The 56,934-nt window shown below is 70.5% G+C and carries 51 protein-coding genes and 1 tRNA gene (2 of these 52 cut by a window edge); 27 read left to right on the plus strand and 25 right to left on the minus strand.

Going from position 1 to position 56,934, the window contains the following annotated elements; all coding sequences use genetic code 11:
* The 4 genes from FSW06_RS13270 to truA form a co-directional block, all read left to right on the plus strand.
* Window positions 1-759, plus strand: partial view of a DNA-directed RNA polymerase subunit alpha gene (locus tag FSW06_RS13270; protein ID WP_010119833.1) — the 3' portion only. 255 nt of this gene lie to the left of the window's left edge; 759 of the gene's 1,014 nt are visible here — the last part of the coding sequence; its start codon lies beyond the left edge, outside the window; it ends in the stop codon at window positions 757-759.
* A gap of 66 nt (window positions 760-825) precedes the next feature.
* Window positions 826-1,287: a 50S ribosomal protein L17 gene (gene rplQ, locus FSW06_RS13275; RefSeq protein ID WP_010119832.1), complete on the plus strand. Its 462-nt coding sequence runs from the start codon at window positions 826-828 to the stop codon at window positions 1,285-1,287.
* An 87-nt stretch (window positions 1,288-1,374) separates the two neighbouring features.
* A complete protein-coding gene (locus FSW06_RS15000; RefSeq protein ID WP_010119830.1) occupies window positions 1,375-2,202 on the plus strand; it encodes a DUF998 domain-containing protein in 828 nt (275 codons plus the stop codon).
* Window positions 2,195-3,061 carry a tRNA pseudouridine(38-40) synthase TruA gene (gene truA, locus FSW06_RS13285; RefSeq protein WP_010119829.1) on the plus strand — a complete coding sequence of 289 codons (867 nt, stop codon included), beginning with the start codon at window positions 2,195-2,197 and terminating at the stop codon, window positions 3,059-3,061. The genes FSW06_RS15000 and truA overlap by 8 nt, the downstream gene beginning before the upstream one ends.
* 68 nt (window positions 3,062-3,129) lie before the next feature.
* Here the strand turns inward: truA and FSW06_RS13290 are convergent, their stop codons facing one another.
* The gene (locus FSW06_RS13290; protein WP_010119828.1) at window positions 3,130-4,095 is read right to left on the minus strand and encodes an arsenic resistance protein; all 966 of its coding nucleotides are present in this window, start codon (window positions 4,093-4,095) and stop codon (window positions 3,130-3,132) included.
* Window positions 4,096-4,236: 141 nt separating this feature from the next.
* Here FSW06_RS13290 and FSW06_RS13295 point away from each other — a divergent pair, with 141 nt between their 5' ends.
* Genes FSW06_RS13295 through FSW06_RS13305 form a run of 3 tightly spaced genes read left to right on the plus strand, consistent with a single transcriptional unit; the run spans window position 4,237 to window position 7,336 of the window.
* Complete coding sequence (locus tag FSW06_RS13295) at window positions 4,237-5,361, plus strand: FecCD family ABC transporter permease (RefSeq protein WP_010119827.1); 1,125 nt, start codon at window positions 4,237-4,239, stop codon at window positions 5,359-5,361.
* Entirely contained in the window at window positions 5,358-6,479 is a 1,122-nt protein-coding gene (locus FSW06_RS13300) for a FecCD family ABC transporter permease (protein WP_010119826.1), read from the plus strand. Before FSW06_RS13295 ends, FSW06_RS13300 begins: the two co-directional genes overlap by 4 nt.
* A gap of 23 nt (window positions 6,480-6,502) precedes the next feature.
* A complete protein-coding gene (locus FSW06_RS13305; RefSeq protein WP_010119825.1) occupies window positions 6,503-7,336 on the plus strand; it encodes an ABC transporter ATP-binding protein in 834 nt (277 codons plus the stop codon).
* 179 nt (window positions 7,337-7,515) lie between these two features.
* On the opposite strand, the gene FSW06_RS13310 is transcribed toward FSW06_RS13305, so the two are convergent.
* The 5 genes from FSW06_RS13310 to FSW06_RS13330 form a co-directional block, all read right to left on the minus strand.
* Window positions 7,516-8,316, minus strand: coding sequence for a lysophospholipid acyltransferase family protein (locus FSW06_RS13310; protein WP_010119824.1), 801 nt, complete (start codon window positions 8,314-8,316; stop codon window positions 7,516-7,518).
* Window positions 8,317-8,386: 70 nt separating this feature from the next.
* Window positions 8,387-8,472: transfer RNA gene (locus tag FSW06_RS13315), tRNA-Leu, on the minus strand.
* Between the two features lie 65 nt (window positions 8,473-8,537).
* Entirely contained in the window at window positions 8,538-9,689 is a 1,152-nt protein-coding gene (metX, locus tag FSW06_RS13320; protein WP_040430006.1) for a homoserine O-acetyltransferase MetX, read from the minus strand.
* Window positions 9,690-9,741: 52 nt separating this feature from the next.
* Complete coding sequence (locus tag FSW06_RS13325; RefSeq protein ID WP_010119822.1) at window positions 9,742-11,082, minus strand: O-acetylhomoserine/O-acetylserine sulfhydrylase; 1,341 nt, start codon at window positions 11,080-11,082, stop codon at window positions 9,742-9,744.
* A gap of 348 nt (window positions 11,083-11,430) precedes the next feature.
* On the minus strand, window positions 11,431-13,674 hold the full coding sequence (locus tag FSW06_RS13330) for an NADP-dependent isocitrate dehydrogenase (protein WP_010119821.1): 2,244 nt from the start codon (window positions 13,672-13,674) through the stop codon (window positions 11,431-11,433).
* Window positions 13,675-13,847: 173 nt separating this feature from the next.
* On the opposite strand from FSW06_RS13330, the gene FSW06_RS13335 reads away from it, so the two are divergent.
* Both FSW06_RS13335 and FSW06_RS13340 read left to right on the plus strand, forming a co-directional pair.
* Window positions 13,848-15,119 carry an MFS transporter gene (locus FSW06_RS13335; protein ID WP_010119820.1) on the plus strand — a complete coding sequence of 424 codons (1,272 nt, stop codon included), beginning with the start codon at window positions 13,848-13,850 and terminating at the stop codon, window positions 15,117-15,119.
* Between the two features lie 10 nt (window positions 15,120-15,129).
* Window positions 15,130-16,125 (plus strand): exodeoxyribonuclease III, encoded by a 996-nt coding sequence (locus FSW06_RS13340; protein ID WP_010119819.1) that lies wholly within the window; start codon window positions 15,130-15,132, stop codon window positions 16,123-16,125.
* On the opposite strand, the gene FSW06_RS13345 is transcribed toward FSW06_RS13340, so the two are convergent.
* On the minus strand, window positions 16,099-17,112 hold the full coding sequence (locus FSW06_RS13345) for an SLAC1 family transporter (RefSeq protein WP_139024430.1): 1,014 nt from the start codon (window positions 17,110-17,112) through the stop codon (window positions 16,099-16,101). The two genes, FSW06_RS13340 and FSW06_RS13345, sit on opposite strands and share 27 nt — an antisense overlap.
* An 86-nt stretch (window positions 17,113-17,198) precedes the next feature.
* On the opposite strand from FSW06_RS13345, the gene FSW06_RS13350 reads away from it, so the two are divergent.
* Both FSW06_RS13350 and trpS read left to right on the plus strand, forming a co-directional pair.
* Entirely contained in the window at window positions 17,199-18,122 is a 924-nt protein-coding gene (locus FSW06_RS13350; protein ID WP_010119817.1) for a LysR family transcriptional regulator, read from the plus strand.
* A complete protein-coding gene (trpS, locus tag FSW06_RS13355) occupies window positions 18,112-19,128 on the plus strand; it encodes a tryptophan--tRNA ligase (RefSeq protein WP_029449249.1) in 1,017 nt (338 codons plus the stop codon). Before FSW06_RS13350 ends, trpS begins: the two co-directional genes overlap by 11 nt.
* A gap of 15 nt (window positions 19,129-19,143) precedes the next feature.
* On the opposite strand, the gene FSW06_RS13360 is transcribed toward trpS, so the two are convergent.
* The 3 genes from FSW06_RS13360 to FSW06_RS14610 all read right to left on the minus strand — a co-directional run bounded on the left by FSW06_RS13360 (window position 19,144) and on the right by FSW06_RS14610 (window position 22,180).
* The gene (locus FSW06_RS13360) at window positions 19,144-20,160 is read right to left on the minus strand and encodes a J domain-containing protein (RefSeq protein ID WP_010119815.1); all 1,017 of its coding nucleotides are present in this window, start codon (window positions 20,158-20,160) and stop codon (window positions 19,144-19,146) included.
* 125 nt (window positions 20,161-20,285) lie between these two features.
* Entirely contained in the window at window positions 20,286-21,158 is an 873-nt protein-coding gene (locus tag FSW06_RS13365; RefSeq protein ID WP_010119814.1) for an N-acetylmuramoyl-L-alanine amidase, read from the minus strand.
* Between the two features lie 65 nt (window positions 21,159-21,223).
* Entirely contained in the window at window positions 21,224-22,180 is a 957-nt protein-coding gene (locus FSW06_RS14610; RefSeq protein ID WP_158005210.1) for a hypothetical protein, read from the minus strand.
* 392 nt (window positions 22,181-22,572) lie between these two features.
* Here FSW06_RS14610 and FSW06_RS13380 point away from each other — a divergent pair, with 392 nt between their 5' ends.
* Entirely contained in the window at window positions 22,573-23,691 is a 1,119-nt protein-coding gene (locus FSW06_RS13380) for a YhjD/YihY/BrkB family envelope integrity protein (protein ID WP_010119812.1), read from the plus strand.
* Between the two features lie 10 nt (window positions 23,692-23,701).
* Here the strand turns inward: FSW06_RS13380 and FSW06_RS13385 are convergent, their stop codons facing one another.
* A complete protein-coding gene (locus FSW06_RS13385; RefSeq protein ID WP_010119811.1) occupies window positions 23,702-24,988 on the minus strand; it encodes a D-alanyl-D-alanine carboxypeptidase family protein in 1,287 nt (428 codons plus the stop codon).
* 40 nt (window positions 24,989-25,028) lie between these two features.
* Here FSW06_RS13385 and FSW06_RS13390 point away from each other — a divergent pair, with 40 nt between their 5' ends.
* Window positions 25,029-26,384 (plus strand): adenosine deaminase, encoded by a 1,356-nt coding sequence (locus FSW06_RS13390; RefSeq protein WP_010119810.1) that lies wholly within the window; start codon window positions 25,029-25,031, stop codon window positions 26,382-26,384.
* A gap of 54 nt (window positions 26,385-26,438) precedes the next feature.
* Here FSW06_RS13390 and FSW06_RS13395 read toward each other — a convergent pair whose 3' ends face one another.
* Window positions 26,439-26,888, minus strand: coding sequence for an NINE protein (locus FSW06_RS13395; protein WP_010119809.1), 450 nt, complete (start codon window positions 26,886-26,888; stop codon window positions 26,439-26,441).
* Window positions 26,889-27,009: 121 nt separating this feature from the next.
* Entirely contained in the window at window positions 27,010-27,663 is a 654-nt protein-coding gene (locus FSW06_RS13400; protein WP_010119808.1) for a DUF1707 SHOCT-like domain-containing protein, read from the minus strand.
* Window positions 27,664-27,975: 312 nt separating this feature from the next.
* Between FSW06_RS13400 and FSW06_RS13405 the strand changes: the two genes are divergently transcribed.
* The 11 genes from FSW06_RS13405 to FSW06_RS13455 all read left to right on the plus strand — a co-directional run bounded on the left by FSW06_RS13405 (window position 27,976) and on the right by FSW06_RS13455 (window position 40,482).
* Window positions 27,976-28,983 (plus strand): substrate-binding domain-containing protein, encoded by a 1,008-nt coding sequence (locus tag FSW06_RS13405; protein WP_010119806.1) that lies wholly within the window; start codon window positions 27,976-27,978, stop codon window positions 28,981-28,983.
* Complete coding sequence (locus tag FSW06_RS13410) at window positions 28,980-30,026, plus strand: ABC transporter permease (RefSeq protein ID WP_010119804.1); 1,047 nt, start codon at window positions 28,980-28,982, stop codon at window positions 30,024-30,026. The genes FSW06_RS13405 and FSW06_RS13410 overlap by 4 nt, the downstream gene beginning before the upstream one ends.
* Window positions 30,023-30,790 (plus strand): ATP-binding cassette domain-containing protein, encoded by a 768-nt coding sequence (locus FSW06_RS13415; RefSeq protein WP_010119802.1) that lies wholly within the window; start codon window positions 30,023-30,025, stop codon window positions 30,788-30,790. The genes FSW06_RS13410 and FSW06_RS13415 overlap by 4 nt, the downstream gene beginning before the upstream one ends.
* Window positions 30,791-31,246: 456 nt before the next feature.
* Entirely contained in the window at window positions 31,247-31,942 is a 696-nt protein-coding gene (locus tag FSW06_RS13420) for an ABC transporter ATP-binding protein (RefSeq protein ID WP_010119800.1), read from the plus strand.
* A complete protein-coding gene (locus tag FSW06_RS13425; RefSeq protein ID WP_010119799.1) occupies window positions 31,942-34,524 on the plus strand; it encodes an FtsX-like permease family protein in 2,583 nt (860 codons plus the stop codon). The genes FSW06_RS13420 and FSW06_RS13425 overlap by 1 nt, the downstream gene beginning before the upstream one ends.
* Window positions 34,521-34,901, plus strand: coding sequence for a hypothetical protein (locus FSW06_RS14615; protein WP_170233730.1), 381 nt, complete (start codon window positions 34,521-34,523; stop codon window positions 34,899-34,901). The genes FSW06_RS13425 and FSW06_RS14615 overlap by 4 nt, the downstream gene beginning before the upstream one ends.
* Before the next feature lie 10 nt (window positions 34,902-34,911).
* Entirely contained in the window at window positions 34,912-36,039 is a 1,128-nt protein-coding gene (locus FSW06_RS14620) for a hypothetical protein (RefSeq protein ID WP_158005209.1), read from the plus strand.
* Between the two features lie 184 nt (window positions 36,040-36,223).
* Window positions 36,224-36,952: a hypothetical protein gene (locus FSW06_RS13440; RefSeq protein ID WP_010119796.1), complete on the plus strand. Its 729-nt coding sequence runs from the start codon at window positions 36,224-36,226 to the stop codon at window positions 36,950-36,952.
* A 63-nt stretch (window positions 36,953-37,015) separates the two neighbouring features.
* Window positions 37,016-38,566, plus strand: coding sequence for a serine/threonine-protein kinase (locus FSW06_RS13445; RefSeq protein ID WP_010119795.1), 1,551 nt, complete (start codon window positions 37,016-37,018; stop codon window positions 38,564-38,566).
* A 114-nt stretch (window positions 38,567-38,680) separates the two neighbouring features.
* Window positions 38,681-39,571, plus strand: a complete 891-nt coding sequence (locus FSW06_RS13450) for a hypothetical protein (RefSeq protein WP_010119794.1) — start codon at window positions 38,681-38,683, stop codon at window positions 39,569-39,571.
* Between the two features lie 59 nt (window positions 39,572-39,630).
* Window positions 39,631-40,482, plus strand: a complete 852-nt coding sequence (locus tag FSW06_RS13455) for a hypothetical protein (protein WP_139024425.1) — start codon at window positions 39,631-39,633, stop codon at window positions 40,480-40,482.
* An 11-nt stretch (window positions 40,483-40,493) separates the two neighbouring features.
* Here the strand turns inward: FSW06_RS13455 and FSW06_RS13460 are convergent, their stop codons facing one another.
* Window positions 40,494-42,278 (minus strand): FUSC family protein, encoded by a 1,785-nt coding sequence (locus FSW06_RS13460; RefSeq protein WP_029449238.1) that lies wholly within the window; start codon window positions 42,276-42,278, stop codon window positions 40,494-40,496.
* A gap of 50 nt (window positions 42,279-42,328) precedes the next feature.
* Between FSW06_RS13460 and FSW06_RS13465 the strand changes: the two genes are divergently transcribed.
* Entirely contained in the window at window positions 42,329-43,591 is a 1,263-nt protein-coding gene (locus FSW06_RS13465) for an MFS transporter (protein ID WP_010119791.1), read from the plus strand.
* On the opposite strand, the gene FSW06_RS13470 is transcribed toward FSW06_RS13465, so the two are convergent.
* The 4 genes from FSW06_RS13470 to FSW06_RS13485 are packed head-to-tail and all read right to left on the minus strand — an operon-like array spanning window position 43,578 to window position 46,408.
* Window positions 43,578-44,855: a hypothetical protein gene (locus FSW06_RS13470; RefSeq protein ID WP_010119790.1), complete on the minus strand. Its 1,278-nt coding sequence runs from the start codon at window positions 44,853-44,855 to the stop codon at window positions 43,578-43,580. The two genes, FSW06_RS13465 and FSW06_RS13470, sit on opposite strands and share 14 nt — an antisense overlap.
* A gap of 6 nt (window positions 44,856-44,861) precedes the next feature.
* Window positions 44,862-45,077 carry a hypothetical protein gene (locus FSW06_RS13475; RefSeq protein WP_010119789.1) on the minus strand — a complete coding sequence of 72 codons (216 nt, stop codon included), beginning with the start codon at window positions 45,075-45,077 and terminating at the stop codon, window positions 44,862-44,864.
* A gap of 12 nt (window positions 45,078-45,089) precedes the next feature.
* Entirely contained in the window at window positions 45,090-46,100 is a 1,011-nt protein-coding gene (locus tag FSW06_RS13480) for a C40 family peptidase (protein WP_244946814.1), read from the minus strand.
* A 5-nt stretch (window positions 46,101-46,105) separates the two neighbouring features.
* The gene (locus FSW06_RS13485) at window positions 46,106-46,408 is read right to left on the minus strand and encodes a hypothetical protein (RefSeq protein WP_010119779.1); all 303 of its coding nucleotides are present in this window, start codon (window positions 46,406-46,408) and stop codon (window positions 46,106-46,108) included.
* A 61-nt stretch (window positions 46,409-46,469) separates the two neighbouring features.
* Here FSW06_RS13485 and upp point away from each other — a divergent pair, with 61 nt between their 5' ends.
* Window positions 46,470-47,117, plus strand: coding sequence for a uracil phosphoribosyltransferase (upp, locus tag FSW06_RS13490; protein ID WP_010119777.1), 648 nt, complete (start codon window positions 46,470-46,472; stop codon window positions 47,115-47,117).
* Between the two features lie 30 nt (window positions 47,118-47,147).
* Here the strand turns inward: upp and FSW06_RS13495 are convergent, their stop codons facing one another.
* From FSW06_RS13495 to FSW06_RS13505, 3 genes are read right to left on the minus strand one after another with little or no spacing between them, the layout of a single operon-like run.
* Window positions 47,148-48,812: a hypothetical protein gene (locus tag FSW06_RS13495; protein ID WP_010119775.1), complete on the minus strand. Its 1,665-nt coding sequence runs from the start codon at window positions 48,810-48,812 to the stop codon at window positions 47,148-47,150.
* Window positions 48,812-50,350: a phospho-sugar mutase gene (locus tag FSW06_RS13500; RefSeq protein WP_238525938.1), complete on the minus strand. Its 1,539-nt coding sequence runs from the start codon at window positions 50,348-50,350 to the stop codon at window positions 48,812-48,814. The genes FSW06_RS13495 and FSW06_RS13500 overlap by 1 nt, the downstream gene beginning before the upstream one ends.
* Window positions 50,351-50,403: 53 nt before the next feature.
* A complete protein-coding gene (locus FSW06_RS13505; RefSeq protein WP_050801958.1) occupies window positions 50,404-51,234 on the minus strand; it encodes a purine-nucleoside phosphorylase in 831 nt (276 codons plus the stop codon).
* A gap of 88 nt (window positions 51,235-51,322) precedes the next feature.
* On the opposite strand from FSW06_RS13505, the gene FSW06_RS13510 reads away from it, so the two are divergent.
* Window positions 51,323-52,525 (plus strand): amidohydrolase, encoded by a 1,203-nt coding sequence (locus FSW06_RS13510; protein WP_010119772.1) that lies wholly within the window; start codon window positions 51,323-51,325, stop codon window positions 52,523-52,525.
* A gap of 17 nt (window positions 52,526-52,542) precedes the next feature.
* On the opposite strand, the gene FSW06_RS13515 is transcribed toward FSW06_RS13510, so the two are convergent.
* The 4 genes from FSW06_RS13515 to FSW06_RS13530 form a co-directional block, all read right to left on the minus strand.
* Window positions 52,543-53,238: a DUF1707 SHOCT-like domain-containing protein gene (locus tag FSW06_RS13515; protein WP_050801957.1), complete on the minus strand. Its 696-nt coding sequence runs from the start codon at window positions 53,236-53,238 to the stop codon at window positions 52,543-52,545.
* Window positions 53,239-53,262: 24 nt separating this feature from the next.
* Window positions 53,263-54,525: a PucR family transcriptional regulator gene (locus FSW06_RS13520; RefSeq protein ID WP_010119770.1), complete on the minus strand. Its 1,263-nt coding sequence runs from the start codon at window positions 54,523-54,525 to the stop codon at window positions 53,263-53,265.
* Window positions 54,522-55,988, minus strand: coding sequence for a phytoene desaturase family protein (locus tag FSW06_RS13525; protein ID WP_029449228.1), 1,467 nt, complete (start codon window positions 55,986-55,988; stop codon window positions 54,522-54,524). Before FSW06_RS13525 ends, FSW06_RS13520 begins: the two co-directional genes overlap by 4 nt.
* Window positions 55,989-56,246: 258 nt before the next feature.
* On the minus strand, window positions 56,247-56,934 hold the 3' portion of the coding sequence (locus FSW06_RS13530; protein ID WP_050801956.1) for a DUF3556 domain-containing protein. Its footprint extends 311 nt past the window's final position; the window shows 688 of its 999 coding nt (coding positions 312-999); its start codon lies beyond the right edge, outside the window; its stop codon occupies window positions 56,247-56,249.

The following is a 56,934-nucleotide window of genomic DNA, read 5'->3' on the forward strand; positions in this document are numbered from 1 at the left end:
TCCTCGGACTCCGATGAGCCGGTCACGATGTACATCCGCAAGGAGGGCAACGGTGAGGTCACCGGTGCCGACGTCGTCACCCCGGCCGGTGTGGAGGTCCACAACCCGGACCTGCACATCGCCACGCTGAACGAGCAGGGCAAGCTGGACATCGAGCTCGTCGTCGAGCGCGGCCGCGGCTACGTGCCCGCCAGCCCGACGACCGGTGAGATCGGCCGGATCCCGGTCGACCAGATCTACTCGCCGGTGCGCAAGGTCAGCTACAAGGTCGAGGCGACCCGTGTCGAGCAGCGCACCGACTTCGACAAGCTGGTGCTGGACGTCGAGACCAAGAACTCCATCACCGCCCGGGACGCCATCGCGTCCGCCGGCGGCACCCTGGTGGAGCTGTTCGGTCTCGCCCGTGAGCTCAACACCGAGTCCGAGGGCATCGAGATCGGCCCGTCCCCGCAGGAGACCGAGAACATCGCCGCCTACGGGATGCCGATCGAGGACCTCAACTTCTCCGTCCGCTCCTACAACTGCCTGAAGCGCGAGGACATCCACACGGTCGGCGAGCTCGCCGCCCGTACCGAGTCCGACCTGCTGGACATCCGGAACTTCGGCCAGAAGTCCATCAACGAGGTGAAGGTCAAGCTCGCTGAGCTGGGCCTGGGTCTCAAGGATGCTCCGGAGGGCTTCGACATCAACGACATCGAGGGCTACGACCCCGAGTCGGGGGAGTTCCTGGACACCGAGGGCGAAGACATCGCCGAATAGGGGCTGATCCGGGCTGGCCACCTGCCCGGAACAAGCGCTCAACAGAAACACACACGAGGAGAAGTAATGCCTACCCCGAAGAAGGGCGCCCGCCTCGGCGGATCTGCTTCCCACCAGAAGAAGATCCTCGCCAACCTGGCGGCTCAGCTCATCGAGCACGGCGCCATCCGCACCACGGACGCGAAGGCCAAGCTGCTGCGTCCGTACGTCGAGAAGATCATCACCAAGGCGCGCAAGGGCACGCTCGCGGACCGCCGCAACGTGCTCAAGCTCATCCCGAACAAGGATGTCGTCGCGCACCTGTTCAACGATCTCGCTCCCGCGTTCGAGAACCGTGACGGCGGCTACACCCGCATCATCAAGCTCGAGAACCGCAAGGGCGACAACTCCCCGATGAGCCAGATTTCCCTGGTTCTCGAGGAGACCGCGTCGGCCGAGGCGTCCCGCGCCACCCGCGCCGCCGCCTCCCAGGCCGCCGAGTCCACCGAGGCTCCGGCCGAGGCCGCTGCCGCGGCCGAGGAGAAGTAGCCGACCGCTACCTCCGGCATCCACCGCCCGGTCCCGCACACTGTGCGGGGCCGGGCGGTCTGCGTCGTGCCTGCTAGACTGAGTGGGATGATCACCTACCGCACTTCGGGCTTCCTGCTGCTGTTCAGCGGCATACTCTCCTGGGTCGGACAGTTCATCGGGCTGCTGCGGTGGCGGGGGATGTACTCACTGGTCGAGAACCGCGCGACCGACTTCGGCGTGACCGAGTGCACGGTGCTCCGCGACCACTTCGGGACCCGCTTCGTGTGCAGTCCTGCGAATGTCGTCGTCAACGGGCTCACCGTGCTCTCCGGACTGATGGTGGCGGTGGCGGCGGTCCTCATCATCCTCACCGCCCGCCGCGAACGTGATGCCGCGGTGAGCCCCACCGCCGTGCTCATCGGCCTGTCCGGCCTGTTCACCATCGCCGTCGGGCTCATCCCGTCGGATCTTCACGGCACCCTCAACACGATCGTCCTGGTCGCCCATGCGGTCGCACTGTGGGCGGCGATGGAGGTGCTGATCGATGCGGCGACCCGGCATGCGGAGGACACCGGGGACGCCCACCCGCTGATCTACGGCGCCTACCTGCCGATCACCCGCGTGGTGGAGTTCTTCTCGGTCGTCGCCCTGCTCACCCTCGTGTTCTCCGGCGGCAACGTGATGCCGGGCGCGTTCGAGCGGGTGGTGTACGAATCGCTGACGGCGTGGACGGTCGTGTTCGGGATCTGCCTGGTGAGCCTGGGCGGGGCCGCGGACCAGGAGCGGATGCGTGTCGCCGGGATGGACGCCGTCCCGGTGCGGAACCTGGCGCTGCCGCCGGCGCCCCGGACGCCGGTCAGCCCGGGGGTCCACCGTGACGAGTCCGGCGGGGCGTCCCGCCGCTACCCGGGATTCGGAGGTCCCCATGAGTGACCCGCGTCCCGGGGATGTCCGGGTCCGTCTCGACATCGCCTATGACGGCACGGACTTCCACGGCTGGGCCCGTCAGAAGGGGCCGCAGTCGGGCCTGCGCACGGTCCAGGGCGTCCTGGAGGAGAAGCTGTCGCTGGTGTTCCGGACTCCGGTGGAACTGGTCGTGGCCGGTCGGACCGATGCGGGCGTCCACGCCGACGGGCAGGTCGCGCACGTCGATGTGCCCGCTGAGGCGTTCGGGCAGCGCTCGCTGCAGGAGCCGTCGGATCTGGTGCGCCGGCTGTCGCGGATGCTGCCGGACGATGTGCGGCTGCACGGGGCGTCCGCGGCGGCGCCGGGGTTCGACGCCCGGTTCTCCGCGCTGCGGCGCCACTACGTGTACCGGGTGACGACGGCCCTGGCGGGGCCGCTGCCGCTGCGGGTGCGGGACACCGCCCGGTGGCGGCACCCGGTGGACCTCGCCACGGTGCAGTCGGCCTCCGACGTGCTCGTCGGACTGCACGATTTCGCCGCCTTCTGCAAGTACCGGGAAGGGTCGACCACGGTGCGTGACCTGCAGGAGTTCACCTGGCGTGATGTCTCCACACCGGCCGAGCCGGAGACCTACGAGGCGACCGTCGTCGCGGACGCCTTCTGCTGGTCGATGGTCCGGTCCCTGGTCGGCGCGGTGCTGACGGTGGGGGAGGGACGCCGCCCCGCCGGTTTCACCGAAGGCCTGCTGGACGAGCGGTCCCGGTCGTCGAAGGTGCCGGTCGCACCGGCGTGCGGACTCAACCTGGTCGCCGTGGACTACCCGGCGGACGCGGATCTGGCGGCGCGGGCCGAGGAGACGCGGGTGAAGCGGGAGCCGGTGCAGTAGACGCGAACTGACCCGGATCGTGCCGCCCCGGCCGCCGGACCGCCCCGAACCGGGTCAGCCCGTGTCAGCTACCGCACCAGTTTCGGCACGACCGTCACCATCACCACCATGACCAGCAGCTCCACGAGGGTCTGCGTCACCACCACCGCCGGGGCCAGCCGGTAGGCCGCCGGCAGCGCGAGCACCACCGGCAGGATGACCAGCGCATTGCGCGTCACCCCGGTGAACATCACCGCCCGCACACCGGGCACGTCCAGCCCGGCCAGCCGCCCGGCGACCAGGCCGACAACGCCCATCACCACGGCGAAGACCACGTACACCGGCACCACCCGCACCAGGTCACTCCACTGCCCGGTGACCCGGTCGATCTGGGAGGCGACGACGACCGCCAGCACCGCCATCATCAGCGGCACCATGGCCACCCCCATACCGTGGGACACGCGGCGTCCCACCCCGCCCAGCTGCTGGGTGACCGCGGCGGCGACCAGCGGCACGACAATCAGCCAGAAGAACGCGGAGACGAACGGGGCGGGATCGACCGACCTCACCACCTCGGCCCCGGCGAACAGCCGCAGCCACACCGGCAGCAGCACGATCTGCGCGAGCATCAGCAGGGGAGTGGCGGCCAGCAGCCGGTCCGCCGCACCGCCGGCCAGCCCGGTGAAGACGATGACGTAGTCCACGCACGGGGCGAGCAGCACGAACAGGACGCCGACCAGCAGCGCCCGGTCGACCGGGTCGTCCCCGGCCAGTGGCCTGGTGATGAGCCACACCACCAGCGGGACGAAGACGAAGTCGACCACGGCGACGGTCAGCAGGAACCGGCCGTCGCGCAGCGCCGACCCGAGCCGCCGGAACGGTACGGCGAGAAAGGTGGCGTAGAGCAGCAGGCCGAGCAGCGGATTGACCAGTGCCTCCGCCGGTCCGGTCAGCGCCGGGTCGGTGAGGCCTGCCCCGGCGCCGACGACCAGTGCCAGGAGGTACAGCCATACCTGGTGCCGTTCCAGGACGGCGACGGTCGATGCGACATTCACGGAGGTCCAGCATAGGTGACCGGTGCCGCTGTTCCGGTGCTAACAACCTGTCACGACCGGACAACTGCGTCACAGGGAGGAAGGGTAGCCTGAGAACGTTGTGCCGCAGGCATGCCGAATAACCCCGATGAGAAAACGACCATGACACAGACTCTTCCCACCCCACCGCCGTCCGGCGCCGGTAGCCGGGCCGCGACAGACGCGGCAGAGGCGGACACCCCTGATGCCGCGGCGGCCGCCGTACCGCCCCCGACCACGGCACCGTCGCTCTACGGGCGCCGGTTCCTCGGACTCGTCGCCCTCCTCGCGGTGCTCGCGGTGGCGTTCCTGCTCAGCCTCGCCAACGGCGCCAACCCCATCCCGTACTCCGACGTCTGGGATGCGATCTGGCACCGGGGCGACAACGAGGCGTCCTGGATCGTCTGGGACCAGCGCCTGCCACGGACCGTCATCGGTCTGCTCACCGGCGCCGCCTTCGCCCTCGCCGGCGCACTGATCCAGGCCCTGACCCGCAACCCGCTGGCCGATTCGGGGATCCTCGGCGTGAACGCCGGCGCCGGCCTGGCGGTCACCGTCGGTGTCGGCGTGCTCGGGATCAGCAGCATCAACCAGTACATCTGGTTCTCGTTCCTCGGCGCCGCCGCCACGACGGTCCTCGTCTACATCATCGGCGTCGCCGGTGGTGCCCGCGGTGCGAACCCGGCGACCCTCGTGCTCGCCGGTGTGGCCCTCGGCGCCGTGTTCGGCGGCATCACCAGCTTCCTCACCCTCATCGACCCGGACACCTTCGAGTCAGTCCGCAACTGGAACCTGGGGTCGGTCGCCCGTACCTCCCTGGACGACGCGAAGTTCGTCATCCCCTTCCTGCTGCTGGGATTCGTCCTGGCGGTGCTGGTCTCCACCGACCTGAACTCCATCGCCCTGGGTGACGACCTGGCGGCGTCCCTCGGGACGAAGGTCGTCCGCACCCGCGTCCTCACCATCCTGGCGGTCACCGTGCTGGCCGGTGGCGCGACCGCGCTGACCGGCGGTATCGGGTTCGTCGGTCTGATGGTCCCGCACGTGGTCCGCTGGATCGTGGGACCGGACCAGCGCTGGATCTTCTTCTACTGTCTGCTCGGCGGCCCGATCATGGTGCTGCTGGCGGACACCCTCGGCCGCGTCATCGCGCGTCCAGGTGAGATCGAGGTCGGCATCCTCACCGCCGTCATCGGTGCCCCGGTGCTCATCGCCCTGGTCCGCCGGAAGAATGCGGGTGGCCTGTGAGTGCCAGGGAACGTCTCGGCGGCCGGATCGCCGAACGCACAAGCAGGTCCGGTGTGGACTTCGGCTACCGCAACGTCATCGTCCGTACCCCGAAGACCAGCACCCGCATCCACGTCCGTCTCGCGGTCGTGGCGGTCTCCTTCTTCGTCGCCGCCGCGGTGCTCGCGCTCATCGCGATGGGGATGGGCGACTATCCGCTGAACCCGTGGCAGATCGCGAAGGCGGTCTTCGGCGTTCCGGAGACCCGCTTCCACCGCATCGTCGTGGTGGAGTGGCGGATGCCGGTGGCGATCGCCGCGGTGGTCTTCGGCGCGCTGCTGGGTATCGGCGGAGCGATCTTCCAGTCGATGACGCGCAACCCGCTGGGTTCACCGGACATCATCGGGTTCGATGCGGGGTCCTACACCGCCGTGACGGTGTGCATGCTGGTCCTCGGCACCACCGCGTACTGGAACATCGCCGTCGCCGCGATCATCGGCGGCATCATCACCGCCTTCGTCGTGTTCATGCTGGCGCGGAAGAACAGACGGGTGGAGAGTTTCCGGCTGATCATCGTCGGTATCGGCGTCTCGGCGACGCTGGGTTCGTTGAACTCCTACCTGATCACCCGCGCGGACGTGGAGGACGCCATGATGGTCGGCTTCTGGTCGGCCGGCTCGATCAACCGGGTGACGTGGAGTTCGCTGGTCCCGGTGCTGATCCTCGCCGCGGTGGTGGTCGGCCTCGTCGCACTGCTCGCCCCGGCGCTGAGACAGATGGAGCTCGGGGACGACGCCGCCACGACCCAGGGTGTGAACGTGGAACGCACCCGGTTGCTGCTGATGGTTGTCGGTGTGGCGACGACCGCCCTGGTCACCGCCGCCGCCGGGCCGATCAGCTTCATCGCCCTGGTCGCCCCGCAGCTCGCCCGGCGCATCGCCGGGACGCCGGGGGTGACGGTCCTGGGCGCCGCCGCCGTCGGCGCGGCACTGCTGACCTTCGCCCACTTCCTGTCCCTGGTGATCTCCCACTTCTACCGGTCGATCCCGGTGGGCCTGCTCACCGTGAGCGTGGGCGGTATCTACATGATCTGGCTGCTGATCCGCGAAGCACGGACACAGTACGGGACGCCGAAATGAGCGATGCTGAAATGAAAGAGACTATGACTGACGCACGACTGCAGGTCCGCAACGCCACCATCGGCTACGACCAGCGGATCATCTCCACCGACCTCACCGTCGACATCCCCCATGAGTCCTTCACCGCCATCATCGGACCCAACGGCTGCGGCAAGTCGACCCTGCTGCGCGCGGTGGCCCGCGTCCTCACCCCGGTGAAGGGCGAGGTCCTGCTCGACGGGAAGCCGATCGCCTCCCACGGCGCCAAGCAGGTCGCCCGGCAGCTCGGACTGCTGCCCCAGACCTCACTGGCCCCGGAAGGCATCCGCGTCGCCGACCTGGTCGCCCGCGGGCGGGCACCGTACCAGTCACTGTTCCACCAGTGGAGCCAGGAGGACGAGGCCGCGGTCCAGGAGGCGATGGCCTCCACCCGTACCGACAACCTCTCCTCCCGGCTGGTCTCGGAGCTCTCGGGCGGTCAGCGGCAGCGCGTGTGGGTGGCGATGCTCCTCGCGCAGCAGACACCCATCATGCTGCTCGACGAGCCCACGACCTTCCTGGACATCGCCCACCAGTATGAGCTGATGGAGCTGCTGCGGACGTTCCACGACGACGGGAAGACCGTCGTCACCGTGCTGCACGACCTCAACCAGGCCTGCCGCTACGCCGGGCACCTCATCGTGATGCGGGACGGACAGGTGGTCACCACCGGGTCCCCCGAGGAGGTCATGACCCCCGACCTGGTGCACGAGGTCTTCGGGCTGCGGGCCATGGTCGTCCCGGACGCCGTCACCGGCACTCCCTCGATCGTCCCCCTGGACCCGCGCAGTGAGGGCGTGGACCTCGCCCCCGTCACCCCGGTCGTCGAGGAGAACTAGTCGCACGTCCCGGGGCGATCGTGACCACGGTCCATGGGAGCCGTGCCTCCGATGCCCGCGGAACGAACCGACGGGTCGATTTTCCTGTCCTCGGTCCGCACCCGGGTTCGTGAACCCGACCGCGCCGGGACACGACCCGACCCCTACAGCGACGTCCACAACCTCACCGGGTACTACGATCAGCCGGCGGCCGTGGTCCCGTCTGCCCTGTCGGCCCTGTCGGCCCTGTCGGCCCTGTCCTTCACCGACTGCAGCCGGCGGCGCAGCTCCCCGGTCGCGGCAGTGACATCGATGTGAGCCGGGTCAGGTGTGCCAGCCGAGTCAGCCGTGCCAGCCGTGTCACTGTCTGATCCGACGTAGAAGGGTTCCCCGACGACGACCCGGACCGTCACACGGCGTCCGAACAGACGGGGACGCCGCCCCCGCGTCCACAGCTTCTCCGTCCCCGCGCAGCCGACCGGGACGATCGGCACACCCGCGGCGGCCGCCATCCGCACCGTACCGGTCTTCAGATCCCCGACATCGGGGGTGTGGCGGATCGTGCCCTGCGGGAAGACCGCCACGACCTCGCCGGCTGACAGGGCGTCCACCGCGGCGGAGAAGGAGGTGGCGCCGCGGCCGGGGGTGCGGTCGACGGCGATGCCGCCGAGCCCGACGAGAATCCGGGAGACCGGACGGTTGACGAACGCCTCCTTCTTCAGCATGTACCGGGGCTTCCGGTCACCGCGCAGCTGCAGCGGCAGACTGACCGGGATGACGTCATAGTAGGCGCGGTGGTTGGGGGCGAGGATGAGCCCGCCGGTGAGCGGGATGTTCCCGGCCCCGGTGATCCGCACACTGATGTTCTGGGCCCGGAACAGGGCGATCGCCAGGGCCTTCGCGGCATCGTAGAGACCACGGCGGCGTTGCCGGGGTGCGGGGCGTGCCCCGTCGGTGGCGGTGATGACCGATCGCGCGGGCCACGGCAGAACATTCGGCATGGCAACCACTCTAGGGTACGGAAACACCCGCCGCGGTGACCGGGGGTCAACCGCGACGGGTGTCGCAACGTGTCCGGAGGGGGACTTGAACCCCCACGCCCGTTAATAGGGCACTAGCACCTCAAGCTAGCGCGTCTGCCATTCCGCCACCCAGACCTGGTGAAGCACCACTATTTTTACCGGAGCGACGGGAGAACCGCAAGTCTGTGATTCTGCCGTGCCTACCGCTGTGCGAGCAGCTCCGCCTTGCGCAGGAACTTCTCCAGGATCATCGTCATCTGCCGGGTCTCCGTGAGGAATCCGTCATGACCGGTGGGGGAGGTGATCTTCGACAGGCCGATGAAGTCACCGAGGTTCCGGGAGAGGTGCTCCTGCTGGTGGTAGGGGTAGAGGATGTCGGTGTCCACCCCGGCGACCATGGTCGGCACCTGGGAGGTTCCGAGCACCCGGTTCATCCCGCCGCGTCCCCGACCGATGTCGTGCCGGTTCAGCGCATCGGTGAGGATGACGTAGGTGGCCGGGTCGAACCGGGAGACGAGCTTCTCCGCCTGACGGTCCAGGTAGCTCTCCACGGAGAACCGCTGCTGCGGCGACCAGTAGGGCCCGTAGGGGTTCTCGTCTGCCTGGGGGTCGGTGCCGAACCGTTCGTCGATCTCCAGCTCACCCCGGTAGGTCAGGTGGGCGATACGGCGGGCCTGGCCGAGTCCCTCGGCGGGGATGCGGCCGGTGCCGTGGTAGTCACCGCCCTGCCAGCAGGGGTCGGTGGTGATGAAGCGGATCTGTGCGGACTGCATGCCGATCTGCCAGGCGGAGGCGCGTGCCGAGACCGCGACGGGCAGGGCCGCCTCCACGAGCTCGGGGTAGAGGAAGGTCCACTCCAGCACGCGTGCCCCGCCCATCGAGGCACCGATCACGCCGCGCAGCCGCTCGACACCGAGGACGTCGACGATGAGCTGCTTCTCCGCCACGACGAGGTCGCGGATGCTCAGCGCGGGGAAGCGGGATCCCCAGTAGTCGCCGTCCGGGTGCCGTGACGAGGGGCCGGTGGAACCCTGGCACCCGCCGAGACAGTTCGCGCAGAGCACCAGGTACCGGGTCGTGTCGAGGGCGAGACCGGGGCCGATGATGCCGGACCACCAGTCCGCGGCGTCGCCGTCGCCGGTGAGCGCGTGCTCGATGAGGATCACCGGGCGCTCGACGACCTCGGCCGGGTCGGGGCGTCCGTCGTCGAGGCGGACGGCCCCGTCGGCGGCGTCGTAGAAGGCGTACAGCAGGAGGCCGGCCCCGGGCACCGGGACGCCCGCCTCGGTGGTGAAGTCCCCGATGGGGAACACGGCTGACTCGTACGGTGCGGGCAGTGCGTCAGGTGAGATGCTCACTGGTGTGCTCCTGGGGACGGCGGGGACGGACGGGGACGGGACGCCGTCAGGCGATCGCGTCCAGGCCGAGCTGCAGGTCGGCGAGGATGTCGTCGATGTCCTCGATGCCGACGGACAGGCGGACGGTCGCGCGGTTGATGCCGGCGCGCTCCAGACCGTGCTGGTCGGACTGGGAGTGGGTGGTGGTCGCCGGGTGGACGACCAGGGAGCGCACGTCACCGATGTTGGCGAGGTTGGAGTGCAGCTTCAGGGCGTCGATGAAGGTCCAGGCCTTCTCCTGCGCCTCGTCGGACCAGTTGTCGTCGACGGCGAGGTCGAAGGACAGCACCGACCCGGTGTACTTCAGGCCGAGCTTCTCCTTGGTGGCGTACCACGGGGAGGACGGCAGGCCCGCGTAGTTGACCTTCGCGACCAGCGGGGACGCGTCGAGGAACTCGGCGACCTTCTGTGCGTTCTCGTTGTGCTTCTCCACGCGCAGGGCGAGGGTGTCCAGGCCCTGGATGGTGACCCAGGCGTTGAAGGGGGAGAGGGTGGCGCCGGTGTCCCGCAGCAGGCCGACGCGGGCCTTGAGGCCGAAGGCCGGTGCGCCCAGGTCGACGTACTTCAGACCGTGGTAGGCGGGGTCCGGGGTGACGAAGGTCGGGAAGACGGGCTTGCCGTCCTTCTCGACCGACCAGTCGAACTTTCCGCCGTCGACGAGGATTCCGCCGAGGCCGGAGCCGTTGCCGGTGTAGAACTTCGTCAGGGACGCCACGACGATGTCCGCACCGAGCTCGAGCGGACGGACGAGGGCGGCGGTGGCGACGGTGTTGTCGACGATGAGCGGCACGTTGTTCTTGTGGGCGAGCTCGGACAGGGCGGGGATGTCGAGGACGTCGGCCTGCGGGTTGGCGAAGGTCTCACCGTAGAAGGCCTTGGTGTTGGGCTGCACGGCGGCGGCCCAGGCGTCCAGGTTGTCGGCGTCCTCGACGAAGGTGACCTCGATGCCGAGCCGGGCGAGGGTGATCCCGAAGAGGGTCTCCGTGCCGCCGTAGAGACGGGCGGAGGTGACGATGTGGTCGCCGGCGCCGGCGAGGTTGAAGATCGCGGCGGTCTCGGCGGCCTGACCGGAGGCGAAGGCGACGGCGTGGACGCCGCCCTCGAGGGAGGCGATGCGGTTCTCCAGCGCCTCCTGGGTCGGGTTGGTCAGGCGGCCGTAGACCGGGCCGAGGTCTTCCAGGGCGAAGCGCTGCTTGGCGTGCTCGGCGGAGTTGAAGACGTAGGAGGCCGAGAGGTAGATCGGCTGGTTGCGGGCGCCCGTGTCGGAGTCCACTTCCTGGCCGGCGTGGACGGCGCGGGAGGCGAAGCCCCAGTTGTCGACGTTGCTGTTGTCGTACTTCGTGGTCATGGGGGTCCCTTCGGTGGCGGGTCGGTGACGGGTCTGTGTTTGCTGAGGAAGACGATAGACCACCGGAGGCCTCCACGGCAAACAGCTCGGTCTACTTTTCTCCGTCGGCACTGGTCACAGCGTTGAAGGGGGTAGACCGAGCTGTTCATCAGGAATGGTTCCGCCAACGGCTGCGGCAGTATCCGGCGTTCACCGGTGGACGCCGGCGGTCCGGGATGCGGCGGCCCGGGAAATGACCGCACCCCGGGGCACGTGACAGTGCAACTGTCGCGTGCCCCGGGGTGCGGGGGCATCCGGTCAGGCCGGGTGCGGCCGGTGTGACAGCGTCAGTCCGGTCGGTCGTCCTGCCTAGCGGTGGGCGGCCGCGAGGCCGTCGATGATCCCGTTGAAGGTCTTCGACGGGCGCATGACAGCGGTGGTCTTCTCGTCGTCAGGCAGGTAGTAGCCGCCGAGGTCCACCGGGGAGCCCTGGCCGCCGCGCATCTCGACCTTGATGGCCTCGAACCCGTCCTCGAGCGCCGTGGCGACCGGGGCGAAGATCTCGGCGAGGGCCGGATCGTCGGTCTGCTCGGCGAGGTTCCGCGCCCAGTAGGCGGCCAGGTAGTAGTGGCTGCCACGGTTGTCGATCTCACCGATGACGCGGGCCGGGGACTTGTCCTCGTTGAGGACCTTCTCGGTGGCCTTGTCCAGGGCGTCCGCGAGGATGGGCGTCCGCGGGTTGTTGTCGGTCTCCGCGAGCTTGCGCAGGGACTCGGCGAGGGCCAGGAACTCGCCCAGCGAATCCCAGCGCAGGTAGTCCTCCTCGATGAGCTGCTGGACGTGCTTCGGGGCGGATCCGCCCGCACCGGTCTCGAACAGGCCGCCGCCCGCGATGAGCGGGACGATGGACAGCATCTTCGCGCTGGTGCCCAGCTCCATGATCGGGAACAGGTCGGTGAGGTAGTCACGCAGCACGTTGCCGGTCACCGAGATGGTGTTCTCGCCGGCACGGATGCGGTCGACGGAGAGCTGGCAGGCCTCCTCCGGGGAGAGGATGCGGATGTCGAGGCCGTCGGTGTCGTGCTCGGCGAGGCACTCCTCGACCTTCGCGCGGATGTTGTTGTCGTGGGCGCGCTGCGGGTCGAGCCAGAACACGGCCGGCCAGCCGGTGGCGCGGGCGCGGTTGACGGCCAGCTTCACCCAGTCGCGGACCGGGATGTCCTTGGCCTGGCAGGCGCGCCAGATGTCGCCCTCGGCGACCTCGTGGGACAGCAGGACCTCGCCGGCGGCGTTGACGACGTCGACGGTGCCGGCCGCGGGGATCTTGAAGGTCTTGTCGTGGGAGCCGTACTCCTCGGCCTTCTGCGCCATGAGGCCGACGTTCGGGACGGTGCCCATGGTGGTCGGGTCGAAGGCGCCGTTCTTCCGGCAGTCGTCGATGACGACCTGGTAGACGCCGGCGTAGGAGGAGTCCGGCAGCACCGCGAGGGTGTCCTGCTCCTCGTTGTCCTTGTTCCACATGTGGCCGGAGGTGCGGATCATCGCGGGCATGGAGGCGTCGACGATGACGTCGGAGGGCACGTGCAGGTTGGTGATGCCCTTGGCGGAGTTCACCATGGCGATCGCCGGGCCCTCGGCGAAGCCCTTGTCGAAGGCGGCGCGGATCTCGGCGACCTTGTCGGCGCCGATCTCGTCGGCGGCCTCGTCGAGACCGGAGTAGATCGCGGCGAGACCGTTCTCGCCGTTGAGGCCGTGGGCGAGCAGGATGTCACCGTAGGTGTCGAAGACCTCGGCGAAGAAGGACCGCACGACGTGGCCGAAGATGATCGGGTCGGAGACCTTCATCATGGTGGCCTTGAGGTGGGCGGAGAACAGGACACCCTGCTCCTTGGCCTTGGCGACCTGCGCCCTGAGGAACTCGTCGAGGGCGGCGGCGCTGAGGACCGTGGCGTCCACGATCTCCTTGTCCAGCACCGGGAGGGCCTCCTTGAGCACCGTCACGGTGCCGTCGGTGGCGGTCAGGCGGATCTGGAGGGTGTCGTCGCCGTCGATGACCACGGACTTCTCGTTGTGGCGGAAGTCGTTGTCGGACATGGTCGCGACGTTGGTCTTCGAGTCCTTCGACCAGGCGCCCATGTGGTGCGGGTGCTTGCGGGCGAAGTTCTTCACGGCCTGGGGGGCACGGCGGTCGGAGTTGCCCTCGCGCAGGACCGGGTTGACGGCGGAGCCCTTCACCGAGTCATAGCGGGCGCGGGCGTCCTTCTCCGCGTCGGTGGCCGGCTCGTCGGGGAAGTCGGGCAGGGCGTAGCCGTCGGCCTGCAGCTCGGCGACGGCGGCCTTGAGCTGCGGCACGGAGGCGGAGATGTTCGGCAGCTTGATGATGTTGGCGTCCGGCTGCTTGGTCATCGCGCCGAGCTCGGCGAGGGTGTCCGGTACGCGCTGGTCCTCGGGGAGGAGGTCGTCGAACGCGGCGAGGATGCGGGATGCCAGGGAGATGTCGCGGGTCTCGACCTTGACGCCGGCGGTGGATGCGAACGCCTCGATGACGGGCTTCAGCGAGTAGGTCGCAAGCAGCGGCGCCTCGTCAGTCCGGGTGTAGATGATCTTTGCCATGGGCAGGTGTAACTCCCTCTTCAGCGGTGGGGCGACAGGTGTGGTCGTTGCCCTGATACGTCTTGACGTCTTTTTCTAGATTCTCTGCGAGTCTACGACTGTCAATGATACGGCAACCGAACACACCGCACCGGTCGCGGGGGGCCGTCGGGAGGCTTAAGGTGGTATCACTTATGAGCGAGCACACCTCACGACTGACGAAACTGCCCACCCGCGGCCACCTCCCGCACCCGCAGCGCAGACCGCTGCCGCGGCAGACGGAGATGGGACGCCGCCGGCGGCCCGTCGCCATGCTCGCCCTCGCACTGGGCGGGTTCGGCATCGGCACGACCGAGTTCGTCTCGATGGGACTGCTCAACTACATCGCCGACGACTTCGGGATCTCCGAGGCACAGGCCGGCCACGTCGTCACCGCCTACGCGATGGGGGTCGTCGTCGGCGCCCCGCTGATCACCACCCTGACCGGGCGGGTGCCGCGGCGCCGGCTGATCATCATCCTCATGCTGGCCTTCACCGTCGGCAACGGACTGTCGATGTTCGCCGGCAGCTACGGGATGCTCATGGTCGCCCGGTTCATCGCCGGTATCCCGCACGGTGCCTACTTCGCGGTGGCGAACCTCATCGCCGCTTCGATGGCCGACCCGGGGAAACGGGGCCAGGCCATCGCCCGGATCTCCCTGGGGCTGGCGACCGCGACCGTGGTCGGTGTGCCGGCGGCGCAGTGGATCGGTTCAGTGCTCGGGTGGAGTGCCGCCTACGGGGTGGTCGCGGTGATCGGCCTGTTCTGTCTCGCCGGCCTGTGGCACTCGATGCCCCACATGACGCTGATGCCCATGACCCGGCCGAGTACGGAGATCGGGGCGCTGAAGAACGCGCAGGTGTGGCTGACCCTGGCATCCGGCGCGGTCGGTTTCGGCGGCATGTTCTGCGTGTACACCTACATCTCCTGGACCATGACCGAGCGGGCCGGCTACCCGGAGGACATGATGTGGTTCGTGCTCATGGTCTACGGCATCGGCATGGTCATCGGGAACACGGTCGGCGGACGCCTCGCCGACTGGAACATCAGCCGGTCGGTCATCGCCGCCTTCCTCATCATGGCCGTGATGCTCGTCGCCTTCTACTTCGCGAGCACCGTCGCCCCGTTGGCGATCCTGCTGTTCGGGCTGGTCTCCGTCGGCGGCGGCATCCTCACCGTGAACATGCAGACCCGGTTCATGGACGTCGCCGGGGAGGCGCAGAACCTCGCCGCGGCGATGAACCAGTCCGCGTTCAACATCGCCAACGCCTCCGGTGCGGCGATCGGCGGCGCGGTCATCAGCGCCGGCTACAGCTATTCCGCCCCTGCCCTCGCCGGGGCCGGTCTCGCCCTCGCCGGCCTCGCGATCTTCATCCCCACGCTGCTGCTGTACCGCCGTCAGCTCGCCGCCGCGGCCGCCCGATAGGGTGGTGCGCATGAGTCTCCCCACCACTACTTCCGGCGTCACCGTCGCCACCGTCAACGTCAACGGCATCCGGGCGGCCGCGAAGGTCCGCAACGAGAACAACCACGGCATCCTGCCCTGGCTGGAGCAGACCCCCGCGGACGTCGTCCTGCTGCAGGAGGTGCGTGCGACCCCGGCCCAGACCGAGGCGGCGCTGGCCCCCGCACTGACCGACGGCTGGAACCTCGTCCAGGCGGAGGCCGCGGCGAAGGGGCGTGCCGGGGTGGCGGTGCTGTCCCGCCACGACATCACGGATGTCACTGTCGGCTTCGGGGAGACCCCCGGCGCCGCGGAGTTCGCCGATGCCGGACGCTGGATCGAGGCCACCACCGCCGGACTCCGCGTGGCGAGCGTCTACCTGCCCTCCGGCTCCGAGCACACCGAAAAACTGGACGAGAAGTACCGGTTCCTCGACGTCCTCGGCCCCTACCTGGACCGTCGGGCGCAGGACGGGGTGCCGATGGTCGTCGGGGGTGACTGGAACATCTGCCACCGCCGTGCGGACCTGAAGAACTGGCGGCCGAACCGGAAGGTGTCCGGGTTCCTGCCCGATGAGCGGGCCTTCATGGACTCGGTGTTCGGCACATTCCCGGACGCCGCGACGCAGATCGGGGATGCCACCGATGCGGGCCGGAACGGCAATCCGGCGGGGGCGCCGGGTGAGTTCTACGGCACGGTCGACTACACCCCGGGTGAGGTCGCCCGGGCCCGCGTGGCAGCCGGTCCGACGACCGATCCGCAGTGGTTCGACGTGCTCCGCCGGCTCAACGCCGATGTCGAGGAGGGGCCGTACTCCTGGTGGACGTGGCGGGGGAAGGCCTTCGACACCGGCGCCGGCTGGCGTATCGACTACCAGGCTGCGACGGGTGACCTCTACGAGCGGGCGGTCCGGGCCTGGGTGGACCGGGCGGAAGCCTATGACCTGCGGTGGAGCGACCATTCACCGGTGCTGGTCGAGTACCGGTAGCACCGGACGCCTGAAGAACCGGGACCGGACGGACGCCGCCAGGTGCCACGCCAGGCCTGCGACGGCGAGGAGCACATGCAGGCACAGCAGTGCCGTCAGACCGGTACTTACCGCGTCCGGCCAGCCCAGCCCGGTGGCCCCGGCCAGGGTGCGGGTGCCCAGGCTGCAGGTGCCGACCGGGAAGGTGGCGGCCCACCATGACGGGTTGAACGACGGGCGGTCCGGCCGCAGCAGCGCACCCCAGTGGTGGCAGAGCGCCCAGCCGGCGGCGGGGACACCGAGGCCCAGCATCACGGCGGCATAGCAGATCCCGGCGGTGCCGCCGTCGGTGAGCAGCAGGGCGGCGGCGGAGCTCTGGCCGACGACCCCCAGCGGGATCCAGGTGGTCGCCGCGAGGTCCGGTGCGGGGTGGCGTCCGGCCCCGGCGTAGACGCGGACGAAGGCCGGCAGGGCGGTGACCAGGGACAGGAAGAACAGGACGGTGCCCGGCAACGGGTGGCCGAGCTGTGCGGCGTTCGTCGAAGCGACCATCGGTGCGACCAGCGGCAGCACGCCGGGGAACAGGGCGGGGACCCGGCCGCGGAGCAGGCGCAGACCCTGGACGGCGAAGACGGCGACGGCGGCGACCGAGCCGGTGACCCAGGTGACCGTATGGACGCCGGTCCAGCCGAGGGTGGTGTCCACCGCGGAGCCCAGGGCGAGCAGTCCCATGGTCATCATCGACCAGCCGGGGACGTCGTCGAACCGTGGCGCGCGCACCGCACCGGCGAGCAGTACGACGAGGACCACCGCGGCGACGGCGGTGACCGCCGTGCCGGCAGCGGCCCCGGCGCCGGGCAGGACGGCGAGCAGTGAGCCGGTGATCGCCAGACCCATCACCGATCCACCCCAGGCCGCGCCGGGGGCGGGCAGGGGAGAGGGCGCGGCCGGGGCGCCGGCCGGTTCGGCGGCGGTGGCTGCGACGGTGGGGTGTCGGGCGGCGGTCATGGTGTCCACGCTAATTCATGGTGTTCCTGACCTGGGATAACGAGTTCTCCGGTCGGGGGTACAGGACAACTTTGTACAATGCGGTCATGTATCCCAACGTGCCGCCGGTCGATCAGCTCGTCACCCTGATCGCGGTCGACGAGCACCGCAGCATCGCCGCGGCCGCCCGGGCGCTCGGATTCAGCCAGCAGACGGTGAGTGCCCGCGTCGCCGCCGCGGAGAAGACACTGGGGACCGCGGTCTTCCACCGCGGCATCAACGGTTCCGAGCCGACGGACCGCGGGCGGGTCGTCCTCGACGCGGCCCACGACTACCTCGGGGCCACAGCGACGTTCTCCCGGGCGGTCGCCGCCGCCGCCCGTCCGGACGTCGCCCGGTCCCTGCCGGTCGCGGTCTCCAACACCGTCGCCGAACTCTACTTCCCGTCGTGGGCGGCGCGGTTCCACCGGGAGAACCCGCACGTCAGGATCCTGCTGCGGCCGTGCAACAGTGCCGAGGTCTGCGACGCCGTGGCGTCCGGTGAGGCGGTCCTCGGATTCGTCGAAGGTGCCGAGGTGACCCACGGTCTTGCCGCGGACGTGGTGGGGGTCGATGATCTCGTGCTCGTCGTCCCGGCGTCCCACCCGTGGGCCGGGACGGAGGTGACCGCCGGACAGCTCCGCCGGACGCCGCTGATCATGCGCGAGGAGGGGTCGGGCAGCCGCGAGATCGTCGAGAAGGTGCTCGGGAAGGTGGCGGAGCCCGCCGGCGAGTTCGGTTCCCTGTCGGCGCAGCGGGCCGCGGTCACCGGAATGGGCGAGCCGACCGTCATCGCCGCCCGCGCCGTCGCCGCGCAGGTCAACAGTGGTGAACTGGTACGCGTGCCGGTCCGTGACGTCACATTCCGGCGGTTGCTGCGCGCGGTCCGTCCGCGGGGCCGCGACCTCGCGTCCACCGATCCGGACGCGGCGACCCTGCTGGCGATCGCCCGGGAAACCGGGGGCGGTAGAGTCGGGGGACATGAGCGATGAAGTGACCGTCAAGCGCGTCCTGTCCGGAATCCAGCCCACCGCGGACTCCTACCACCTGGGGAACTACCTGGGGGCCGTGAAGCAGTGGATCGACCTGCAGAACGACTACGACGCCTTCTACTTCATCCCCAACCTCCACGCCATCACCGTCGACCAGGACCCCACCGAACTGCGGACCCGCACCACCGCCGGCGTCGCCCAGCTGCTCGCCCTCGGCATCGACCCGGAGAAGTCGACGATCTTCGTGCAGTCCCAGGTGCCCCAGCACGCTGAGCTGGCGTGGGTGCTGACCTGCCTCACCGGCTTCGGCGAGGCGTCCCGGATGACGCAGTTCAAGGACAAGTCCGCCAAGCGTGGCGCCGAGCGCACCTCCGCCGGGCTGTTCATGTACCCGATGCTCATGGCCGCCGACATTCTGCTGTACAGCCCGCAGCTCGTACCGGTGGGCGAGGACCAGCGCCAGCACCTCGAACTGACCCGTAACCTCGCCGAGCGGTTCAACTCCCGGTTCGGGGAGACCTTCGTGGTGCCCGACGGGTTCATCCCGGAGGGTGCGGCGAAGATCTACGACCTGCAGGAGCCGACGGCGAAGATGAGCAAGTCGGGCACCAACCCGAAGGGCATCGTCAACCTGCTGGACGCCCCGAAGAGCTCCGCCAAGCGGATCAAGAGTGCGGTCACCGACAACGACGGTGAGATCCGCTACGACCGGGAGGCCAAGCCGGGCGTGTCCAACCTGCTGGTCATCCAGTCGGCGCTGACCGGGAAGTCGGTCGACGAGATCGTGGCGGGCTACCAGGCGTCCGGTGCGCAGTACGGTGCACTGAAGACCGATACCGCGGACGCCCTGGAGGCCTTCACCACCCCGCTGAAGGCCCGCTACGACGAGTACATGGCGGATCCGGCGGAGCTGCAGAAGATCCTCGACCGGGGTGCGGAGAAGGCCGCGGCCGTCGCCGAGCCGCTGCTCGCGCAGGTCTACGACAGGATGGGCCTGCTGCGGTAGGACGCCGCGTCCGGATCAGCGGCTGAAGTAGGGGCTCTCCAGGTTGGAGTGGGACCAGTCGAGGTCGGTCCGTGACACCGGACCGTTCGCGTTGTCCGAGTAGACGTTCAGATGGTCGCCGTCGATGACGATGTACCGGCCGCCCTTGCTCTCGGTCCTGAAGTAGGTGTCCGTGTGGGTGGCCATGTCGATGTTCCAGTCGATGTCGCCGCCCTTCCCGTTGACCAGCGCACGGTAGTAGTAGGCACCGTGGTCCCCGACCTGGCAGACGACGACACGGTCACCGCCACGGTTCCCGGCGGCGTACACCCACTTGTCGACCGGGCGGTTGTTGCAGAGGGCGGCGGGGACCGCCGTCCAGCCGGAGGGGGTGATGTCGCCGAGGGGGGTCATGGCACTGCCCTGTGACGTGCCGGACGAGGACGGTGCGGATTCCCGGGCGGGCGGCTGTCCGGCCGAGGGTGCGGGGGCGTTCTCCGGGGCGGGTGCCGGCTGCGTGGTGCCGTTGCTCTCGGTGAAGTTCGCCGCCCGGTTGTGGTCGTCGTCGTCGTCGTTGCCCCGGGTGAGGAGGATTCCGCCGATGACCACCGCGGCGACCACGACGACCGCGCCGGCGCCGAGGAGGATGTTGCGGGTGGTGTTGCCCGGACCGCGCGTCGGCGCGGGTGCTGCGGGGACCGGCGCAGGTGCCGCCGCGGCGGACCAGGCGGTCGGGCCGGCGGACCAGCCGGCAGAACCGGCAGGGCCGGCCGCAGGCACCGGCTGGGCGCGGGTGTCGCCGGGCCCGTCGACATCCGTCCCGGCCAGCTCCGTGACGGCCTGGAGCGTGATGGCCGGGGCGGTCGGGTCCGCGAGCTGACGGTCGTAGATCGCCCGGCGCTCCGGGGACCCGAGGACGGCCCGTGCCGCCCACAGTTCCGTGGCCTGGGCGCCCGCCCCGGCCGCCGAATGCCGGTCGATCTGCGCAGCAAGATCGACGCAGGACGCGGAGCGGTCGAGGCCGAGCGCTGAGTAGAGGTCGTAATGGTGCACGGTGACTTCCTGTGTCTTCCTGTGATTTCCTGTTGTGCCCGGTGGATGCCGGTGACGGTGTCCACATCGCCGGCGGACGGGTGGGGCGGAATCTGAGATTACCCGCCGCGACAGCACCGTCGACCTCAGGAGAGGTAGTCGGCCAGCCCGTGAGCGACGGCCTCGGCCCGCTTCTGCCGGCCGTCGGGTGACTGCAGTTCCGCCAGGTCGCCGAGGTCGCGCATGTTGCCGAACTCGATGAGGATCTTCGGCTTCGACGACAGGTTCAGGCCGGTCAGGTCGGCCCGGGGGTGCAGCCCGTCGGTGCCGAGATAGTTGGAGGGTGCCAGTCCGGCGCCGACCATGGCGTCCCGCACGGTGGCGGCCAACCGGGAGGATTCGTCCGGCAGGTTCTGCGGCAGCGGGTCGGTGATCGAGGAGATGTGGAAGCCGGTGTTGCCCGGTCCCGCCCCGTCCGCGTGGAGGCTGACGACGACGTCCGCGGCGGAGGCGTTCTCCCGGCGGGTGCGTTCGTCGATGCAGTCGGCGCGTCCGGTGTCGTCGTCGCGGGACAGCAGGACCGTGGCGCCGGCGCTCTCCAGCACGCTCTTTAGCTGCTGGGAGATCTCCCAGGTGAAGGTGTGCTCCGGCCAGCCGGCGTCGGACGCCGTCCCGGAGGTGTTGCAGGGCTTGGTCGCACCCCGGCCGTCGTCGGCGGTGAGCTCGGCGGGCGGGGCGGTGCCGGCGTGGCCCGGGTCGAGGTAGACGGTGCGGCCCTTGAGTGCGGCGAGGGCGGAGTTGTCGGTGCCGGGGGTTGTCACGGGATTCTCCTTGGTCGGTGGTGTGGTTCCGGGCAGTGTCGGCGAGGGCGCTGCCGCAGTGTTGTCGCCTGCCGCGGTGGCGGTCACGGTCGTGGTGGTGGCGGTTCCACCGTCACCGATGGTGCAGGCGGTGAGCGCGGACAGCGACAGGACAGACAGTGCGGTGGCGGCGACGGCGGTGAGCGGGGAGCGTGTCACGGGATCCTCCGGGGCGGGCGTGGGCGGTGGGGGGGTCGGTGGGGGACGGTGCAGGCCGGACGGGATCAGGGGTAGACGTAGACGACGCTGCCGGAACTGTCGACGGAGCACTTCCACAGCCGGTCGCGGTCACTGTCCTGGACCTGCGAGCAGGTGACGGCGACCTGCTGTCTGAGCGCGGGACTGTAGGCGGAGACGGAGGTCTGTTCGCCGCTGCCCGGTGTGTTCCCGGCCAGCTTATCGCCGACATTCTCGGCGAAGTCGCACTTGGCGGAACCGGCGCCGACGAGCACGTAACGGGCACGGGTGCCGTCGGAACCGCACTGCGAGGTGGCTGCGAGGCCGACACCGTAGTTGCCGCTCTCGGTGACGAGGGTGTTGCCGGGTGCGGGGGCGGGTGCGGGGGCCGGTGCCGGGGCGGGTGCCGGCGTGGCGCGCGGTGGGGACGCCGGTGCGTGGGACGGTGCGGCGGAGGTGTCGGGGACCGGGGCGGGGCTGGAGGTCGTCGTGGATTCCCGGAAGTCGGCGTCCGGCGCGGGTGCGGCACTGTCGCTCCCGTCCGAGGTGACCAGCCAGACGATGACGACCGCGGCGACGGCGACGACGACGGTGACGACCGCCGCCGGGGTCACCCACGGCCGGCGCGCCGGGGCAGCGGCTGCCACCGGCGCAGCGGTCGCCGGCGGTGGCCCGACCGGGATCTCCTGCGTGTACCCGGAGGAGGGGCCGGCGGTGGCGGCGACCGGCATGGCCGCCAGTTCCTCGACCGCGGCACGGGTGATCTCCGGTGCGGTGGGATTGTCGAGCTGCTGGTCGTAGAGGCGGCGGCGTCCGGCGTCACCGAGGACGGCCCGGGCGGTGCGGAGCTCGGAGTACTGCGCACCGCCGGCGGCACCGAGTTCCGCGATGCGTCGGTCGATGTCGGTCGCGAGGGCCGTCGTCGAGGCGGTCCGGTCCAGGCCGAGGGAGGCGTAGAGGTCGTAGTGGGTCATCGTCGTCTGTGCTCTTTCGTGCTTTTCCATGCTCTGGTGTGTTCTTCCTTGTCTCGCCACGGCATATCGTGACCCCAGCGCGCACATAACTGTACTTACTGTGGGGAGTGGTCCCCGCTCAGACAGCTGCTCCGGGGGCAGGACCGGTGGCATGGACGGCGACCGTGGCGGCGGTGCCCCCGGACGGTTGGACCCCCGCTGTACTGCGGCGGGGGATGGGCCCGGGTGGTGCTGCCGCAGAGCGACGGGATGAAACTGCTGCAGTGGGACCGCGCCGACCTCGTCGCCGAGGGCGCCCCTGAGGAACTCTTCGGCAACATCACGGTGTGCTGAGTGCAAGGGGCTGCCCCGCCGGATCCCGCGAAGTTCTAAGGTGGACACTCCATACCCCTCAGCCGATCTGACGTGACGAGGTACCCCCGATGTCCGACACAACGACCGACGCGAAGTCCGCCGCCGCCACCGGCACCGACAACACGGACGGCACTCCCGCCGGGAAACCGTCGAAGATCGACGGATTCCGGGAGAAGTGGCCCTGGCTCGACCATGTGATGCACATGAACGACCGCTACGGGGAACAGGGCGGGAACCAGTTCGCCGCAGGCATCACCTACTTCTCGGTCCTGTCACTGTTCCCGCTGATCATGCTCGTCATGGCGGTCGCGGCGATGGTGCTGGCCGGCAACCAGGACCTGCTCGACAAACTGCTGGACAAGGTGACGGACTCGGGTGAGGGCGGTCTGGGGGACACCCTCTCCGACATCATCAACACCGCCATCAACCAGCGTGGCAGCGTGTTCGGCATCGGCCTCGTCCTGACCGTCTGGACCGGCCTGGGCTGGATCGGCAACCTGCGCATGGGTATCTCCGCGATGTGGCGGGTCTCCGGCAAGGCCGACAGTTTCCTCAGAGGCAAGATCAGCGACTTCATCGCCCTGGTCGGACTGCTGCTCTCCCTGATCATCGCCTTCGCCGTCACCGCCGTCGGCAGCGGCGGATTCACCTGGCGGATCATCCAGAACCTCAACATGGACCACGTCACCGGCATCCGCGTGGTGGTGTACATCCTCGCCACGCTCATCGCCCTCGCCGCGAACTGGGTGGTGATGTTCTGGCTGCTCATGTTCTTCCCGCGGGCCTACGTCCCCCGCCCCGCGGCGGTGCGCGGCGCGGTCATCGGCGCGATCGCCTTCGAGATCTTCAAGCAGTTCGCGGCGGTGTTCTTCAACAACACGATGTCGAACCCGGCCGGTGCCGCGTTCGGCCCGATCATCGGCGTGATGGTGCTGCTGTACTTCGTCTGGCGGATCACGCTGTACTGCTCGGCCTGGGTCGCCACCGCCCCGGAGTCCATCGACGAGATGGTGGAGGACGCCCCGCTGCCCGCCGTCATCCAGATCCGTGCAGCCGCGGCATGGGTCCCCGACGAGGCCGCCGCGTCAGAGCAGGCGGAGCGGAACCGCACCGCCGGACTGGTCGGCGCGGGGGCGGCGGCCGGGGCGATCGTCACCGGGATCGTCACCCGGCTGTTCCGGAAGTAGGCGCCGTCGGTCACCGTCGCCGACGCACCGCCAGCACAGTCACCCCACCCAGGATGAGGACGAGGGTGGCGACGACCGCCGCGGTGACGGCCACCTGTGCCGCTCCGCCGGAACGATCGGAGCCGGCCGGGTCAGATGCGTCGGCGGTCCCAGCCGCCGCTGCGGCCACCGCCGCTGTCCCGGTGTCCGTCAGCTGTCCCACACCCGCGCCCCGCGGCGTCCCGAAGGCGGCGTCGAAGATGCCCTCGGCCTGTTCCCAGGGGCGCCCCGCGGCGATGGTGGAGTTCAGCGCCACGATGCCGACCGTGCGGCCGTCGCGCTGCGCCGCCGCGGCGTAGGTGTGCCGGGCATTGTCGGTGAACCCGGTCTTCCCGCCGAGCGCGCCGGGGTAGTTGTAGAGCATCCCGTTGTCACTGGAGAGCTGGAACCCGGGGTGGTCGTCGAAACCGGGGAAGTCGATGAGCTGCGTGCCGAGCAACCGGCGCACGTCATCGCGTCGGAACGCCGCCCGGTAGAGCAGTGCCATGTCCCAGGCGGTGGTCTGCACGTCGGGGGTGTCCAGCCCGTTGACCGTGGTGACCTTCGTCGCCGAGACCCCGAGCGAATCCGCCAGCGACTGCATTCTCGTGACGGTGGCGCCCTTCCCGCCGAGCGCGTCGGCGAGGGCGAGGGCGGCGTCGTTGCCGGACGCCATGACCAGTCCCTGCAGCAGTTGGCGGGCGGTGTACCGCCCACCGGGGCCGATACCGACCCGGGAGCCGTCGATGTCGACCATCTCCGGGGTGACCGGTACCGGCGCGTCGAGATCCAGCGTGTCGAGGGCCACCATGACCAGCAGGATCTTGATGATCGAGGCGGGCCGGTACAGCCCGTAGGGGTCCTTGGCCGCGAGCACGTCGCCGGTGTCGACGTCATAGACGACATAACTGCCCAACGACAGCCGGGACGGCAGCTGCATCCCGTCGGCGGCGACGGTGCCGCAGCTGTCCATGCCGGGACCGCCGGGGCCCGGGCGTGCCATGGTGCGGACCTCCGGGGTGTCCGGCCCGCGCGCGGCATCCCCGTCGAAGGCGCGGGGGAGGCGGGAATCGTAGCGGCAGTCGTCGGTGTCCAGCACCGGATCGGCGGGCAACGGCGCGTCCGCGGCCGCGGTGAGCGGGAGCCAGGCGTCCCGGTCCGCCCCGTTGCGTCCGGTCTCGGCGGCGACGGTGGGCAGGCAGGACGCCGCGACGGCGACGGCGAGAAGGGCGGCGGGAACACGCGCGGGGGCGGTGGAACGGCGGCGGGGCGGGTGCATGACCCGTCCAGCCTAACGGGCACAGGTAGGGTGGGAATCCATGAGTGACTCGAACACCCCCAGCCCGACCACCGTCGACCCCGAGGCAGTGCACAAGCTCCCCAAGGTCGTGCTCCACGACCACCTCGACGGCGGGCTGCGTCCGCAGACCATCATCGACATCGCCGCGGAGACCGGTTACGACAAGCTGCCCACCACGGATGCCGCTGAGCTGGAGAAATGGTTCTTCGACGCCGCGAACTCCGGCGACCTGCCCACCTACCTCACCACCTTCGACCACACCACCGCCGTCATGCAGACCCACGAGGCACTGGTCCGGGTGACGCGGGAGGCCGTGGAGGATCTCGCCGCCGACGGCGTCTGCTACGCCGAACTGCGCTACGCCCCCGAGCAGCACCTCGCCCAGGGACTGACGCTGCAGCAGGTCGTCGAGGCGACCGTGCAGGGGGTCAAGGAGGGAGAGAAGTCGGTGGCCGACAGGGGCGGCCGCATCCACGCCCGCCTGCTGCTCTGCGCCATGCGCCACGCCGACCGCGCCGCCGAGATCGCCCAGCTGCTCATCGACAACTACGGCGAGCACACCCCGGGTGAGGGGTACGTCGTCGGTTTCGACATCGCCGGCGCCGAGGACGGTTTCCCCGCCTCGAACCACGTCAAGGCCTTCGACCTGCTCCGCCAGAACCTCGTGCCCGTCACCGTGCACGCCGGTGAGGCCGCCGGTGTGGAGTCCATCGCCGACGGGCTGCGCCAGGGCGCGGTGCGCATCGGCCACGGGGTGCGCATCTACGAGGACATGGAGGCCACCATGAGCGGCATCGAGCTGGGCAAGATCGCCCGGTTCGTCCGCGACCGCCGGATCCCGCTGGAGATGTGCCCGACGTCCAACACCCAGACCGGTGTGTGCGACACGGTCGAGGAGCACCCCTTCAACCTGCTCTACGAGATGGGCTTCACCTGCACGGTCAACACCGACAACCGGCTGGTCTCCGGCTGCACGATGACCAGCGAGATGCTGCGCCTGGCCGAATGCTTCGACCTGGAGTACTGGCAGCTGCTGGAGCTGACCACCAACGCGCTGGAGACCGCGTTCTGCGACCAGCCGCTGCGGGAGTCGCTGGAGCGCGAGGTCATCTACCCGGCGTACGCCGAGCTCGGGGACGCCCTCGACCTCGACAGCGAGGACGTCGAGGCGGACGCCGCCTCCCACGCCGCCGGCCTGTCCGCGCTGCACGGTGAGCACGCCGGCCACGCCCACGGGGTGGGGTCCGAGGAGGTCGAACTGTCGATGGAGAACCTCAAGGCCGAGCTCGAGGAGCTGGGGCTGAGCCTCGACGACAGCGACGACGGCGATGACGCTGACGGCGCTGAGGGCGCCGACGGCGCGGAGGACAAGTAGGCGCTCAGCTCCGCCACGTCGGGCACCCTCCGGGGCGGGCCCGGGCAGATCACGTCACACCAGTGGCCTGCCCTGCCTGTCCCGGCCGTAGTTGCCGGCTCCGGTGATGATGAGGGCCAGTTCCACCACGATGAAGATGAAGTGGATCGGGTCCACGACCAACCAGAGCAGCGGCACCATGCCGATCAGGGCGAACACCAGGTGCAGGACGCCGCGGAGCGTCTGTCCCAGATAGAAGTTGTGGATGCCCAGCCACGAGGTCGGCAGGAACGGCAGCGCCAGGATCAGCGCGACCGTCTTCGACTTCCGCGGGGCGGTCATGTCGTACCGGGCGGGCACACCCAGCTGGTAGGGGACCGGCGCCGGCGCCTGCTGGAACGCCTGGTCGTAGTGCGACTGGACCCGCGGTGCGGCGGGGGCCGGCTGAGACCACTGCGCCGCAGGCTGCTGCTGCCAGCGGTTCTGAACGGGCTGGTCGGGCTGGTGGGGTGACTGGTTCGACATGGTGCTCCTCGGGGTGAAACGGCGTCTGTGCTGTCCCGCAGGTTAGGGGAGGGGCAGGTCACCGGTCATGCCGTCCGGGGAGCACTCCCCACTGTCGGTGCTGTCGGTGCTGTCGGCACCGTCACTCCCCGGTGAGCCAGCTCCACCAGGACCGCTTCATCGGTGCCCCGGGCTCGGCGACGCTGACACGCAGGTCACCGAAGGTGGCGTGCCCGGTGACGACCAGGACCGGCGCGCCGGGAGGCAGTTCGCGCCCCTGGTCGACGTGGACGTCACCGAACACCAGCGACATGCGGTTGTCCACCCGGATTCCGGGCGGGACGGTGATCCGGACATCACCGAAGACCGCGGTGACGTGCAGCTCCGTGACCGCTGCGGAGAGGGAGGCGTCCCGCAGGTCGAGGTCCACGTCGCCGAAGATGAGCAGGAGGTTCTCGTGGGCGGCGATCTGCATGTCGCCGCGGCGGTCCAGGTCGCCGAACCAGAGGATCTGCGAGTGGCCGGGCGACTGCGGTGTCGGTGGCCCCGGCACGGTGGGGCGCGGGGTCACCGGCGCCGCCTTGGCCGCCAGCGTCTCGGGATCGCGGTGTCCGGTCTGTCCTGCGACGAGTTGCTCGAGGCGTCCGAAACGCGCCGGGTCCGTCGTCGACCAGACGGCATCGGTGAGTTCGGAGAACTCGGTGAGGTCGATGCGGCCCTGTCCGACGGCGAGGGTCAGCGCGTCATTGAGGCTGCGGCGGCGGTCGTCGGAGATGCGGTCGGGCAGTGGGTCCATGGGTTCAGGGTACGTCGCGGCGTGGGGTGCGCCGATGACACGGCGGGGTGCTGCCCGGTGACGACCGGTACACATTTCCGCGTATCCGTGCCACGGGAACGTCGGAATGTGTATCGGTCGTGACGCGGCGCCGTGGGACCGCAGTGCCGTGGGACCGCGGTGCCGTCGGGTGGTGCGGGACGCCCCGGAAGTCGGCGTCCCGCCGCAGGTGAAACCTCCTTAACCGATCAACTTGATCGGTAAACATGCAGGTCAGCGACGGTCAGTCGGGTTTGACTTGAACGCTTCAGAGACGTTGACTTGCGGTTTGTGATGTTCAAGAAGACCCTCAGGACCGCGCTAGCCGCCACGGCCGCCGTCCTCACCGTCAGTCTCGCCGCGTGTTCCTCCACCGGCGGAGCCCCGCGCGGCAACGGCGGAGGCGACGGCGGCGGGACCGTCGACACGCCCCGCTACGTCATGAGCATGGTCAGCCACGGTGCCCCCGGGGACACCTTCTGGGACCTCGTGCGCAAGGGCGCCGAGGATGCCGCGCAGAAGGACAACATCGAGCTGCGCTACAGCTCCGACCCCGAAGCCCCGAACCAGGCCAGCCTCGTGCAGTCCGCCATCGACTCGCAGGTCGACGGCATCGCCGTCACCATGCCGACCGCCGACGCGATCGGCCCCACCGCCAAGAAGGCTGTCGCCGCCGGGATCCCCGTCGTCGGCCTCAACGCCGGCATGGAGCAGTACGAGAAGTACGGCATGTCCGGCTTCTTCGGCCAGGAGGAGGGCGTGGCCGGGCAGAAGGCCGGCGAGCGGCTGAAGCAGGAGGGCGCGAAGAAGGTGCTCTGCGTCATCCACGAACAGGGCAACCAGTCCCAGGAGGACCGCTGCGCCGGCGTGAAGAAGGGCCAGGGTGGCACCGTCGAGACCCTCTACGTCAACGGCAAGGACCTCACCTCGGTGCAGTCCACCATCAAGTCCAAGCTCGCGCAGGACACCTCGATCGACTGGGTGATGGGCCTGGTCACCCCGGTCTCCCTCGTCGCGGTGGACGCCGCGAAGGAGGCCGGCCGCACCCCCGGTGACGACCTGAAGATCGGCACGTTCGACACCAACGCCGAGCTGGTCCCCGCGGTGAAGAACGGCAGCATCGACTTCGCCGTCGACCAGCAGCCCTACCTGCAGGGCTACATGGCGATCGACGCCCTGTGGCTCGCCAAGCGCAACGGCACCACCGTCGGCGGCGGTCGACCGGTCTACACCGGCCCGAGCTTCGTCGACCAGTCCAACATCGACACCATCGCGGACGCCGCTAAGGAAGGCCTGCGATGAGCGCGCCCGCCACCGTCGCGGCCACCGCGACCGAACCCCCGAAGACCCGGCAGGGTCTCGACAAGATCCTGCACCGTCCCGAACTCGCCAGCCTCATCGGCGTGATCGGCGTGTTCGTCCTGTTCTTCATCGTCGCCCCGAGCTTCCGGTCGGCGGACGCCTTCGCCACCGTGCTGTACACCTCCTCGACCCTCGGGATCGTCGCCCTGGCCGTCGGCCTGCTCATGATCTCCGACGAGTTCGACCTGTCCACCGGTGTGGCGGTGACCACGACCGCCCTGGCGGCGACGATGCTGAACTACAACTGGCATCTCCAGTCCTGGGTCGGCTCGCTCATCGCGCTGGCGGTCGCGCTGGCCATCGGGTTCTTCAACGGCTGGATGGTCACCCACACCGGGATCCCGAGCTTCCTGATCACCCTGGCGACCTTCCTCATGCTGCAGGGGCTCAATCTCGCGGTGACGAAGCTGGTCACCGACCAGGTCGCCACCCCGACCATCTCCGACATGCAGGGTTACGAACTGTGCCGGAAGATTTTCGCCGGCCAGTGGGACATCTTCGGGGTGACGTTCAAGGTCACCATCTTCTGGTGGATCCTCTTCGTCGCCGTGGCCAGCTGGGTGCTGTTCAAGACGAAGTTCGGCAACTGGATCTTCGCCGTCGGTGGTGACCCGGACGCCTCCCGTGCCGTCGGGGTGCCGGTGAACCGGGTGAAGATCATCCTGTTCATGGTCGTCGCCGCGGCCTGCTGGTTCGTCGGCCAGCACAACCTGTACTCCTTCGACTCGATCCAGGCCGGTCAGGGTGTGGGCAACGAGTTCCTCTACATCATCGCCGCGGTCGTCGGCGGCTGTGCGATGACCGGCGGCAAGGGTACGGCGATCGGCACCGCCCTCGGCGCGCTGATCTACGGCATGACCAACCAGGGCATCGTCTACGCCGGCTGGAACCCGGACTGGCTGAAGTTCTTCGTCGGTGCGGTGCTGCTGCTGGCGGTGCTGGCGAACAACTCCTTCTCGAAATTCACGGAGGCACGCAAATGAGTGGCACACCCGTCATCGAACTCCGTGGCGTCAGCAAGGTCTACGGTTCCTTCCACGCGCTCGAGGATATCGACCTCACGGTGGACGCCGCCTCGGTGACCTGCGTCCTCGGCGACAACGGCGCGGGCAAGTCCACGCTGATCAAGACGCTCGCGGGGCTGCACAGGCCGACCTCCGGCGAGATCCTCGTCGACGGGGAGCCGGTGAGCTTCGACAATCCGCGGGACGCCCTGGACCACGGCATCGCGACGGTCTACCAGGACCTCGCGGTGGTGGGGGAGATGCCGGTGTGGCGCAACTTCTTCCTCGGCCAGGAACTCACCGGCCGGTTCGGCCGGATGCGGGAGACCGAGATGCGGCAGATCACCGCGGACCGGCTGCACGACATGGGCATCGACCTGCCGGATGTGGCGGTCCCGATCGCGTCGCTGTCCGGTGGTCAGCGGCAGGTCGTCGCGATCGCCCGCGCCATGTACTTCGGCGGCCGGCTGCTGATCCTCGACGAGCCGACGGCGGCACTGGGCGTCAAGCAGTCCGGCATGGTGCTCAAGTTCATCGCCGCGGCGCGGGACAAGGGGGTGGCGGTCATCTTCATCACCCACAACCCGCACCACGCCTACCTGGTCGGCGACCGGTTCGTGCTGCTGAACCTGGGTCGGCAGGTGCTCGACGCGACCCGCGACGAGGTGACTCTCGAGCAGCTGACCCTGGAGATGGCCGGCGGTGGCGAGCTGGACGCCCTCGCCCACGAACTGGAGCGTTAGGTGTACTTCCCGGGGAGGTCGTGAACACGCGACCGCCGGGATGACCCGGGATGACCCGGGATGACCCGGGATGACGCGGAAGAACCCTCCGGTGCCCCGGATGTCCGCGGAACGAACCGACAGGTCGACGGCCCGGTCCCCGTGTCGACATGACGAACCGGCAGGTCGAAAAATCCGCCCCGGAGCGGCACCTGGGTTCGTTCCACCGACCTCCCCGGAACCGCCGACCTCCCCGGAAACTACAGCCAGGGAGCTCCCGGCGGTTCCCCGGCGGGTGCGCGATGACGTGACCGGTGTGTTTTGGACAGTAAACATGCCGGTCACGCCTTTTTCGGCAATATCTGAGTGTGGATTGGTTATGGTAGGCTACCGTGAACTCACGCTGCATTTACCTGATCTCGGGGAGTGATCCCGCAGGCGGTGCAACGGCGATCCCCGAGCAAGGAGCCCCGGCACATGTCGACTGTCCATCCGTCCGTCCAGGCGACAGGTCTGTCCAGGTACTTCCGGTCGGGTGACGACACGGTCACCGCGGTCGAGGATGTCTCACTCACCGTCGGGCGCGGCGAGATCGCCGCCGTCATCGGTCCCTCGGGATCCGGGAAGTCCACCCTCCTGCAGCTGCTCGCCGGTCTCGACCGGCCGGACGCCGGATCCGTCGCCATCGGCGGCGTCGACCTCGGCGGACTGCGGGACCGGGCACTCACCCGGCTCCGCCGGGAACGGATCGGCTTCATCTTCCAGGACTTCCAGCTGCTGCCGAGGATGACCGCCCGACAGAACATCACGCTGCCGGTCCGCCTCGCCGGCGGCACGGTGGATGACGCCGAGGTCGACGAACTCGCCGAAACGCTCGGTGTCGCGCACCGTCTCGACCACCGGCCCGGCGAACTCTCCGGTGGCCAGCAGCAGCGTGTGGCCGTCGCCCGGGCCCTGCTCGGCAGGCCGGACATCGTCTTCGCCGACGAACCCACCGGCGCGCTGGATTCCACCACCGCCGCCGACCTCGTCGACCTGTTCATCTGGGCGGCCGGAACCCGGCAGCAGAGCTTCGTCATCGTCACCCACGACGAGCGGGTCGCCGCCCGGGCGGACTCGGTCCACCGGATGACCGACGGTCATCTCACCACGGCGTCCCGGAGCCGTCACTGATGCGGACGCTCGCCACCACCTTCTCCCTCGTCCGGCATGAGCTGACGGCGTTCCGCCGGACCCGCGCCCTGTTCGTCGCCGTCGTGCTCGGCGGCATCCTCGTCGTGGCCGGCGCGGTCCTCGGTGCGACATACAACCACCGGGTCGATACCGGAGCCGGCGTCAGCTATGACGGGGCGGACATGGTCGTGCGCAGCCGGACCGGTGCCGGTTCCGGCGTCGGGGGAGAGGACGCCGACCCCGGTGCCGCCGCCGGCGGTGCCGGTATGTCACCGGAGGACGTCGCGAAGATCCGCGGCATCGACGGTGTCGCGTCCGCCGACGGGCTGACCCGCGCCCGTGCCGCACTCTGGGCCGGCGGCAAGGTGTCGCCGACGGTCATCGAATCCCTGCCGGACGACAACTTCCGGTGGCAGGACCTCACCGACGGGCGCTACCCGCAGAATGGCACCGAAGTCACGTTGAGTGCGGAGACCATGGACGCCACCGACCTGCACCTCGGCGACACGGTGACTATGGGCACCGATGAAGCCGGCGACGGTCAGTTCACGGTCGTCGGCGTCCTGGACACCCGCGGGGCACTCGACTACACGGACACCGACTATGCGGTCGTCACCCCGGAACTCGCGCAGGCCTTCGCCGGCACCGACGGTGTCAACGAGGTCCGCGTCGCACTGGCACCCGGGGCGGACGTCCACGCGGTCACCGACGGGATCAACGCGGCAGTCCCCGGAAACTGGCCGGAGACCACCGGGGCACTGGTGACCGCCACGCGGACGCTCTACGACACGGGCCTGAGCATCCTGTCCCTCACCGTCAACGGGTTCGCCCTGGTCACCGCCTTCGTCGCGCTCACCGTCGTCGGCACCGTGATCTGGGCCTCGCTGCCCGGCAGACGCCGGCAACTCGCCCTGATGAGGCTCGTCGGCGCGACCCGCGGGCAGATCACGGCGACGCTCTTCCTCGAGACCGCCGTCATCGCACTGGCCGGAGGTCTGCTCGCGGTGCCGGTCGGGATCGGGGTGTCCTACCTGGGACTGCCGCTGCTCGGCATGGTTCCGGGCGTCCCGTCGGTCCCGTGGTCGCAGATCGTGGTCCCCGTGGCCCCGCTCGTCGCGGTCCCGCTGGTCGCCGTCCTCGGCGCGGTGGCGGCTGTCGCCGGTCCCGCACTCACGGCAGGACGTGTCTCCCCGGCCGACGCACTGCGCCGGGCCTCGGGCACCGGACGGTCCCGGCCCACCGCGGCCACCGCCCGCATCATTGCCGTCCTCGTCACCGCAGTCCTCGCCCTGGTCGTCGCCCGGTTCGCCGGACCGGGGGTCACCGTCGTGGCCGGCGCAGTGTTCTTCTGTGCCCTCATCCTTGCCGTGCCCGCCTTCTGCTGGGCCGGTGCCGGGCTGGCCGGCCGGCTCATCAGCGACCGGCATCCGGTGGCCGAGATCGGTGCCGCAGAGGTCCGGAGTTTCCCGGGCCGGACCGCGGCGACCGGCATGGCGGCGGTCCTGGCCGCCACCGTGATGGCGGTGAGCTGGGTCGGGCTCTCCTCGGTCTCGGCGATCGCGGACGCCCGGTCCAGCGATTCCCCGGGACCCGAGCTGATGGTCGGCGCCTATTCCGGTTCCGCGCCCCTCGATCCGGTGGTCATGCAGGCACTCGACCAGGTCGACGGGGTCGGTGACACGGTCCAGGTCCGCATGGGCCGGGCCCGGATGTCCGGGCAGCCGGCGGCGGGCACGACGACCACCGGACACGAGACCCGGCTGGTCACCGACATCGCCGCCGGCGACGCCGCAGACTTCTCGGCGGTCACCGACGGCCGGTTCCCGCTCGGGACGTCCGCCCCGGACTCGCTGTACCTGCCGACCTCGGACCAGGCCCCGTTCCGCGACGGATCGCAGGTCACACTCACCGGACCCGCCGGTGAACGCTCGTTGAGCGTCCACTACGTCGCCGACCTTCCGGTCCCCGGTCTCGTCGCCCCGGAGGTGATGGACGCCGTCGGAACCGCCACCGGCCCGACGGCGACCTGGCTCTCGGTCGCCGACGGGGCCGACCGCGGTGACGTGCTCGACGCCGTGCGCACCGTCGCCACCATCGGCGGCGATCTCCCGGTCACCGGGACGACCGTCACCGACGCGAAGATGGACTCGCTGGTCGGATCCGCACGGCTCATCGCCACGGTGATGCTCACGGTGGCCGTGGTCATCGCCGTGCTCGGTGCCGTCGTCACCCTCACCACCGTCCTGCGCAACCGTGCCACGGAATTCGCCGTGCTGCGACTGCTGGGCATGGAGGGCGCCCAACTGCGCCGCCTCGTCGGCGCGGAGACCGTCGCCGTCGGCGTACTCAGCGTGGTCATCGGACTCGCGGCGGGCGTCCTGCTCGGCTGCGTGACCGCGAGCGCGGTCGCCGGGACGCTGGGGGTCGGTACCCACATCGCCGTTCCCGTCATTGCCCTGCTCGTCATGGGCGTGGTGACCGTGGCGGGGCTCCGGGCGGCGGTCACCGGCCCCGTCGACAGAACTTCACTCGTCCCCCCGGCCGATGCGCTGCGGGACGCCAACCTGGGAGGAAACCAGTGACACATCCACGTACCCGCCGGTGGGCGGCACACGCCGCCGGCCTCGCCCTCACCGTGGCAGTCGGCGGTGCCGCAGCGACCGGCACGGTCGCCGCCCAGACGCCCGTTCCGGCCCCGCCGGCTGTGTCGTCTGCGGCTCCTGCGGCTCCTGCGGCTCCTGCGGCCTCTGCGACTCCGGCCGCCCCGGCCCCGGCGGAGCCTGCCGGGGACACCGCCGGCAACACCGCGCAGCAGCAGGCCGATCCGCACAAGGACGACCTCCTGGTCCCTGACTGGCTCATGCTCGTCATCGCGATCGCCCTGGTCGCTGGTGCCGTCTCACTGGCGACACAGTCCTATATCCGGTTTTCCCGGACCCGTCGAGAACTGGAGGGTTAACCCCATGCCGATGTCCACCACCCCAGACCGTGTCTTTTCCCGCGTCGCCGCCCACATCCCCGCCCGCACCGCCGCCTGCGCCACCGTCGCCGCCGTCGGGCTGGGGGCGGCCCCGGTCGTCCTGCCGACGGCTGCCGCCGCCACCGCCACCGGCCAGCAGACCTACAACTGCGCGATCACCGTCGACGAGAACCCGACCGAGCCCAGCTACATGGACCTCACCGCGAACGTCACCCTCAACCTGCCCGACCAGGTCAACCCGGGTGACCAGTTCTCCGTCGACGGCAACTTCTCCGTGCAGCTCCCCGGCGAGATCGCCGGACTGTTCGCCGGGTACTTCCCGGTCGCACAGGTGACCTCGGACTCCCTGACCCTCCCGGTGAACGTCGGTGGCCAGGACCAGCTGGTCGCCGCCTCCCGCATCGACAGCGGCAGGATCGACACCGGGCAGACCCCGCTCGTCTTCGGCGGCAACTTCAGCACCGACCCGATCAGCGTGCCCGCGGACGCGCAGGGCGATGTGTCGTTCAGCATGCCGCGCAACGACAGCGTCCCGGCCATCTCCGAGGACGGGATGTCGGCGTTCACCGCCGTCCTCGTCGCCGAGGGCGGGCTGGTGCCCGGCTACGACAAGGGCACCGACCGGGTGTCCTGCTCCTCACCGTCCGGTGAGTCCTCGCCGATCGGCTCCACCCCGATCGGCACCGGCGGGGGCGGGGGCGCCGCGGCTGGCGCAGCGGGTGCCGCCGGGGCCGCCGGTGCGGCCCGTGGGACCGGTGCGACGCCCTCCACCGGTGGCGGGAACCGTGTCCAGGCTGCCCAGGGCGCCGGCGCGGCTGTCCCGGGGAAGGACGACAAGGACAACAAGGACAACAAGGACAAGAAGGACGACAACGCGAACAAGGACAACAAGGACAGTGCCGCCGCCGGGGACGGCTCGGCGGCCGACCGGGCACTGGCCGACCAGATGCGTCTGATGACGATGAGCCAGGCCGCGAACGGTGACAACAAGGGTTCCTACATTCCCCGCGCGGCCGTCGCCTGGGGCGTGGTGGGCATCGTCGTGGCATCGGTCCTGTTCACCGTCGTGACGAACCGGCGCACCCGTCGGCTGGAACAGAGCGTGGAGGACTTCTGAGGCGGCGTCCGGGACGACTGCTGAGGCGTCTTCTGGGACGAGTTCTGTGTGGGGGGCCGGGGACCACCCCCGGGCCGACCGTGAACGGCGCGGTCACCTGAGTACAGGGGAACTGACCCGCTAGGATCATTCAGGTTGATGCTCTCAAGACCTTCTGCCACACTCACAGAATCGAGGAATCCCTGTGAACCCGCCCCCGACCCGTCCGATGCCCGAGATCCCGGTCCAGCCGGGACAGATCATCATCGACGATCTCATCGGACGCCGGGTCGCCCTCAACCAGCACCAGCGGATCACCCTGGGGCGGGCCGCGGACTTCCCGGTCGGGGAGGACGACGAGTTCATGCACCGGCGGTTCCTCCAGTTCTGGGCGGACGGGACCACCTGGATGGTCACCAACCACGGTGGTCGGCTGACTGCGGGGATCCATCCACGGGCCGACACCTCCTTCAGCGAGATGCGGGTCGGGCCGGGCGCCAGTCTGCCGCTGCCGCTGGGGGAGTCGGCGGTCGTCTTCGGTACCTCCGACCGGACCTATGAACTGCACCTGACCGTGGCACGGACGCTGCGTCCGCCGGAGGTCGGCGTCCCGCCGGTGGGCGGGGACTCCACCATCGGACAGTTCATGCCCAACGCCGAGCAGACCCTGCTGCTGCAGGCGCTCGCCGGGCCGCTGGTGAAGAATCCCGGTGCCGGGATGGACGAGGTGCCGTCGGTCCGTGACCTCGAGGGCACACTCGGCTGGTCCCAGAAGAAGATCAACACGAAGATCGACTACCTGTGCCGGACCCTGGAGAACAACGGGCTCCCCGGGTTTTCCGCACGGTCCGGCAACGCGCCGACCCGCCGACTCGCCCTGGCCCGCTACGCCCTCGAGAACTACTGGTCGTTGACCCACCGCGGCGTCTTCTGACGGCGTCCCGCCGCAGTGAGACCGCAGTGAGACGACAGAGAACGGAAGAGAGGACAGATCACCGTGACCCGACCCAGCGGCAGCCAGCCGACCCCCGGTGACCGGGGCTGGTCGGAGTTCACGGCGTACCTCCGCAGCAGACACGGGCTCACCGACCTGACCGAGATCGGCCACGGCGGCATGGGCCGGGTCTACCGGGCGTGGGACGACGGACTCGACCGGTGGGTCGCGGTGAAGGTGCTGCGACCCGAGGCGACGGGGACCGGGGTGCTGCCCCGGTTCCGTAACGAGGCGCGCCTGCTCGGTCAGCTCCACCACCCCGCCATCGTCGGGGTGCATTTCGCCGACGTGAGCCCGGACGGTGTCGCCTATTTCGGGATGGACTACGTCGAAGGCCGGGACCTGGGCAGCCTCCTCGACGAGCGCCGGCGCCGTGGCGCGCACTACTCGGTCGCGGAGACCGCGGACCTGCTCGGCTCGGTGGCCAGCGCCCTCGACGGCATCCACGACCTCACCCCGCAGGTCATCCACCGGGACATCAAGCCGGCGAACATCCTCGTGCCGGACCGGCCTCGGGCCTGGGCGCCGGCGATCCTCACCGACTTCGGCATCAGCATGTCCACCGACGACACCCGCCTGACCTCCGCCGGTTTCCTCATCGGGACGGACCGGTACATGGCGCCCGAACAGTTCCGGCACGTCACCGACCCGGACGCCGGCCTGCAGGACGCCCCGGGGGCCTCCGTCGACCTCTACGCCTTCGCCCTCATCGCCTGGGAGATGCTCACCCTCACCCCGCTGCGGGACCGCATGGGACGCACCGAGTGGATCTACGCACGGCGGGTCCCCGCCCTGGCGCCGGAATCCCTGGCGCCGGCCGACCGGCCGCGGGCGGCGGAGCTGTCCGCGGTCTTCGCCCGGGCACTGGCCGATGACCCCGCCCACCGGTACCCGACGGCGTCCGGATTCCTGGACGCCCTCACCGGTCGGAGCCGCGGGTCACAGGCCACCGCACCGGCCCGGACCCGGATGCAGCCACCGATGCAGGCGCCGGCTCCGGTGCAGGCGCCGGTATCCCGGCCCGCCGCGGCCCGCCCGGCCACGGCGGGGCAGACCGGGACCGGGAGGAAACCGCACCGGGGACTGCTCACCGCCGTCGTTGCCGTCCTGCTCGTGGTCATTGTCGTCCTCGCCGGACTCGTCGTCACCGACAAACTCCGGAACCCCGCCTGGTCCGGAGCCGAGGCGACGATGGCCAAGGCGTTCCCGGACCTGCTGCCCGACCGGGAGAACGGGAGCGGGTGGCGCGGGATGACCTGCAGCGGGGTGACCCCGGACCCCGGCCAGCAGGCGAGGATCAACTGTTCCGGCGCCGACCTCAGCCTGGTCGTCGCCGACTTCGGGGACTCCGGCACCCGTGACCGCTTCGGATCCGGCGAGGACCTGGTGGACCTGAGCAACGGTCAGTGTTCGGTCCGGACCGGCCGGGTCGCGCAGTCCGGCAACGGGTTCGCCTATGTCTCCCTGCCGCAGGACGGCGCCCTGGACCGTTACTCGCTCCTGTTGAGCGGGGACGGCGCCCAGGACGATGTGCGGGCGATGCCGGTCTGCTGAGAGACCGCCAGGGTTTTCAGGGGACCGTGCAGAGGTTCCCCGCCTCCTGCCAGGCACATGCGTTAGGGTTCACTACTGGAACCATCCCCGATGAGTGAGGACGCGACAACACTGATGGCCAACTACGACCTGTACACCGAGCTGGATCTCGACAAGGACATGCCGCCGGCGGAGATCGCCGCGCTGCTCGACGGGAAAATCGACGACTTCCGGTCCCGTGGCTACCCGGAGCATTCCCCGGAGGTGGACCAGCTGTCGACGGCCCGCTCGATTCTCGGCGACCCGTACAAGCGGGACGTGTACGAGAGCGCCCTCTACGGCGGGGATGACACGGTCGTCGATGTCGTCTGGCTGCACAATCTCGCGGACACCACCTTCCCGCCCACGCCGGACGCCGCCACGACCGACGGTCCCTCCACCGCGGAGACCCGGAAGACCTCCGTCTCCGACCTCGCCGCGTCCGCTGACGCTGCCGGCGCGACCGACGTCAACGACGCGGACGGTGCTCACAGCGCCGGCGACCGGACGGCCGGGGGAGCGCACACCGCCCCGGACGGGACGGACGCGTCGGCGTCGGGCGCCGCGACGGGCGGGAGCCCGTGGTCGCCGTCGGACGGTCCCGCCACACCCGGCGCCTACGGTCCCGGACCGTACGCCGGAAGTTTCGGCCAGCCGGGTCAGGCGGGCCGGCCGGGTCTGAACCAGGCGCCGAACTACGGCCGGCCGGGCGCCCCGTCGGCTGCCGCCGCGTCGATGAACCTCAGTGTCGCCGGGCGGACCCGGTCCGAGTCCAAGACCTACCTCGTCTGCCTGGCCATCATGGTGCTGGGCATGATCTACCCGCTGATCGTGCTGTTCACCGGCGACAACGACAGTGACGGCGTGTACAGCATCCTCAAGGCCACCATGTTCGCCGTCGCCCACGCCGTGGCCTGGGTCGGCATCGCCGAAGTCATCTGGGGCGTCCGGCGCATCGCGTACCCGGCCCGCGACGACGACAAATAGTCCCTGCCTCACCCGACTTCACCCCACCTCACCTCACCCTCCGGAGGAGCATCCATTCCATGACCGATCCCGCAGCGTCCGATCCCGCGTCCCACCAGGGTCGTTGGAGCCACCGGGACATTCCCGCGAACGCCGCCGTCCCACCGTCGCAGGGGGCACCCGCACCCGCCGCGCCGCAGCCCGGCGGTCCCCGGGCCGTGCTCGCGGTCCTGACCACCCCGCTCATCACCGCAGGGCTGGCCGCCGTCCTGCTCGTCCTGTCCGTCGTCGCCTTCGCCGTGAAGTGGTTGACCGCGGACTTCTCACTGCCGCTGGGACCGCAGACCCTGTCGCTGTCCTCGACGGTCAACGGGTTCGGCATGCAGAAGCTGTCCGGTGACCTCGGCTCCGATTCCGCACTGTCCGGGCAGTACCTCGCCTTCGCACTCGTGACTCTGGTCCTGCTGGCCGTCGGCGCGGTGCTGGTGCTGCTGGTACCCCGGCTGCGCAAGATCGGGGCCCTGGTCGTCGCGGTCGGCGGCGCGGTCGAACTCGTCTACGGTCTGCTCATCGCCGTCGGCGTGCTGGGGATGGACAAGAGCGACGTTCTCGGCGATGACCTGGACAGCCTGCGGTCACTGTCGCCGCAACTGGCGCAGCAGATCGAGGACGCGTTCTCCTTCGGTACCTCCGCGGGGCCGTGGATCGCGGTCGTGGTCGGTGTTCTCGCGGTCGCCCTCGGCGTCCTGTTCCTCATCGGTGCGCCCGGTCCGCTGCTTCCGGCCCGGCCGGTTCAGCAGGGCCAGCCCGGCCAGCCCGGCCAGCAGGGCCAGCAGGGGATTCCCGGCCAGCCGTTCCCCGGTGGCGCCGCACCGCAGTTCCCGCAGCCGGACTCCGGTGAGGGGCGCTGGAGCGGCGACCGGCCGCAGTAGCGGTCCGCCCGCTACGCCGGGTGCCCGGTGGGCCGGGCAGTCCGGGCGGTCCTGACCGTCGCGGCCAGCTGCCGGATCTCCTCGTCGGTGACTTCCCGGTGCCCGGCAGCGGTGCAGAAGTCCAGCAGCGAGTACCCCGCACGCTGGATCTCCAGGTGATGGGGCCAGTGCTCCGCGGCGTACTCCGGCGCGTTGTAGGCCACCGACTGTGCGGCACGTCGCTCACTGAGCAGTTCGTACTGCAGATCGCGGCGCTCGGCGAGGGCGTCCCGCGGCGTCGATGAGGTGAGGAGCCGCCCGAGCGGGGCGCCCATCGCCCCGACACTGCGTCCGACGAGACGCTGACTGTGCTTGATCTCGGTGTCCCTCAGGAAGAACAGCCACAGGCCGCCGATGCAGAAGAGCACGGCGATGACGACCTCCGCGGTCCGGGAGAACACCACCTCGCTCAACGGCAGGTGCATTGAGCCGCCCATCATCAACGCCAGCGGGGTGGTGACGATGACGGTGAAGGCGTAGCTCTTCACCACGAAGACCTCGGCGAAGAACTGGCAGAAGGCCAGTGCGGCGAGCAGTCCCCAGGTGTGCAGACCCAGTGCGTGGAACAGCGAGAACAGGGCGATGCCGAACACCGAGCCGATGAGACGGTGGATGCCCCGGATGGTGCCGGGTTTACGGTCCGGACCCCACTGCAGCACCAGCATGGCCGACACGACCGCCCAGTCCGGCCGGTCGAAGCCCAGCGCGATGCCCACGACCCCGGCGAGCAGGCAGGACACCAGCACCTTCACCGCGGTCATGGTGGCATGGGAGTAGAGCGTCAGCGACCGGTAGATCCGGTAGCGGATCGACGGGCGTGCCAGCGGGATCGACAGCCGGTTGAGGTCGATGTAGCTGGGGATGTCAGTGACCTCCTCGGCACCGCTGCCGTCGACACCGTCGGTGGCGTCCGCGGTGCGTCGGGACCTGCTGCGGTGGTACTCGGCCAGTTTCACCTGGGCGGCGAGGGTGCGGTGGGCCAGCTCGTCCTGCACGGTGCCGACGGTCTCGCCGCCGCGGATGATCCCGGCGTCCGCCAGGGTGAACCAGGCACCCGTCAGGGCCGACTCGACCTGGTGGGTGCGGGCCACGGTGGGCGAGGGGGTGGCGGTGTAGGAGGCGACGAGGCGTTCGAGGTTCTCCACGGCCGCCGTCTCCGGCCGGTGCCGGCCCCAGAGGGCGGGGACCATACCGATGATCATGGCGGAGATACCGCCGACCGCGGCCCACACACCGACCTCGACCGGGTTCATGCCCTGCTTGGCGACCATGGTCGCACCGCCGGAGGCCATGACGATGAAGAAGCCGCCGGGCGGCGGCAGGCGCAGCGCATTCTGGACGAAGGCGACCACCACGGCGATGGCGGTGGTGTACAGGGCGATGAGGAGCATCCACCAGTCGGTGCCGCCGGCCTCGATCTGCGGCCACACCACCGAGCCGACGAAGGCGCCCGCCATCTGGCCGACAGCGAGGCAGAGGGCGGCGTAGCCCATGACCCGCCAGCGGGTGCGGAACGGCAGCCCCTCACCGTAGATGACGGTGAAACCACCCGAGGCGATGAGCAGCATCTCGGTCTCGTGACCGAGCGCGAGGACGACGCTGGCCGGCAGGACGACCGCGAGTGCGGCGCGCAGGGCACCGGGCCAGCGCGGTCCGGGGGAGTTCACCGCGATGAGCAGCTGCCACCAGCTGGGGTAGGCGGGTGGCTGTTCGGCGGAGGGGGCGGGCTGGGATGGTGGGGTGGTCGGGCTGGTCACCGATCAATTATAGGCCCCGCTGATTTGTGTCGGTGAGTACGGTAAGGACAGTGTCCACCCCTCATCTGTCCCGCCCGCCGCTGCCGGGGGTACTGGCCGGGGCACTGTTCCTCGGCCTGGTGCTCCTGGCCCTCAACCTCCGCAGCCCGCTGACCACCCTGCCGCCGGTCATCGACCGGATCCGGGAGGACACCGGCTTGAGCGACGGCGGGGCCGGCATGCTGACCTCGGTGCCCGTCCTGTGCTTCGGGCTGCTGGCCTGGCCGGCGTCGCTGCTCATCCGCCGCACCGGCATCGACCGGGCGGTGGTCGTCACCCTCCTCGGCGCCGCCGCGGGGATCGTCATCCGCTCCGTCGGGGGTGTACCGGGACTGTTCGTCGGCATGGTCGTCACCGGGGTGTTCCTGACCGTCGGCAACACCGTCGCCCTGCTGGTCATCGGCCGGGACTTCGCCGCGCACCTCGGGGCGGTGAACGGGGCGTACACCGCGTCGCTCAACGTCGGCACCATGCTGACCTCGGCACTGACCGCGCCGCTGGCGGGACTGTGGGGGTGGCGCGGGGCGGCCGGCTCCTGGGCGGCGCTCGCACTGACCGCCGCACTGCTGTGGTGGGCGGTCTCGTCGTGGCGCTCGCGGGTCGTCGCGGTGACGGCCCCGGCGGTCCCGGGGAAGATTCCGGAGCGGATTCCGGACGCCGCGGCGCAGCCGACGGAGGGGCAGTGCACCACGGTCGGCCGGACGCCGTCGCGGCGTCCTTACGTGTGGTTGCTCGCCGGGGTGCTTGCCCTGCACCTGTTCATCTACTACGCGCTGACGACCTGGCTGCCATCGATCATGGCGGACCGCCTCGGCATGGGCGCGGAATCAGCCGGTGCCGCGGCCTCGACCTTCCAGATCCTCGCGCTGCTCGGCGCCTTCGGTTCCCCGGTGGTGGCCCGCCTGATGCGGCAGGAGACACTGCTGGTCCTGCTGGCGGTGCTGTGGACCGTCACCGCGGTGGGGATGCTCACCGCCCCCGCCCTCTGGCCGGTGTGGTGCGTCTCCGGCGGCATCGCCCAGGGCGGGGTGTTCACCGTCGTCTTCACCCTCATCGTCTCGCGGTCGCGGGACGCCGACGACAACCGCCGGACCTCCACCCTGGTGCAGGGCTGGGCCTACACACTGTCCGCCGTGGGCCCGGTGCTCACCGGTCAGCTGCACGAGAGCAGTGGCGGCTGGGTGGTGCCGTTGACCCTCGTCAGCGTGCTCGCCGCCGCGCTCATCGCGGTGGCGGTGGTGCTCCGGACCGCCGGGACGGTCAGAACTTCGTGAACCGCCTGGTGAGGTTGTTCTCCAGCTCAGTCCAGCCGTTGGCCTCCTCGTCGAACGGGGCGGTCGGGGTGGCGGCCGACGGCGAGCCGAGCATGTAGGCGATGTAGTCCTGCAGCCGCGGGTAGGCCAGCAGCACCTGGTTCACCCCGTCGTCCTTGGCCCAGTCGGCGGCGTCCGCGAGCAGTTCGTAGGCACGTCCCAGCTGGTCGGTGTCGACGGCGTCGACACCCTTGGCGATGTCCTCGCGCAGACCGGTGAACCCGTAGACGTTCGACGGGTGGACCTCGACCTCCAGCTCTCCGGCGTTGGCGAGCGAGACCAGGTCGTCCCACGTCCCGAACTGGGCGAGGTCGTGGTCCTTCGCGTCGATCATCCAGCGCACCAGGGACCGTGCCGAGGGGAACGTGTGGATCTCGCCGTTGGTGCCGAGGAACACCGGCTGACGGTCCCCGACGTAGCAGCGCAGGGTGTAGACGGTGGACCCGTCGACGGTGATGCGCACCGGGTCGATGCCGGCGGCCGCCCATGCGCTCGAGTCGTAGGGGTCGGCGTCGGTGGTGTCGGTGGCGCCGGCAGCCTTCTCAGCCTCGTCAGCCTGGGCCCGGTCCTCGGCGGCGGCCGTGGCGGCCTTCTCGGCGGCCTCCTTCTTCGCCTTCTCGGCGTCCTCGATGTCGCTCTGCGCCCGGGTGACGGCGTCCTCCGGCACCTCGGGGGTCACGAACTGTTCATCGACGGCATCCAGCAGCTCCGGCCAGTTCCCGAGGACGGCGTGGCCGACCGAGGACCATTCGCTCAGCCCGTTGTCGCCGGAGTAGTGGTCGGCGCCCCGGGCGACGTTCGCCAGCACCGAGTAGGAGCGGAACCAGCGGTTGACCTTGTCGATACCGCACACCGCGCCGAGGGAGCGCAGCACGTCGAAGGCGGCGGCGACGGCCTTGGTGTTCTCGAAGGAGGGCCGGCCCGCCAACTTGTCGGGCAGGTCGATGAAGCTGATCTCCCCGGAGGCCCGCGGGGTCACCTTCCGCTCGGCGTGCTCGAGGAAGGCCGACCAACGGGGGTGGTCGCTGAGGTCGTGGGCGCCGCGGCCGTTGTCCCGGAGCCAGGCCAGCAGTGCCGCGGAGGAGGGGAAGCCGAAGACACCGGAATCGTCGCCGAGGAACGCCTGCCACTGTTCGCCCCCGGCCACCCAGCCGGGTGCCCAGAGGGTGACGTAGCTGCCTGCGGTGGATTCAATCTCGAGTGCGACGATTCCGTTGTCTGCCATGGCCGGTCAGTCTACCTGTCCCGGCTGTGCTGTGGGGTGAACACCGCCCCGGTCGTCGAACAGTGCCCGGGTGAGCACCGGTGGCACGGTCGGCGGCGGATCCCCGAGGAACTGACGGAGGTTGTAGTCGGCGGGCGCCGGGGCGGTGGTGATGCGGGCCAGTCCCTGGTCCGGGGCCGCAGGCTGCGGGGGCGACGCGGGCAGTGGCGGTCGTGACGGCATGGATCCGCGCCCCTATCCGGTCGGCCGGTAGAAGCCGAGGAAGCCCATACCGATGTTCTCGGTGCGGACCGGGGACTGTTGCACCGGGTCGCCGGCCTCGATCATCATCCCGTCACCGGTGATCATCGCGACGTGCCCGTCCCACACCGCCAGATCGCCCGGCGCCAGCTGGTCCGCCGGCACCTGTGGACCGACCGCCTGGGCGTCCGCGGTGCGGGGGATGTCGACCCCGGCCTGGGCATAGGCCCACTGCGTCAGTCCGCTGCAGTCCATCCCGGCCCCTGGGGTGGTACCGCCCCAGACATAGGGGGTACCGAGCGCGGACTGTGCCGCCTCGACCGCGGCACCGGCCTGCGGTGTCGGAGCCCCCGGGACGTCCCCCGCCGTCCCCGCCGGCACCCCCTCCTCAGATGCCGCGGGCGGCTCCGGAGCCGGGGCGACGGGTGGGGCGCCGGGTGGGGCGCCCGGCGGCGCGACGGCGCCGGGACCGGGGTCAGTTCCGGGGCCGGTTCCGGGGCCGGCCGGGGGCTCCGGCAACTGCGCGTCCACCACACCGACCCGGGCGGTCAGGTCCTCCAGCTCCCCGCCCAGGGCGGTGAGACGTGCCTCGGCCCGCGCACGGTGTTCCGCGGCGACGGCACCGGCGGCCACCGCGGTGGCCGGGGAGAGCGGGGCGCCGACGACCAGGGCGACGAGCTGCCGGACGCACTGCCCGGCGATGACGGTGATGTCCCCGGCCGCACGACCCACGGCGGCGACGGCCTCATCCGCCAGTCTCTCGAGGTCGTCGGAGAGGTCCAGCACCGCCACGGCGCGGCGTCCCGCATCGGTGAGGGTCCGGGTGACGGCGGTGCCCGCGGCCCCGGTGACGGCGGCCTCCGCCGCGGCGGGCAGACCGTCGACGAGCGCCGGGAGATCCCCGGCGGCCAGATCCACCAGCGGGCCGTCCCCGGCGACGGCCGGGCCGGGGACCATCCGCGACAGCGGCGCGACGAGCGAGGGAATGTCGATCACGGCGGTCATCAAGCTCACCGGATCCCGTGGAACCCGGCCGCGGTGGTGGCCTCGTGGTCGGTGACGGTCCCGGCCAGGCCGGTGAGGGCGGTCGCCGACCGGCGGTAGAAACCGGCGAACCGGTCCACCGCCTCCGACTGGCGGTGCCGGGCGCCGGTGAGGGCGGCACAGAACCGGCCGGCCGCCGGGACGACCGGCGGGAGGACGGCCGCGGCAGCCTCCGGTCGGACGGACAGTCGGGCGGCGATCTCGTCGGCGGTTCCGGCTGCGGCGACGAGCCGGTCAGGATGGGTGATGAGTGTGTCAGTGGTCTCCATACCGGGATAGACGCCCGGGGGAGTGCTGTGGTTCCCCGGGCGGGGAAGTATTTTGGAGGGTATGGAGATTGTCGAGGTACACCATCCGCTCGTCGCCTCACGGCTGACGATCATGCGGGACGCCCGGACCGACAACGCCGCGTTCCGCGCGGCACTCGCCGACCTGGGGATGATGCTGATCTACGAGGCGTCCCGGACGCTTCCGGTCGAGACGTTCGACGTGCAGACCCCGGTCGCCGTCGCCGACGGACAGCGGCTGCAGGACCCGCCGATCATCGTGCCGATCATCCGCGCCGGCCTCGGCATGGTGGATCCGGCCCTGTCGATGATCCCGGACGCGCAGGTCGGCTTCATCGGTATGGCCCGTGACGAGCAGACCCACGAACCGGTCCCGTACCTGGAGGCCCTGCCCGAGGACCTCACCGGACGCACCGTCTTCCTCGTCGACCCGATGCTCGCCACCGGCGGATCACTGCTCCACGCGCTGCGCCTGCTGGCCGGCCGGGGCGCCACCGACATCACCGTGGTCTGCATGGTCTCCGCGGTGCCGGGGGTCGAGGCGGTCCGGAATTCCGGGCTGCCGGTCGGCACCCTGTTCACCGCGACGATCGACCCGTCGCTCAACGAGGACGCCTACATCGTCCCGGGCCTCGGCGACGCCGGCGACCGGCTCTACGGGCCGCGGAACATCGACCTCGACGACATGTAGCCGGCGACCGTCCACGGCCCTGCCCGGGTCTCAGGGGCAGGCGTCGACCGGGGGGTCGAAGAGTGCGGAGACCGAGAACTGGCCGGTGAGCGTGTACCGGCCGGCTTCCGGGAAGGTCATCGTCGTCCAGTCCGTGTCCTCACCGCCGGCGATGCAGGCCGCCGACGGCTCCGTGGGGCTGGTGGACATGGCAGCACCGGTGGGGCCGGTGGCACCGGTGGTTGCGGTGGGGGTCGCCTGCCCGTCGTCCCGGACGGCGGTGAGGTACCGGTTGGGGCGGATACGGATCTGGTGGGGCCGGTCGACGGCGTCCTGCGGGACGTCGACGACCATCTCGGCGGGGGAACTGGTCACCAGCTGCAACGGGGCGGGCACGATCGTCGTCGGATCGGTGACCTCGTAGAGCGTCCAGTCGGGGTTCGACCACCGTGGGGTGAGGTAGGGCAGCCCGGCGCCGACCAGGTCAGCCTCGTCCTGCTGCTGCCGGATCGGGTCGGCGGCGACGGCGACGTAGGCCACGGCGTTGTCGGCCAACCAGGTTCCGTAGGACGTGGCGTCCAGGGAGTCCCGCTCGTAGAACACCGGGTTGTAGCGCATGTCGGACTGGTTCTCCCAGCCGCGCGCCAGCGGCACGGACTCGGTGAGCAGGTGACTGCCGGCATGGGTGCCGGTATCGACGAGTTCCACCCGGTGGTTGTCGATCCGGCCCTCGTCGACGAGCGTGTCGAGCTGTTCGGTGAGCGGAGTGTAGCGGAACTCCTCGTCGGTGTCGGCGACGGTCACCTGGTCGTAGAGTGCGACGAACAGGGCGTAGACGAGCGCGGGGGACAGCAGCAGTGCCAGCACCTTCGGCGAACGCAACGACCAGAACAGCACCACGCACGGCAGCACGAGGTAGAAGAACCGGCTGAGATTGGCGCCGACCCCGGTGGGGATGATGAACAGCACCACCGCGGCGGCCATGGCAACCGGGGCGATCCACCGGGCGGGCAGGACGCGGGTGTGCGCCGGACGCCACAGGGCCACGGTCGCGCCGACGCCGATGACCAGCGACCAGGCCAGCGTGGTCCACACGTACGGCTGCACCCCGGGCGCCCCGAACAGGAACGAGGGGGCCAGCACCCCCAGTGCCGCACCCGCCAGGGCCCACCACAGGGCCGGGGAACGGTAGCTGCGGAAGAACAGGAACGGCAGGGCGATGATCCCGGCGAAGGCGGGGACCAGGGCGCTGGCCAGCCCGGCGACGACCAGCAGGACCGCGCCGACGACGGGGCGTCCCCGCTGGAACACCCACAACCCGACCATCGCGACCGCCGCGCCGACCGCGAAGGTGACCCGGCCCGAGAACATGTTGAGCACCGCCGCCAGCGACACCGCCCACATCATCAGGGTCGGGTGGGCGGCGGTGCGGGAGACCGGGTAGGACAGCGCGGCGACGAGGACCGTGGCCAGGCACAGCAGCGGCAGGGAACCGACGGCGGAGGTCAGCGGCGGGACGAGCAGCGAGTAGCTGCCCGGCGCCACACCACCGAACCAGCTGAACCAGTAGCTCACGCCCACCCCGGACCGGTTGGCGGACTCCCGCGCCAGCGCGGCCTGCAGGTCGCGCATCGGCGGGTCGAGCACGAGGATCACCACGGCGGCCACGGTGGTGAGGACCACCGGGAGCCACGGGATCCAGGGCAGGCGTCGCATCAGGCGGTGAGCCTCCGCACGGTGTCGGTGAGCTCCGAGAGTGCGCTCTCCACCGCCGCGGCGGTGGCACCGCCGGCCGCTCCGGCGACCTGGAGGTAGAACTTGGCCTTCGGCTCGGTGCCGGAGGGCCGGACCACGACACGGTGGGCCAGGTCGCCGACGGTCCACCGCAGCCGGAAACCACCGGTGAGATCGGCAGCGTCAGCAGCGTCAGTACCGCCAGCGCCGGTGCCGTCGAGTGCGCTGACCTCGGGCGTCGCCCCGCCGAACAGGTCGGCCGGTGCCTGCCGCGCCCACTGCGCGACGAGGGCGGACGCCGCCTCCGACGTCGGGAAACGCACCGCGACCTGGGCGGTCCGTACCACCCCGTAGGTCTCGTCGAGGTCGGCGAGCTCGTCGCGCAGGGTCCGGCCCTGCGCCTTGAGCTCGGCGGCCCAGGCAGCGGTCACCAGCGCGGTGGCGATGCCGTCCTTGTCCGCCACGACCTGCGGGGCGGGACAGGTGCCGATCGCCTCCTCATAGGCGAAGGCCAGCTCACCGGGGGCGTCGTCGGCGGCGCGGGCCAGATTCTTGAAACCGGTGAGGGTCTCCCGGTAGTCCCAGCCCTCGGCCGCGGCGATCCGGCCCAGCAGTGACGAGGACACGACCGTCGTCGCCACCACCGGTGCCGGCGCACCGTCGGCGGCGGTCGCCACCGCCTGTCCGACGACCCGGCGGGCCAGCAGCGGACCGGTCTGGTCGCCGCGCAGCATCCGGTAGCCGTGGGGCGCGGCCGGGTCCGGGACGCCGACCATGCACCGGTCGGCGTCCGGATCCAGGGCGATGAGCAGATCCGGACGGTCCTCCGGGGCAGCCCCGGCCGCCTGCTCCAGCAGCAGGTCACAGGTCCCCGGCTCCTCCGGGTTGGGGAACTCCACGGTGGGGAACTCCGGGTCCGGCCACCGCTGGGCGGCGACGACGGCGGGCTCCTGGAACCCCGCCTCCCGCAGCGCCTGCTCCAGCGCGGTGCCGCCCACCCCGTGCAGCGGCGTGTAGAGGACGCGCAGGGCGCGGCGTGCGGCCAGGACATGCCCGTCGCCGCTGGTCACCAGGCCCGCCACCGCGCCGACATAGCCGTCGTAGGCGCCGAGGTCGAGGTGCACGTCGGTGCTGCGGTGGATCTGCGGCGCCGCCGGCTGGGCGGCGATGAGCTCCTCGATCTCCCGGTCAGCCGGGCTGACCAGCTGGGACCCGCCCGCGAGGTAGAGCTTGTAGCCGTTGTCGCCCTTCGGATTGTGGCTCGCGGTGATCTGGACGCCCGCGTCGAAACCACGGTCGCGCACCAGCCACGCCAAGGTGGGGGTCGGGGCCGGCCGTGCGATGAGCGTGACGCGGCACCCTGCCCCCGCAAACGTCTCGGCGGCCGCCCGGGCCATCGAGTGGGAACCGTAGCGGGAGTCGTAGCCGACCGCGACAGCGGGACTGTCCCCGCAGGATTCCTGCCGGGACAGCCAGGCCGCCACACCCGCGGACGTGCGGGTGACGGTCGGGACATTCATGTGGTCCTCCCCGGGGCCGACGGGGGCACGCAGACCGGCGGTACCGAAGGCGATCACAGTGCACCCACCAGCTCCCGCAGCAGCGTGCCCATCTCACCGGCCGAGGCCTTCCCGGCGGCGAGCACCTCCTCATGGTCCAGCGGTTCGCCGGTCACCCCGGCGGCCAGGTTCGTCACCAGGGAGATCCCGAGGACCTCCATCCCGGCGGCGCGCGCGGCGATCGTCTCGTACACCGTCGACATCCCCACCAGCCCGGCACCGAGGGTGCCGAGCATGGCGATCTCCGCGGGAGTCTCGTACTGCGGCCCGGGCATCATCGCGTAGACCGCCTCCCGGATCCCGGGGCGCAGTCCGGCGACCAGCTCGCGCAGCCGCGGCGAGTAGGCGTCCACCATATTCACGAAGTCCGCGCCGACCAGCGGGGACCGCATCGTCATGTTGAGGTGGTCACTGATGAGCACCGGCTCGCCGACACTCATCCCCTCGGTCAGTCCGCCGGCGGCGTTGGTCAGCACGACCGTGCCCGCCCCGGCGGCCGCGGCGGTGCGCACCGCGTGGACGGTGCGCCACAGCGGGTGCCCCTCGTAGCCGTGGGTGCGCCCCAGCAGCACCAGGACGCGGCGCCCGGCGAGCTCGAGGCTGCGCACCGTCCCGCCGTGGCCCTCGGCGGTGGGCGGGAGGAAACCGGGGAGGTCGGCCATCGGGAACTCGGTCACCTCGCGTCCCTCACACAGCACGTCGGCGGCGGGACGCCACCCCGAGCCGAGCACCACCGCGACATCGTGGGCGTCCCGACCGGTGCGTTGCGCCAGTGCGGACGCCGCCTGCTCCGCCAGCACCGCCGGCGGGGTCTCTGCAGATTCAGCCTGTGACAAGTCAGCCATGGCACCAGCATAAGGGCGCCACCGGACAGTACGGCTAGGATGGTCGGGAAACCCCCGGACCATCACCTCTACAAGGAGCGCCACACCCGTGAGCACCGCCGTCACCGTCGCCGCGTCCGTCACCGACTGGATCGCCGACAACAGGGACCCGGTGATCAGCTGGCGGCGTCACCTCCACGCGCACCCGGAACTGTCCCACAAGGAATTCGCCACCACCGACTTCATCGTCGGGAAGCTGACCGAGGCCGGGCTGGAACCGCACCGGTTCCCCGGCACCGGCTGCATGGTCGACATCGGCGGCCGCGGTGACCTGGCGGACGCCCCGGCGATCGCCTTCCGCGGTGACATCGACGCGCTGCCGGTCACCGAGGTCACCGGCCTCGACTTCGCCTCGGAGAACCCGGGGGTGATGCACGCCTGCGGCCACGACATCCACACCACCGTGCTCCTCGCCCTCGCCTGCGCGCTCGCCGACTACGACCGGACCTACGGCCTGGACCAGCGGGTCCGCTGCATTTTCCAGCCGGCCGAGGAAGTCGTCGACGGCGGTGCCCCCGACGTCATCCGCGCCGGGGCGCTGGCCGGGGTGAGCCACATCTTCGCCGTGCACGCCGAACCGAAACTGCGTGCCGGACAGGTCGGGGTGAAGACCGGGGCGATCACCTCGGCCACCGACATCGTCGAGGTGACCGTGAAGGGCCCGGGCGGGCACACCTCGCGGCCGCACCTGACCGCCGACGTCATCTACGCCGTCGGACTGCTCATCACCCAGCTGCCCGGACTGCTGTCCCGACGGGTCGACCCGCGGACCGGGACCGTCCTGACGTTCGGGGCGGTCAGTGGTGGGGCGGCCTTCAACGCGATCCCGCAGGAGGCCTCACTGCTCGGCACGCTGCGGACCGGCAGTCCGACGGTGTGGCGGGAACTGGAGGCGCTGTTCCCCGAACTGGTGGAGCAGATCCTCGCCCCGACCGGGGCGACCGCCGAGATCCGGCACGACAAGGGCGTCCCGCCGGTGACCAACGACGACGCCTGCACCGCGCTGATGGCGCAGGCCGTCAAGGACGTCGACCCGCATGCCCTGCAGGAGGCGCCGCAGTCCAGCGGCGGCGAGGACTTCAGCTGGTACCTGGAGCACGTGCCGGGGGCCATGGCCCGGCTCGGGGCGTGGAACGGGCAGGGCGAGAAGGCGGACCTGCACCAGGCCGACATCATCTTCGACGAGAACTGCATCGCGGTCGGGGTCCGGCTGTTCGCCGGGGTCATCGACGAGTTCCGTCAGGTCCGGTAGCCGGCCGGTCCCGTCAGCTACCGGCGGCGCCGCTGGTCCCGCAGCCGGTCCCGGGCCTTCTTCACGGCGTCCGATCCGGTGGCGGTGGTACGCCCCAGCAGGCGCTGTGCGGCGTCCATCGCGTCGGTCGTCAACTCCGTCTGCCTGATCCGCCGCTCGGCCTTCTTCTGCTCCAGCTGCAGGCGCTGCTCCTGCCGGATCCGCTTCACCCGGGCCCGCTCCAGCGCAGCCGGCGAGGGCGTGTGCCAGGACCGCGGGCCGATCTTCAGCACGTACAGCAGCACCGCCACCGCCGGAATGATGAACAGCGGCAGCCCGTTGCCCACGACGATGGACGCCACCCACGTGCCGATCACCGTCAGCGCCATGACCGCGGCCCGCGGTCGGGCCCCACGGTTGTGCTGCTCGGCGAGCTCCCCGGCAGAGTAGACGGCCATGTCGGAGCCGTACGGTCCGGCGGCACCCTGCTGGTCAGGCAGCACCGGGAGGTCGGTGAACAGGGCGTCCAGCTCCCCGCGGGTCGTGGCGGCCGCGGCCCGGCGGGCCCGGTCGTCGTACTCGGAGACCGTGAGCCGCCCGTCGGCGAAGTGCACCCCCAGCAGCGACATGGCCGACCCCCGTTCGGTGTCCCCGACACGCAGCCGGTCCCCGCCACCGTCGGCAGGGTCGGCAGGGCCGGTGGAACCGTGTGGACCGGCAGGGGGAGTAGTCATACCGTCCCAGTATACCCCGGGGAGTCACCTGCCCCCGGGGGCCGCGATGAGGACCGCCGACCCCAGCAACGCGCACAGCCGCAGCGCCAGGGACAGTTCCGCGGCGGTCCGCTGCGGCCGTTCCGGCAGCAGCTCCTGTGCCTGGCCGATCCGGTACTTCACCGTGTTGCGGTGCAGCGTCATCGCCTCACCGGTGCGGGTGTAGCTGCTGCCGGTCTCCAGGAACCGGGAGCAGGTCTCCCGCAGCCGCGCCGCTGTCGGGGTCTGCTCCGCCAGCCCGCCGAGCTCCTCGGCCACCCACCGCCGGATCTCCGGCATGTCCGAGGTGAGCAGGGACGCCAGGGCGACCCCCGGACCGTCGTAGCTCAGCGGCACCGGATCCTCGACGACCGCGGTGCGGGCCACCCGCTCCGCGGCGAGCGCCTGCCGGTGCGACCGTCGGAACCCCTCACGGCCGGACGCCGGCGCGCCGAAGGCGATCCGCGCGGCCGGCAACCCGGCCAGGAGCCCGGACGCCCCGGCCACCGGGTCATCGTCCCGGACACTGAACCACACCCAGGCCGTGCCCCGGTCCACCGCGGTGAACAGTGTGGGGCCCGCGAACCCCGCGCCGCGCGCTATCCGCCGCACCTGTTCGGCAAGCTGCGTGGTGTAGTCCACCGCCGGATTGGCCCGGTCGATCCACAGCACCGCGGCGCGGTGCCGCTGGTCCAGGCGGTACTGTGCCGTGTGCTCGAAGGCCCGGTCGGTGACCTCCGCCCCGGCGAGGACCTCCCGGATCAGGGACGCGGTGGCGGAGGCACTGTAGTCCCGGATCCGGCGGGACTCCGTCTCGTAGGCGGTGAGGATCTCCCCGCTCATCCAGTCGATGTAGCTGTGGAGGAACCCGTCCATGTGGTGCAGGATCTCCAGCTTGTCCCGGGACGGACAGTCCATGTCGCGGATGATGCCGAAGATCTCCCGTCGGCCGCCCTCCGACCCGAGGTGGTAGGCGCGGCGGAGCTGGTCGGCGGGGATGCCCCGTTCCGCCAGCCGGTGGGCGTACCGGATCGCCGCGCTGCTGGGGCGGGCCTCGTCGACCGGGATACCGTTGCGCAGCAGCTGGCTGATGGTCTCGAGATTCCCCTCGACGCTGGACACGAGGATGTCGTGGATGTCGGCCCCGCCCAGGGGCGGTTCCTTCTCGATGATGAGGTCGGTCATCGCCCGGGCCACCTCCGGAAACCGCCGGTGGACCTCCTCGCCGATGTGCACGAAGGCGGCCGGGACGGGATCGGTCCCGGTCATGCGGTCAGTCCCAGGTCCCGCAGCGCGGAGCCGGCGGCGTTCCAGCCGCACATGCCGTGCGCCCCGGCGCCCGGTGGGGTCGCCGCCGAACACAGGTAGATGCCCCGGCCGCTGTCACCGCCGGTGGCACTGCCGCCGGTGCGGTAGGGGTCGAGGGCGATCCTCGGCCGGAACAGCAGCTGACGCAGTGAATTCGCGCCGGTGACGATGTCCCCGCCGACGAAGTTGGGGTCCGCGTTCTCGATGTGGGCGACATCCCACGAGGTCTGTGCCACGATCCGGTCCCGGAAGCCGGGGGCGAACCGTTCGATCTGGGCGATGACCGCCGCGGTGGCGTCCCCGCGGAATCCGGCGGGGACGTGGGCGTAGGTGTCCACCGGGTGGACGCCGTCGACGGCGCGGGAGGGGTCGGCCACCGACTGCTGGGTGACGAGGACGAAGGGCCGGTCCGGCATCCCACCCCGGTTGACCTGGCGTTCCGCGGCGGATATTTCGCCGAAGGTGCCGCCGACGTGCACGGTGCCGGCCTGCCGGGAGGGCCGGTGGGTCCAGGGGATCCCGCCCTCGACGGCGAAGTGTACGGCGAAGGCACCGGGGCCGTGCCGGTAGCGGGACAGGGCGCGGGAGACCGCTGCGGGCATCGCCGGTCCGGCGATCTCCACGGCGGCGCGCGGTGACGTGTCGAGCATGACGATCCGGGCGTCCGGCACGTCGGCCAGCGACCGTACCCGGACGCCGGTCTCGATCCGGCCACCGAGGGATTCCAGGGTGTCCGCCATTGCCCGTGCGATCGCCGCGGAACCGCCGACGGCCGCGGGCCAGCCGAAGGTGTGTGCGGCGGTGCCCAGCGCGGTACCGATCGCCGAGGACCCGAGGGTGTGGAAGGGCCGGAAGGCGTGGGCGGCCACCCCGCCGAACAGGGCCCGCGCCTGCGGGGTGCGCCACAGTCGGGCGGTGACGGCGGCCGGCAGTCCGGCGAACGCTCCGAAATGGGCGAGTTTCAGCGGATGGGTGGGGACGTGGACCATCGGTCGGAGGAAATCCTCGGTGACGTCGGCGAAGTTCCGCGACAGCGGGCCGAACACGGTGCGCCAGGTGGCGGCGTCCTTCCCGAGGGACGCCGCGGTGCGGTCGACGCTGCGGTAGACGGCTCCGCCCGGCCCGTCGGCTCTGTCGGTGGCCGGGCCGTCGAGCGGATGGGAGTACTGCACTTCCGGCCAGGCCCAGGACAGGCCGTGTGCGCCGAGATCGACCGAGTGGGAGAACGCGGTGGCGACGGCCAGCGGGTGGATGGCGGAGCAGTGGTCGTGGACCAGTCCCGGCAGGGTGACCTCTCCGGACCGGGTGCCGCCGCCGATCTCGTCGGCCGCTTCCAGGACGGTGACCTCCAGTCCCGCGCGGGCGAGGGTCACTGCGGCGGCGAGTCCGTTGGGGCCGCTGCCGACGACAGTTGCTGTGCTCATGATGGGTAGTGTGTCACTTTCTGGACGCCGGGGTGCCCCGCCCGGCGAAACGGGTGCCGGGCGGGACAGAGGGTCGGGACGGGGGACAGCCGCCGCCAGCGGATGTGAGGTTCACGAACCGAGGTGCCTTTCGGGGACCGGAAAATCGACCTGTCGGTTCGTTCCGCGGGCATCGGGGTCAGAGGTGGGTCAGTGTCGGGGTCAGTGGCGGGGTCAGTGGCGGGCTCAGGGGCACGCCACAGGTGGGGCGACGGACACCTACACCGGTTCGTCCGCGCCAGCGGGCTCGGCAGCGGGCTCGGCTGAGGCACCGGCGGCACCGGCGGTACCGGCGGTGTCCGTGCTGGTGTCAGCGGCGTGCCGGCGTCCGGGGAAGGTGTAGCCGGGCAGCTGCCAGGTCACGGTGTGGTCGATGGGGCCGTCGGCCAGCCAGGGGCAGGCCTCGGTCGCGTCGGTCACCACGTACCGGCCGCGCTCGACGACTCCGAGAGCGGCGTCGATGACCCGGTACTCGATGTAGTCGCGGTGGATGGGCTGCGACTCGGTGTACACCACCACCAGGTCACCGGGGGCGTAGTGGCAGCGGTCCTGCACAGCCGCGACCAGCTGCTCGTCGTGGAGATGACCGTCACCGAAGTTCCAGCCGATGAGGCCGGAGACCACGGTCTCGCCCTCCCGGATCCGGTAGGTGTCCATGTCGACGTACTTGGCGAGCAGGGTGTGCAGGGAGCGTCCGGCGCTGTGCATCGACCGCCACGCGTTGGCCTTCTGGGTGAACAGTTCACCGAGGTCCTCACCGTAGACGTCGATGATCTGGCTGGCGTGCTGGTCACCACCGCGGGCGATGCACTCGTCCAGCTTCTTCTCGGCGGCGGCGTCCTTCCAGGCCCAGACGGTGGCGGCCCAGTTGCCGGAGTACTGCCGGTAGGAGACGAGGAAGGAGATC

Origin of the sequence: Corynebacterium nuruki S6-4, assembly GCF_007970465.1 — a bacterium.
Taxonomy (GTDB): Bacteria; Actinomycetota; Actinomycetes; order Mycobacteriales; family Mycobacteriaceae; genus Corynebacterium; species Corynebacterium nuruki.

What these genes read in the sequence shown, in the direction of transcription:
- rplQ (WP_010119832.1), top strand. Translation starts at nt 826, where the DNA reads ATGCCTACCCCGAAGAAGGGCGCCCGCCTCGGCGGATCTGCTTCCCAC.
- FSW06_RS15000 (WP_010119830.1), top strand. Translation starts at nt 1,375, where the DNA reads ATGATCACCTACCGCACTTCGGGCTTCCTGCTGCTGTTCAGCGGCATA.
- truA (WP_010119829.1), top strand. Translation starts at nt 2,195, where the DNA reads ATGAGTGACCCGCGTCCCGGGGATGTCCGGGTCCGTCTCGACATCGCC.
- FSW06_RS13295 (WP_010119827.1), top strand. Translation starts at nt 4,237, where the DNA reads ATGACACAGACTCTTCCCACCCCACCGCCGTCCGGCGCCGGTAGCCGG.
- FSW06_RS13305 (WP_010119825.1), top strand. Translation starts at nt 6,503, where the DNA reads ATGACTGACGCACGACTGCAGGTCCGCAACGCCACCATCGGCTACGAC.
- FSW06_RS13310 (WP_010119824.1), bottom strand. Translation starts at nt 8,316, where the DNA reads ATGCCGAATGTTCTGCCGTGGCCCGCGCGATCGGTCATCACCGCCACC.
- FSW06_RS13325 (WP_010119822.1), bottom strand. Translation starts at nt 11,082, where the DNA reads ATGACCACGAAGTACGACAACAGCAACGTCGACAACTGGGGCTTCGCC.
- FSW06_RS13330 (WP_010119821.1), bottom strand. Translation starts at nt 13,674, where the DNA reads ATGGCAAAGATCATCTACACCCGGACTGACGAGGCGCCGCTGCTTGCG.
- FSW06_RS13335 (WP_010119820.1), top strand. Translation starts at nt 13,848, where the DNA reads ATGAGCGAGCACACCTCACGACTGACGAAACTGCCCACCCGCGGCCAC.
- FSW06_RS13340 (WP_010119819.1), top strand. Translation starts at nt 15,130, where the DNA reads ATGAGTCTCCCCACCACTACTTCCGGCGTCACCGTCGCCACCGTCAAC.
- FSW06_RS13345 (WP_139024430.1), bottom strand. Translation starts at nt 17,112, where the DNA reads ATGACCGCCGCCCGACACCCCACCGTCGCAGCCACCGCCGCCGAACCG.
- FSW06_RS13350 (WP_010119817.1), top strand. Translation starts at nt 17,199, where the DNA reads ATGTATCCCAACGTGCCGCCGGTCGATCAGCTCGTCACCCTGATCGCG.
- trpS (WP_029449249.1), top strand. Translation starts at nt 18,112, where the DNA reads ATGAGCGATGAAGTGACCGTCAAGCGCGTCCTGTCCGGAATCCAGCCC.
- FSW06_RS14610 (WP_158005210.1), bottom strand. Translation starts at nt 22,180, where the DNA reads ATGGAAAAGCACGAAAGAGCACAGACGACGATGACCCACTACGACCTC.
- FSW06_RS13380 (WP_010119812.1), top strand. Translation starts at nt 22,573, where the DNA reads ATGTCCGACACAACGACCGACGCGAAGTCCGCCGCCGCCACCGGCACC.
- FSW06_RS13385 (WP_010119811.1), bottom strand. Translation starts at nt 24,988, where the DNA reads ATGCACCCGCCCCGCCGCCGTTCCACCGCCCCCGCGCGTGTTCCCGCC.
- FSW06_RS13390 (WP_010119810.1), top strand. Translation starts at nt 25,029, where the DNA reads ATGAGTGACTCGAACACCCCCAGCCCGACCACCGTCGACCCCGAGGCA.
- FSW06_RS13395 (WP_010119809.1), bottom strand. Translation starts at nt 26,888, where the DNA reads ATGTCGAACCAGTCACCCCACCAGCCCGACCAGCCCGTTCAGAACCGC.
- FSW06_RS13400 (WP_010119808.1), bottom strand. Translation starts at nt 27,663, where the DNA reads ATGGACCCACTGCCCGACCGCATCTCCGACGACCGCCGCCGCAGCCTC.
- FSW06_RS13405 (WP_010119806.1), top strand. Translation starts at nt 27,976, where the DNA reads ATGTTCAAGAAGACCCTCAGGACCGCGCTAGCCGCCACGGCCGCCGTC.
- FSW06_RS13410 (WP_010119804.1), top strand. Translation starts at nt 28,980, where the DNA reads ATGAGCGCGCCCGCCACCGTCGCGGCCACCGCGACCGAACCCCCGAAG.
- FSW06_RS13415 (WP_010119802.1), top strand. Translation starts at nt 30,023, where the DNA reads ATGAGTGGCACACCCGTCATCGAACTCCGTGGCGTCAGCAAGGTCTAC.
- FSW06_RS13420 (WP_010119800.1), top strand. Translation starts at nt 31,247, where the DNA reads ATGTCGACTGTCCATCCGTCCGTCCAGGCGACAGGTCTGTCCAGGTAC.
- FSW06_RS13425 (WP_010119799.1), top strand. Translation starts at nt 31,942, where the DNA reads ATGCGGACGCTCGCCACCACCTTCTCCCTCGTCCGGCATGAGCTGACG.
- FSW06_RS14620 (WP_158005209.1), top strand. Translation starts at nt 34,912, where the DNA reads ATGTCCACCACCCCAGACCGTGTCTTTTCCCGCGTCGCCGCCCACATC.
- FSW06_RS13450 (WP_010119794.1), top strand. Translation starts at nt 38,681, where the DNA reads ATGGCCAACTACGACCTGTACACCGAGCTGGATCTCGACAAGGACATG.
- FSW06_RS13455 (WP_139024425.1), top strand. Translation starts at nt 39,631, where the DNA reads ATGACCGATCCCGCAGCGTCCGATCCCGCGTCCCACCAGGGTCGTTGG.
- FSW06_RS13470 (WP_010119790.1), bottom strand. Translation starts at nt 44,855, where the DNA reads ATGGCAGACAACGGAATCGTCGCACTCGAGATTGAATCCACCGCAGGC.
- FSW06_RS13475 (WP_010119789.1), bottom strand. Translation starts at nt 45,077, where the DNA reads ATGCCGTCACGACCGCCACTGCCCGCGTCGCCCCCGCAGCCTGCGGCC.
- FSW06_RS13480 (WP_244946814.1), bottom strand. Translation starts at nt 46,100, where the DNA reads ATGACCGCCGTGATCGACATTCCCTCGCTCGTCGCGCCGCTGTCGCGG.
- FSW06_RS13485 (WP_010119779.1), bottom strand. Translation starts at nt 46,408, where the DNA reads ATGGAGACCACTGACACACTCATCACCCATCCTGACCGGCTCGTCGCC.
- upp (WP_010119777.1), top strand. Translation starts at nt 46,470, where the DNA reads ATGGAGATTGTCGAGGTACACCATCCGCTCGTCGCCTCACGGCTGACG.
- FSW06_RS13495 (WP_010119775.1), bottom strand. Translation starts at nt 48,812, where the DNA reads ATGCGACGCCTGCCCTGGATCCCGTGGCTCCCGGTGGTCCTCACCACC.
- FSW06_RS13500 (WP_238525938.1), bottom strand. Translation starts at nt 50,350, where the DNA reads ATGAATGTCCCGACCGTCACCCGCACGTCCGCGGGTGTGGCGGCCTGG.
- FSW06_RS13505 (WP_050801958.1), bottom strand. Translation starts at nt 51,234, where the DNA reads ATGGCTGACTTGTCACAGGCTGAATCTGCAGAGACCCCGCCGGCGGTG.
- FSW06_RS13515 (WP_050801957.1), bottom strand. Translation starts at nt 53,238, where the DNA reads ATGACTACTCCCCCTGCCGGTCCACACGGTTCCACCGGCCCTGCCGAC.
- FSW06_RS13520 (WP_010119770.1), bottom strand. Translation starts at nt 54,525, where the DNA reads ATGACCGGGACCGATCCCGTCCCGGCCGCCTTCGTGCACATCGGCGAG.
- FSW06_RS13525 (WP_029449228.1), bottom strand. Translation starts at nt 55,988, where the DNA reads ATGAGCACAGCAACTGTCGTCGGCAGCGGCCCCAACGGACTCGCCGCC.